This is a genomic window from Agrobacterium sp. 22117 (assembly GCF_052045735.1).
GTDB classification, from domain to species: domain Bacteria; phylum Pseudomonadota; class Alphaproteobacteria; order Rhizobiales; family Rhizobiaceae; genus Agrobacterium; species Agrobacterium cavarae.
On record NZ_JBQEPP010000001.1, the window covers coordinates 170531 to 227033 of the forward strand.

A 56503-nucleotide genomic window follows, 5' to 3' on the forward strand; every position below is an offset into this window, starting at 1 on the left:
CGGCCACTATGTGAAGTCCGATCGTTATGCCGGCGGCATGATCGACCGTTTCGGCGGCCATGTCCATCCGTTGAACTACGTGCTGGGTGAGGCGGCGGCTGTCGAGAAACTGGGGGGTCGAATCTTCGAAAATTCCAGGGTCATCGGCGTTGAGAAGGGAACGAGCCCGACGGTCAGAACCGCGCATGGCAAGGTCACGGCAAAATACGTGCTGGTCTGCGGCAATGCCTATCTTGGCAAGCTCTTGCCGGAAATCGGCGATCGCATGATGCCGGTGTCGAGCCAGGTCATGGCGACCGAACCGCTTGATGCGGGCCTGATCGAAAGCCTGCTTCCGGCGAACTACTGCGTTGAAGATGCCAATTACATTCTCGACTATTATCGACGCACTTCGGACAACCGCCTGCTTTATGGCGGCGGTATCGGTTATGGCGGCAGCGATCCGGCCGATCTGACCAGCGTTATCCGTCCCAACATGCTGAAAACCTTTCCGCAATTGAAGGACGTCAAGATCGACTTTGCCTGGAGCGGCAATTTCGCGCTGACGCTGACGCGCATTCCGCATATGGGGCGGCTGTCGGAGAACATCTATTTCTCCCACGGAGACAGCGGCCATGGTGTCACCACGACGCAATTGCTTGGGCGCATTCTGGCGGAAGTTGTGTCCGGACACGCAGGTCGCTTCGATGTCTGGTCGTCGCTGCCGAACTTCCAGTTTCCTGGCGGCAAGACGTTCCGCGTGCCGCTGACCGTCCTGGGGGCGTGGTGGTACGGCCTGCGCGATAAGCTCGGTCTATAGGGCCTTCAAACCTTTCAGCGCGTTGTCGACGATTTCGTCCGGCGTGGCATCTATGTCGACAGTTACGACGCCTGGCTCGCCGGTCGGCACTTCCAGCGTGTCGAGCTGCGTCTTCAACAGCGACAGCGGCATGAAATGGCCTTTGCGTGCACCCATGCGCTGCGTCAAAAGCTCAACGCTGCCCTCCAGAAAGACAAAGGCTAAAGGTCCGCCACAGGCGGTCCGCAGCCGATCGCGATAGGACTTCTTCAGGGCCGAGCAGGAAATCACAACGCCACCGGCCTCATAGCCCTGGCGAAGCTCCGCACCCACGAGATCGAGCCAGGGCCAGCGATCCTCATCGGTAAGCGGCGTACCAGCGCTCATCTTCTCGACATTGGCCTTGGGGTGCAGCCTGTCGCCTTCCTGAAATGGCATGCCAAGCTTTTCCGCCAGCTCAGCGCCGACCGTGGATTTGCCGCAGCCGCTGACGCCCATCACGATGATTGCCTGTTTCATGCAAAGAACCTTTCATGCCTGCAGCACCGGCCCAGAAATCAGCGTTGATTTTCGGGAAATCACGATGCGTTGCTCTGTCTCGTCGTGGCCTAGCAAGAAGGCGAGGATAAGAAAATGGTTTTTATCAGAGGCGACTTAACAAGCGGCTCGATAAATGCCGGAGCAAACGTCACCATAGATTGTCCCGCAGCCGCCGCGCTCCAACCCGTCCTGTTGGAGGTTGAGATTTTGCTCGCCGGTCAAAACTCGCATGGAGCCTATCAACATGACCGCTCCCCAGTTCATGTAAACTTAGACGGCAGGAGTTTATCAGCTATAGGTTTCTGCACGGGTATTTATATAATTTGGCAGTTGTTTCGGGATTTCTAGGATTGGCCTTGCTGCGTCGCATCAAACCGGGATCTGTTGGACCACATGTGACTGGTAGCCGTAATCGTAATGACAACCAAAGCCTTCGTCAGTTGGGGCACAGACGCAGCTGGTCGATAAGAGAGGATTGAAAATGGCCGAAGATGCTGGCGTGATTGCTGTGGACCATATGGGATTCTCGGTCGCTTCGTTGGAGGAGGCGATCCAGTTTTGGACCGAGGCGATGGGTTTCGAGCTTGCTCGCCGAGGAGAGATGGGTGGGGAGTTCCTACGGGAGGCCACGGGGGTTGACGATCCGCACTGCCGAATGGCGCTGGTGACGGCTCCAAACGGCTACCCTATAGAACTCCTCGAATATTCGACAGGCCGTAAGCTGGGACAGACACCTCGCAGCGCAGGTGCGATCGGCGCCGCGCACATCGCCATCACGGTTGCGGATATCCGCACGGCGATCGCGCGGGTTGAGATGGCGGGGTGGGCAGTGAAGGGTTCGCCGCAGCCGATACCAGGTGGCCCCCGAAGCGGAACAATGGTTGCGTACATCTCCGGTCCGGACGGTATCACCATCGAGCTGATGCAGCCGCCCGTTCAACATTCCCGCGTCGTGTGACGCCCCCTCGCCGGGAAAGCTCCTTTGTTTAGGTTTTCTGTTCCGTTGTTAGCCAACCCCCAACTCTTTGAAGCTATGTATCGTGTTTATCCGAAAATCGAGTTCGATTTTCGGCCCTATGCTGTAAGTCTCTGCACGCCGAGGCACCATGACCAGACAAAGACGCCGTAACATCATCAAGGCAAGGCGCACCGGAATGGGGCTTGCGCTCGTGGCGGCCATCTCCTACGTCGCAGGGATGACGGATGCGATCGGGCTGATGATGTCGGGGGACTTCGTGTCCTTCATGACGGGCAACACCACCCGCGCGGCGATCTCGCTGGAGGCCGGTCAGTACGATCACGCGCTGAAGCTCTTTCTCGCCATCATCACCTTCGTCGCCGGCAACGCCGCGGGCATCATCGTCGCGCACAGTTCGCAACGGCGCATCTTCACCGTGCTGTGCTCGGTCGCCATCCTGCTGGCGCTGGCCGCCCTGATGCAGACATCCGCGCTTCGACCTTTTGACTTTTACCTGATTGTCTTTGCCATGGGCATGATCAATGCGGCGGTCGAGCATATCGAGGGTCTGCCGATCGGGCTGACTTACGTGACAGGGGCTCTCTCGCGCTTTGGTCGCGGCGTTGGCCGCTTCATTTTAGGCGAGCGAAAGGTCGACTGGTCCATCCAGCTTGTTCCATGGATTGGCATGGTGTCGGGTGCAATCTCCGGAGCGATCCTTGCAAGCGTTTTTCCAGGCGGCGCGCTGCTGGTCGTCAGTCTCACGGTGTTTGCGGTGGCACTTGCGAGCATGCTCATGCCGCGCTCGCTCAGAACCCGTTATAACCAGCGCGTTGCAATCAAACGCGCGCCAAAGGGGGCGTGACGTCCTATTTGCGGGAAAGCGTGACGAAGGCCGTGCCGCGCACGCGAACCGTCATTTCGCAAGGCGCGCTGTCGGTACGTTCGCAATAGCGCGGGTGCATTTTCAGCACGAAGACCATGTTGCCGAAGCGCTGGATGAAATCGTAGCCATAGATGGTCGCGGTGGCGATCAGCAGATAGCCGCCCTCTTTCACCTGCACATAGAAATTGTAAGGGCAGCCATCGTCGTTGCAGGTGGTGCTCTTGTGACCGTCGCAGGTCAGTGCCCCACGATTGGTGACCGCATCCATCAGACCGTCATTGTTGATATCGATGCGCGAGATATAGTCCGGTCCGAACTCGGCAACCTTGCACTGCTTCTGGAAAAAAGCCTTCTCATAAACTTCCGGATCGCTCACCAATTCCTGTTGGGCGCGTGCTGGCGTCATCAGGCTCAAAAGCGCCAGAAGGCAGAGCATGGATGAGAAGAGACGTTTCAAGGCAGTGTCCTTCGTGGTCTGATCGCTGCCGTCGGGGGTGTCCATAAGCAAAACGACTTCACCTTTACCGGATTTGCGTTATGGATGACGCAGCATGATGATGGCGAGGTCTATAACCCGCCGCGCTTGCGTCACACTGACCGTCACTGCGAAAATGAGGGGCGCCTCGTCATGTCACTTCTGGCTTTCCTCGATTATGCGGGTGTCGCGGTGTTCGCAGCGACAGGCGCGCTCGCCGCCTCGCGCAAGCAGTTGGATTTCATCGGCTTCATGTTCTTTGCCGCAGTGACCGGTATCGGCGGTGGCACGCTGCGGGATCTGGTGCTTGGTCGTGCGCCCGTCTTCTGGGTGGTCAACCCCACCTATATTCTTGTTTGCGTTGGGGTGGCGGCACTCGTCTATTTTACCGCGCACCTTTTCGAATCCCGCTACCGCCTGTTGATCTGGCTCGATGCTGTCGGCCTGTCCGCCTATTGCGTTATGGGGGCCGCAAAGGGGCTTGCGGCAACGGGTTCGCCCACGGTCGCCATTGTCACCGGAACGATGACCGCCACCTTTGGCGGCGTGCTTCGCGACATTCTGGCCGGCGAACCATCCGTGCTTCTGCGTCCGGAAATCTATATCAGTTGCGCGCTGGCCGGCGCCTGCGTGTTCACCGGCGTGCATTTCCTCGGCGCGCCACTGATCGTCTCGTCGACGGCAGGAGTTCTTACCGCTTTCGGCATTCGCAGCGGCGCACTGATATTCGGCTGGACTTTCCCGCCCTACAGGTCTCGCCCAGGCCGTCCGCCGGAAGATGTGATGTGAAGCCCGAAAACGATAAAGGCACCTTCCGGTGCCTTTTGATCAATCAATGCGGTGTCAGCGCTCTTTGCGCCGCAAACGGATGACGACATCCACATGGGCGATTTCCATGCCCGCCGGCGGTTCGGGAAGATTGCCGATCTGCAGGTTGTTGACTGGAATATCGAGAACCTCGTTCTCACCTTCAACGAAAAAGTGATGGTGATCGGAGACATTGGTGTCGAAATAGGTCTTCGCACCCTCAACGGCCAGCACGCGGATCAGGCCAGCCTCGGTGAATTGGTGGAGAGTATTGTAGACGGTTGCAAGCGAAACGGGCACACCGGCCGTCACCGCCTCGTCATGCAGTTCTTCTACCGTCAGGTGGCGGTCGCCCTTCGCGAACAGAAGATCGCCAAGCGCAATGCGCTGGCGTGTCGGCCGCAGGCCGAAGCGGCGTAGCCGTGTTCCAATGTCCAGGGTGGCGTCAAATGCCATCGGTCAGGGTTCCTAAGAACGGTTATAAAGTGCGTCTTGACGATGCATATATCTTTTAAGGACAAGGCTTTCAATAGTTTCCGGTTGAGACGCCTCGCCTATTGCCGGCGAAAGGGCCGTTTTTGCAATTTTCCTCTGGTTCCGTCCTTACGCTTCCTGTATGCGGGCGCCATATTGAGAACAGGCCTCTGGCAAGTTGGTCTGCTCCAATGTGTATGCGGCCCTTGTGGCGCTTCATTTTGAGCCTAACTTGCTTTACAGAAGTCTATAAACACGATGAGATGGGAAACGGAAGCAATGGCAACGAGGCAATCCAGCTATAATTATGAGGAAATCCTGGCATGTGGCCGCGGCGAACTGTTCGGTCCCGGCAATGCACAGCTTCCTCTGCCTCCAATGCTGATGGTTCATCGTATCACTGAAATTTCCGAGACCGGCGGCGAGTTCGACAAGGGCTTCATCCGAGCCGAATATGACGTGAAGCCGGACGACTGGTATTTCCCCTGCCACTTCCAGGGCAACCCGATCATGCCGGGCTGCCTTGGCCTTGACGGCATGTGGCAGTTGACGGGCTTCTTCCTCGGCTGGCTGGGTGAACCGGGCCGTGGCATGGCGCTTTCCACCGGCGAAGTAAAATTCAAGGGCATGGTTCGTCCTGAAACCAAGCTTTTGCAGTATGGCATCGATTTCAAGCGCGTGATGCGTGGCCGGCTCGTGCTCGGCACCGCCGATGGCTGGCTGAAGGCCGATGGCGAAACCATCTATCAAGCGACGGACCTTCGCGTTGGTCTGTCTAAGGAAAAGACCGCCTGACGTCTTTAAACAAGACGGGCGCCACGCGCGCCATCTGCGGCAAGCTCTAAGAAAAGGTCACCTTCATGAGAAGAGTAGTAGTCACCGGCCTCGGTATCGTTTCATCGATCGGCAGCGACGCGGGCGAAGTCACGGCTTCCTTGAGAGACGCCAAGTCCGGCATTTCGTTCTCGCCAGACTTTGCCGAACACGGCTTCAAATGCCAGGTCTGGGGCAAGCCATCGCTTGATCCGACCGATCTGGTCGACCGTCGCGCCATGCGCTTCCTCTCCCAGGGTGGAGCGTGGAACCATGTGGCGATGAAGCAGGCAATCGCCGATTCCGGCCTGGAAGAGAGCGATATCAGCGGCAATGAGCGCACCGGCATCATCATGGGCTCGGGTGGACCGTCCACCCGCACCATCGTCGAAGCATCCGACATCACGCTGAAGAACAACAGCCCGAAGCGCATCGGCCCGTTTGCCGTGCCGAAGGCCATGTCGTCCACGGCATCGGCGACCCTTGCCACATGGTTCAAGATCCACGGCGTCAACTACTCCATCTCGTCGGCCTGCTCGACGTCTGCGCACTGCATCGGCAATGCGGCTGAAATGATCCAGTGGGGCAAGCAGGATGTGATGTTTGCCGGCGGCCATGAAGATCTTGACTGGTCCATGTCGAACCTTTTCGACGCCATGGGCGCCATGTCCTCGAAGTATAACGACACGCCTTCGGTCGCCTCGCGCGCCTATGACGTCAATCGCGATGGTTTCGTGATTGCCGGTGGCGCAGGCGTTCTGGTTCTGGAAGAGCTGGAACATGCCAAGGCCCGCGGCGCGAAGATCTATGCCGAAATCGTCGGCTATGGCGCGACCTCGGATGGTTACGACATGGTCGCTCCGTCGGGCGAAGGCGCCATCCGCTGCATGCGTCAGGCGCTTGCGACCGTGAAGGGCGATGTCGATTACGTCAACACCCACGGCACCTCCACGCCTGTCGGCGACAGCAAGGAAATCGGCGCGATCCGCGAAGTCTTCGGCGACAAGATCCCGCACATCCAGTCGACCAAGTCGCTGACGGGTCACTCGCTCGGTGCTGCCGGCGTCCAGGAATCGATCTACGGTCTGTTGATGATGCAGGAACGCTTCATCGGCGAGAGCGCCCACATCGAAACGCTCGATCCGGAATTCGACGGCGTTCCGATCGTTCGCAAACGCATCGATGATGCCAAGATCGACACCGTGCTCTCCAACTCATTCGGCTTCGGCGGTACCAACGCCACGCTCGTCTTCCAGCGCTATAACGGATAATTGCCCATGAACGGCATCATGCAGGGTAAACGCGGCCTCATCATGGGCGTCGCCAACAATCACTCGATCGCTTGGGGCATCTCCAAGGCGCTGGCCGCGCAGGGCGCGGAACTGGCTTTTACCTATCAGGGTGAAGCCCTTGGAAGACGCGTCAAGCCGCTCGCGGCTGAAGTCGGCTCCGATTTCATCGTGCCCTGCGATGTCGAAGATATTGCATCCGTCGACGCGCTTTTCGAGACCCTGCGCCAGCGCTGGGGTTCGATCGACTTCGTCGTTCACGCCATCGGCTTTTCCGACAAGAACGAGCTGAAGGGCCTTTATGCCGACACCACGCGCGAAAACTTCAGCCGCACCATGGTCATCTCCTGCTTCTCCTTCACCGAGATTGCCAAGCGGGCTGCAAGCCTGATGACGGACGGCGGCTCGATGCTGACGCTGACCTATAATGGCTCCCAGCGCGTGATCCCGAACTACAATGTCATGGGTGTGGCGAAGGCGGCTCTCGAGGCGTCTGTCCGCTATCTGGCAGCCGACTACGGTCCGAAGGGCATCCGCGTCAACGCCATCTCGGCAGGCCCGGTCCGCACGCTTGCAGGCGCCGGTATTTCGGACGCCCGTGCGATCTTTGCCTGGAACGCGAAGAACGCACCGCTGCGCCGAACGGCCGATATCGACGATATCGGTGGCTCTGCGCTCTATCTTCTGTCGAACCTCTCCCGCGGTGTAACCGGCGAATGCCACTATGTGGATTGCGGCTACAACATCACCTCGGTCCCGACACTGGATGAGCTGCGCAGAGCCGACGCCGATTAAGTCCCTCTGCGTGAGATAGTTACGTTAAAAAAGCCCGGCAGTGTCGGGCTTTTTTGTGCTTGGTTGTGGGGCTGTCGTCTTCCTTCTCACCCGCGCAAAAGCGCGTCTACTGTGCTTCGCATGTCGAAAAACAGGACATGCGGTAAATGCGAGGCTTTCCGAAAAGGAAATATAAAGAAAGCCCTCATAATGATCCTAATGCGAGACCATTCCCGCAAGATCAGTTTCCGCCAGAGATAGAAAAGCCCCATGCGAAGGCCAATGTTTCAGAAAGCATTACCTGGCAAGTTACTCCGCTCGCGCGACGGCTCCGCCGCGATCGAATTCGCCATCCTTGCCATACCCTATTTCATGGTGATCTTCGCAATCCTGGAAACGTTCATCGCGATGACAGGGGAGCAGCTTTTCGTCAACGCCACCGATACCATGGCCCGCAAACTACGCACCGGACAGATCGCCAACACGGTGACAGCGGAAGACTTCCGCAAACAGTTCTGTAGCGAAGTGTCGATCATGGTGACGTGTGATGATAAAGAAAGCAAAGCGACTCCCAAGCTCTACATTGACCTGCGCCAGTTCAATACCTTCGCAGATATCCCCAAAACCCTGCCGTTGATAAAGACCGGCGATTACTACGATCTGAACACCTCGGCCTTCGGCTTTAAACCGGGAGGGCCGGGGTCAATCAATATGCTGCGCGTCTATTATCGGTGGCCGGTAATTGTCGATCTCATTCGTCCCTATCTGACGAAGGTCCGCCCTGCCGATGGTTCGATGCCTTCCCACTTCCTCATCGTTGCGACCGATGCGTATCGCAACGAGAACTACTAGCGAGCGGAAAAAGATGAAGGTCAAATCCACGCCATCGCAGGCAAAGACCGGGGGCATCTTTCTACGCTTTGCCAAACACCGGGAAGGTGCAGGCGCAATCGAGTTTGCCATCATCTTTCCGCTACTGGTGTCGCTCTATCTCACATCGTTCGAACTGACGATGGGCTTCAGCGTCTATAAGCGCGCCACGCGTGCCGCGGGAATGATCTCCGATATCGTCTCCACTCAGACGAAGATCAACAAAGACTATCTTGCGACGATGAAGGATGTCGCCGCGGCGATCTTCGTTCCCTACGGTACCGATGGATTGAAGCTCAGAATTACCGGCATACAGGTCGACGCAAACCAAAAGGCGACAGTGGCGTGGTCATGGGATCAGGCCGGTGGCCGTCCCTATTCGGTCGGTACCCCAGTCGACGTGCCGGCAAACCTGCTCTCCATCAGCAACTTCGTGATCCATTCAGAACTGTCGGTGCCGCACAATCTGCTGATGTTCATGCCGACGCTGGTTTCGGAAAACTCGACCATTACGATTGCCAAGGATTACTACTTCGCCAAGCGCGAGGGCGAACCGATTGTGTGCGGAGACTGCTGAGGCCTGTTGCGCAAAGGCGAACGGACTTGTGAAGAAGAAGGCGCGACGCCGCTTACCATGTGACGCGCAGACATCTCTGGACCAGCTTAAGACACGAAAAAGCTGCGAAACACGGACGTTTCGCAGCTTTTATTTTGGCCACATGACGGGGTCAGGCGGGCATATCGAGCTTGCGGCTGAAGAACAGCGCCACGATGGTGCAGACTGCGCCAGACAGCAGGTAGATACCGACGGCGAAGAGGCCAAACTCCGAAGAGAATCCGAGCGCCACGAGTGGTGCGAAGCCTGCTCCGATCAGCCAGGAGATATCAGAGGTCAAAGATGCGCCGGTGTAGCGATACTCTCGGCTGAAGCGTGACGCCAGCGCGCCACCAGCCTGACCGAAGGACAGGCCAAGCAGCGAGAAGCCGATCAACACGAACAAATAGCGGCCGATATCGCCGGACGCCATCAGGATCGGCGCGATGAAGCTGAAGACACCGATCAAGGATGCGGCGATCACCAGGAGTTTGCGACGTCCGATGCGGTCGGCAAGGGCACCGGACACGACGATCATCCCACCGCCGATAATGGCGCTGATGAACTGAACGAAGAGAAAGTCTGAAAGACGCTGCTGCGTGTGCAGAACAACCCAGCTGATCGGGAAGACGGTGACGAGGTGGAACAGCGCGAAGCTTGCCAGTGGAACGAAGGCACCGGTGATGACGACGCGCGACTGGCTCCGCAGCATCTCGAAGACCGGCTTCGGCTCGAGTTCATGCTGTGCCAGCATCGCCTGGAATTCCGGCGTTACGATCATGCGCAGACGGGCAAAGAGCGCCAGAACGTTCAGCGCCAGAGCCACAAAGAACGGGAAGCGCCAGCCCCAGGCCAGAAACTCCGGGTTCGACAGCTGGGTGACGAAGATGATGAAGAACGCGCTCGCAAGACCAAAGCCCATGGCGGCGCCGATCTGCGGCATCATTGCGTACCAGCCACGCTGCTTTTCAGGCGCGTTCATGGCGAGAAGCGAAACCAGACCATCCCACGCGCCCCCGAGACCCAGACCCTGGCCGATACGGAAGACGGCAAGCAGCACCGGCGCTAGGACGCCGACATCGCTATAGGAAGGCAGGAAGCTGATCGCCATCGTCGACCCACACAGGGTGAAGAGGGCGGCGGTCAACTTGACCGCGCGACCAAACTTGCGGTCGATCTGCAGGAAGATGAGCGAACCGATCGGTCGCGCAATGAAAGCGAGCGAGAATACGGCGAAGGAATAGAGGGTCGCAGTAAGCGGGTCCGCAAACGAAAAGAACACGTAAGGGAACACCAGAACGGACGCGATCGCATAAACAAAAAAGTCGAAAAATTCGGTCATTCTCGCCAGAATGACGGCCATCGTAATGCGGTCGGGATCGACGGCAACGGGAGCCTGGCGTGACGGGGCATCAGAGCCCGGAAAAGTTGAGGCCGTATCGGTATAGCTCATAATAATCCCTCCAGCGTATTGCGAACCATGGCGTAACGCAGGCGGCTCCTCATCCGTTGCGTTACATGCGACGGATTGTCACACACCGCACTGCACCCGTCAAACGGAATTGCCTGAAATTGCTTGCCGATGGGGCTCTGTTTGGAGTAACTGCTGGGTGGAGAACGATTGCTTCGCCCAGCTGTCATTGCTGCGGCGCAAAAGGCCGCTGCACCGCGACAAAATTACACATTTATTAAATGACATTTGGCAACTAATCCCGGTCCATACCGAATAATCGAGTTGAAGAACGTGCGCACGATCAAGAAACTTACCACGGCCCTTGCGGGCCTGTCGTCGTTGCTGCTGCTCAGCGGCTGCAACCTCGTCGTCATGAACCCCTCGGGTGACGTTGCCCGCCAGCAGGCCGATCTGATCATCACCTCGACGGTTCTCATGCTGTTGATCATCGTTCCGGTCCTCGCGCTGACAATCTTCTTCGCCTGGAAGTATCGCGCGGCCGCCAAGGCGACCGATTACGATCCCGAATGGCATCACTCCACCCGTCTGGAAATGGTCATTTGGTCAGCCCCGGTCGCCATCATCCTGATGCTCGGCACCGTCACCTGGATTGCCACCCATCGTCTCGATCCCTATCGCCCGCTCGACCGGATCGACGAAGCGCGCGAAGTGACGCCGGAAACCAAACCATTGACGGTCGAAGTGGTCGCCATGGATTGGAAGTGGCTGTTCTTCTATCCGGAACTCGGCATCGGCAGCGTCAATGAATTTGCCGCTCCTGTCGACGTTCCGATCAACTTCAAGATCACTGGCACGACGGCCATGAACTCCTTCTTCGTGCCAGCCCTTGCCGGTCAGATCTATGCCATGGGTGGCATGCAGACCAAGCTTCACGCCGTCATCAACCGCGAAGGTGTCTATGACGGCTTTTCATCCAACTTCTCTGGCCCCGGCTTCTCCTGGATGCGCTTTAAGTTCCATGGCGTGAGTCAGCAAGGCTTCGACCAGTGGGTCGCCAAGGTGAAGGAAGGCGGCAAGCCGTTCGGTCGCATGGAATACCTGGAACTGGCCAAGCCTAGCGAACGCAATCCGGTGGAATACTTCGCCAATGTCGATCCTCAGCTTTATGACGCCATCCTCAATCGCTGCGTCGAGCCGAACAAGCTCTGCATGCGCGACATGATGCATGTCGACGCCAATGGCGGCGGCGGCAAGGAGGGCATCGATATCGCCAAGGCGCTGAATTCCGTCGTCTGCACGCCGCTCGCACCCTATGGTGTCGCCACCGGCCCGCAGTCCATGCCTGCTGCCATCGAAGGCCAGACCTTCGAGCCTGCCGCTCTGCCGCAGGTCAAGGCGGAAGCTGCGAAGGCGCCCGGCAACGCCGGCTGAAATTGAAACTGATGATCTGCGGCGCGCGTACCCGCGCCGCCCTTAAGACTTGAAGCAAGAGGCTAAAATGGTCGCCGCCACCACCGATCAAACGTCCTTCCTGTTCGGGAAGCTGACGCTGGACTCCATCCCGTACCACGAGCCGATTCTCATCGTCACCTTTATCGGGGTGGCCATCGGGGGCATCGCCGTACTCGGTCTCGTCACCTATTTCCGGCTCTGGGGTTATCTCTGGAAAGAATGGTTTACGTCAATCGACCACAAGAAGATCGGTATCATGTATATCGTTCTGGCACTCGTCATGCTTCTGCGCGGCTTTGCCGACGCCGTCCTGATGCGTACCCAGCAAGCCATCGCCTCTGGCGGTTCGGAAGGCTACCTGCCACCGCATCACTACGACCAGATCTTCACCGCGCACGGCGTCATCATGATCTTCTTCATGGCCATGCCGATGATCACCGGTCTGATGAACTATGTCGTGCCGCTGCAGATCGGCGCACGCGACGTGTCCTTCCCCTTCCTCAACAACTTCTCCTTCTGGATGACGACCGCCGGCGCCGTGATCACCATGATCTCGCTCTTCATCGGCGAATACGCCCAGACTGGCTGGCTGGCCTATCCGCCGCTGTCGGGGATCGAGGGAAGTCCGAATGTGGGTGTCGATTACTACATCTGGGGTCTGCAGGTCGCAGGTGTCGGAACGACCTTGTCGGGTATCAACCTGATCGTCACCATCATCAAGATGCGTGCACCTGGCATGACCATGATGCGCCTGCCGATCTTCGTCTGGACGTCGCTGTGTTCGAACATACTGATCGTCGCATCCTTCCCGATCCTGACTGGCACGCTCGCCCTTCTGACGCTTGACCGCTACCTCGGCATGAACTTCTTCACCAATGACCTTGGTGGCAATCCGATGATGTATGTGAACCTCATCTGGATCTGGGGTCACCCGGAAGTGTACATCCTGGTTCTGCCTGCTTTCGGCATCTTCTCGGAAATCGTTTCGACCTTCTCCCAGAAGCGCCTCTTCGGCTACACCTCGATGGTTTATGCAACGGCCGTCATCACCATCCTGGCCTATGTCGTGTGGCTGCACCACTTCTTCACCATGGGTTCCGGTGCAAGCGTCAACGCCTTCTTCGGCATCACGACGATGATCATCTCGATCCCGACGGGCGCGAAGATCTTTAACTGGCTCTTCACCATGTATAAGGGCCGCATCAAGTTCGATGTCCCGATGCTGTGGGCGATCGGCTTCATGATCACCTTCGTCATCGGCGGCATGACCGGCGTTCTGCTTGCCGTTCCTCCGGCAGACTTCGTGCTGCACAACTCGCTGTTCCTGATCGCTCACTTCCACAACACGATCATCGGCGGCGTGGTCTTCGGCGTTCTGGCCGGTATCGTCTACTGGTTCCCCAAGGCCTTCGGTTTCCGTCTCGATCCGTTCTGGGGCAAGATGTCCTTCTGGTGCTGGTTTGTTGGCTTCTATGTCGCCTTCATGCCGCTCTACGTTCTCGGCCTGATGGGTGTGACGCGTCGTCTCAGCCAGTTCGAGGATACGTCCCTGCAGATCTGGTTCGTGATCGCGGCCATCGGCGCTGCCATCATTGCCGTCGGCATCGCCTCGTTCCTGCTGTCGATCGTCTTCGGCTTCCTGAAGCGCGAGCAACTGCGCGACGTCACCGGCGACCCCTTCGATGGTCGCACTCTGGAGTGGTCCACCTCTTCCCCGCCGCCTGCCTACAACTTCGCCTTCACGCCGGTCGTGCATGATGTCGATGCCTGGGCGGACATGAAGAAGCGTGGCGCCGAGCGTCCCGTGGATGGCTTCATCCCGATCCACATGCCGAAGAACACCGGCACGGGCGTTATCCTCAGCGCCATCAGCGTCGCCCTCGGTTTCGGCCTGGTGTGGCACATCTGGTGGCTTGCGGCAGCAAGCATGCTCGCGATCATCGTGGTCTCGATTGCTCACACCTTCAACTACAATCGCGACTACTACATCCCGGCAAAGGATGTAGCTGAAGTCGAAGCAGCGCGCACCAAGCTGCTGGCAACGCAGGCGTAACTCATGTCTCAAGCACCCGCACAGACCGCCGACAGCGCGGAAAAGCCGGTCTTCTATCTGAAGGAAGACCATCATACGGAAAACGGCACAGCGCTCGGTTTCTGGCTCTATCTGATGAGCGACTGCCTGATCTTCGCAACGCTCTTCGCAACCTACGCCGTGGTCGGCCGCAACTATGCGGCCGGACCGTCGGGCGCGGATCTCTTCGATCTGAAGCTCGTCGCGATCAACACCGGTTTCCTTCTCCTGTCGTCCATCACCTATGGCTTTGCCATGCTGGAGGCACAGAAGAAGAAGGTCAATTCGACCCTGCTCTGGCTCGCTATCACCGGCGTCTTCGGCCTCTGCTTCCTCGGTCTCGAACTCTACGAGTTCCATCACCTCATCGAAGAAGGTGCCGGCCCGCACCGTTCCGCTTTCCTCTCCGCCTTCTTCGCACTCGTCGGTACCCACGGTCTTCACGTCACATTCGGCGTGATCTGGCTCGTGACGCTGATGGTCCAGGTGAAGAAGTTCGGTCTGCACGCCGATAACATGCGCCGTCTGACGTGCCTCTCGATGTTCTGGCACTTCCTCGACGTCATCTGGATCGGCGTCTTTTCCTTCGTCTATCTGGTTGGAGTTCTGTGATGAGTTCGAACACGCATACACACGACCACGCGCATGGCCATGCCCATCATGGGGACGACCATCACCATGAGAGCGGCGAGGATCATGGCTCCTTCAAGAGCTACATGATCGGCTTCATCCTGTCGGTCATCCTCACCGCCATTCCTTTCTGGCTGGTGATGGGCGATGTTCTGGAGAACCGCACGGCCACCGTGATCCTGATCATGGTCTTCGGGGTCATCCAGGTCTTCGTCCATATGATCTACTTCCTGCACATGAACACCAAGTCGCAGGGCGGCTGGACCTTCATGTCGCTGCTCTTCACGCTGGTCGTCGTCATGATCGCGCTCGTCGGTTCGCTCTGGGTCATGTACAACATGAACAAGAACATGATGCCGACCATGACCATGGAGCAGATGAAGAATCTGCCCTGACATACCGGTTCATCGATCAGGTTCGCGCCGAAAGCGGCGCGGACCTTCCCTCCGAGAAGACACATAACCCCATGAATCGGAGAGCGGATTCATGGGGTTATGTGTTTGAGCATGATGCTCTCAAGGAACACCCCAATGCAGACCACCGCCAGAAAAGGCATACGCCCCGCAGCCGTCGTCGTCATCATGATGACCGTCATTCTCACCGGCCTGTTGCTGGCGCTTGGCACATGGCAGGTAAAGCGGCTGTCCTGGAAGCTTGACCTCATTCAGCAGGTCGAGCAGCGGGCTCATGCCGCGCCGGTGGACGCGCCGTCACCTTCGCAATGGGCATCGCTGACCAATCCTGCAGATTACGAGTATCGTCGGGTACGCCTGGCGGGGATCTTCCGTCATCAGGATGAGGTGCAGGTTTATACCGTTTCCGATCTCGGCCCGGGCTACTGGGTGTTGACGCCGCTGCAGCGCGATGATGGCTCGCTGGTGATCGTCAATCGCGGCTTCGTGCCGAGCGACAAGCGCGACCCATCGACGCGTCTGGAAGGCGAGTTGCCGGCCAGAGTGGAAATCGTGGGTCTCATGAGGGCGCCCGAAACCGGCGGTCTCTTCCTGCGCACGAACGATCCGCAGCACAATCGGTGGTACTCCCGCAACATTGCGCAGATTGCTGACGCCAAATCGCTCGGCACCGTGGCGCCCTTTTATGTGGACGCCGACGCGACACCCAATCCAGGCGGCCTGCCAATCGGTGGCAAGACCATGCTTGTCTTTCCGAACAACCATCTCTCCTATGCCATCACCTGGTACGTGTTGGCCGCGATGACGGTCGCCGCCGGCTGGTATGTCACACGCAACCTCAATGCGCCGAAGCGAGACGAGGACGATGAGGCGGGCGGTAAGCCCCAATAAAGCGTTTCACCTTTTGCTCTGCGGTGCTCTATATATCGCCGTTACATAGCGACAATCATGTCGCGTCTTTCATGGTGAAGCATGGCACGCGCATTTCTGCTCGTTCTCGATTCCTTTGGTGTGGGCGGTGCGCCTGATGCCGAACATTACGGAGACCTAGGCTCCAACACGCTCGGCCACATCGCCGAGTTCTGTGCCGCAGGTGCGGCGGACAGAGCAGGCCTGAGATCCGGACCATTGAAACTTCCCAACATGTCGGCGCTTGGCCTTTTGGAGATCGCCACACTCGCCAGCGGAACCCGCCCGGCTGGCATGCCGCCCCCCGAACACATTTTCGGTCTGCATGGCTGCGCCAACGAAGTCTCGAAGGGCAAGGATACGCCGTCCGGTCATTGGGAAATTGCCGGAACGCCGGTGCGCTTCGAGTGGGGTTATTTCCCGACCGAGGGCGATGCCTTCTCGCCTGAGCTTATCGATACGATCTGCGAGAAGGGCAACCTCCCGGGCATCCTTGGAAATTGTCATGCGTCCGGTACGGACATCATCGCCCGTCTTGGCGAAGAGCATATCCGCACGGGCAAGCCGATCTGCTACACGTCGTCGGACTCGGTCTTTCAGATTGCCGCGCACGAAATGCATTTCGGGCTGGAGCGGCTGATTGCGCTGTGCGAGATCGTCCGCAAAATCCTCGATCCGCTGAATATCGGCCGCGTCATCGCACGCCCCTTCATCGGGGAGAGTGCGGCGACATTTGCTCGAACGGGCAATCGGCGCGACTTTTCGGTTTTGCCGCCGGAGCCGACGCTTCTTGACCGCCTTGTCGAGCGGGACCGCAAGGTTCTGGCAATCGGCAAGATCGGCGATATCTATGCGCATCAGGGCGTGTCGCGGGTGATCAAGGCCAATGGTAACGATGCCTTGATGGAGGCGACGCTGGAAGCCATGGATGAGGCCCTGAACGGCGATCTCGTCTTCACCAACTTCGTCGATTTCGACATGAATTACGGCCACCGCCGCGATGTTGCAGGCTATGCCGCAGCGCTGGAGGCGTTCGATCAGCGTCTGCCGGAAATTCACCGCAAGATGCAGCCGGGCGATGTCACAATCCTGACGGCCGATCATGGCTGCGATCCGACCTGGCTCGGGACGGATCACACGCGCGAACGCGTGCCGATCATGGCCTTCGGTCCCGGTTTTCGCGAAAGAAATATTGGTATCCGCTCAAGCTATGCGGATATCGGCGAGAGCATCGCCGCTCACCTCAGCATACCGTCCGGACGGCACGGCAGGAGTTTTATGTGACCCATCAATTATTGAAAGCTGAAATCCATTGCCATCTGGAAGGTGCGGCCCCTCCCGCACTCGTGCTGGAACAGGCGCGCAAATACAATGTCGACACCAGCGCCTTCTTGCGTGACGGCGCCTATGTCTGGAATGATTTTGCCGAGTTCATCCGCTGCTATGACGATGTGGCGCAGGTTTTCAAGACGGAAGAAGATTATGCCGCTCTCGCGGAGGCCTATCTCCTCGAGCTTGCGGGCGAAAACACCATCTACAGCGAGTTGATCATCTCTCCCGATCACGGCGATCGCATCGGCCTTGGTGCGGATGCCTATCTCTCCGGCATCGCCGAAGGCATGCGTCGGGCCAAGGAGAAGACCGGAATAGAGGCGCGTATCATCGTTACCGGTGAGCGTCATTTCGGCCCGGAAAGTGTCATCGCCGCAGCCGAATACGCCGCGCGTGTGCGTCATCCTCTGATCACCGGCTTCAATATGGCGGGTGAGGAACGCATGGGGCGAGTGGCCGATTATGCCCGTGCCTTTGACATCGCCCGAGATGCGGGACTCGGCCTCACCATCCATGCCGGCGAAGTCTGCGGTGCCTTCAGCGTTGCCGACGCACTTGATCTCGTCAAGCCGCAGCGGATCGGCCATGGGGTTCGAGCCATCGAGGATGCGGCAGTCGTCGAGCGTCTGGTGGAACTCGGTACCGTGCTTGAGGTTTGCCCGGGCTCCAACATCGCGCTCAGCGTCTATCCGGATTTTGCAAGCCATCCCTTGAAGCAACTTCGCGACGCTGGCGTTCGCGTCTGCATCAGTTCGGACGATCCACCGTTCTTCGCCACCTCGCTGGCGCAGGAATATGAGATTGCCCGCCACGCTTTCGGCTTTTCGGATGCAGAGATCAATGCATTGACGCGAACGGCGCTCGAGGCTGCCTTCGTCGATGAGGAGACGCGGAGCAGCCTTCTCGCACGCTTCGATGCCTCGACCGGTGCGGCGGCCTGACCAAAGGCTGCCGCCGCGGGAAACCTCTCACTTCCGGTCTTGCGAAATGCCCGCATTTGGTCGAAGAGAACAAAGATAAAAGCAAAAGGAAAGGCCAGTTTCCATGGACGGCGTAACAGTCATCGATCACCCGCTTGTGCAGCACAAGCTCACCTTCATGCGCAAGAAAGAAACCTCCACGGCCGGCTTCAGGCGGCTGCTGCGCGAGATTTCCACACTGCTCTGCTATGAAGTGACGCGCGATCTCGACCTCACGATGGAGACCATCGAGACGCCCATGGAAACGATCGAGGCACCGGTGCTGGAAGGCAAGAAGCTGGTATTCGCCTCGATCCTTCGCGCAGGCAATGGCCTTCTCGAGGGCATGCTGGAGCTCGTTCCTTCAGCGCGTGTCTCGCATATCGGTGTCTACCGCGATCACGATACGCTGGAAGCCGTCGAATATTACTTCAAGGCACCGGAAAGCCTGGATGCGCGCCTCATCATCGTCGTTGATCCCATGCTCGCAACCGGTAACTCCTCGATTGCTGCCGTTGAAAAGCTCAAAGAGCGCGGCGCGAAAAACATGCGCTTCCTCTGCCTGCTCGCAGCACCGGAAGGCATCAAGAACTTCCGCGAAGCCCACCCCGATGTGCCGATCTATACTGCGGCGATCGATCGCAAGCTGAACGAGAAGGGCTATATCGTTCCCGGTCTAGGCGACGCGGGCGACCGCATGTACGGCACGAAGTAAGCAGCGTCACAGCGTAAGGCGTGGCGCGATCTTTCAGGTTCGCTTCCCACGCTTTCGCTGTTTGTTTACCGCATGCCGTCATCGCAAAACCGCTGCCCACTTTTGCGTGGACCAAGCTTGAGTTCAGAAACTGTAAAAGCCCGCCGTCGGAAACGACAGGCGGGCTTTTTCAACGGCGATACTGTGATGATCGGGAGGCGTGCCTCTACCGCGCCAAACGTCCCCGGCTCGGGTCATGCAATGAAACGGCGCGGTCAGGATGTCCTGCCGCGCCATTCTTATCAGGCATTGTTTTCGTTGATCAGTCGCTTCAGAAGCTCGACCTCATGGCCAAGCTTGCTGTCGCCCGAGATCAATTCCTCGATCTTGCGAACCGCATGAAGCACCGTCGTGTGGTCGCGCCCGCCGAAACGGCGACCGATCTCCGGGAAGGAGCGGGGGGTCAGCATCTTGGCGAGATACATCGCCACTTGGCGCGGCTTGACGATGACGCGGGTGCGGCGATTGGAGACCAGCTCCTGGCGCGAGACATTATAGTGGCGGGCAACAATCCGCTGAATATCTTCGATGCGCACGCGCTTGGCTTCACCAGCGCCAACCAGATGGGCGAGCAGCTCGTCCACACGCTCGACCGACAGGTTGGGCTCAAACGAACGGCGGAAGATCAACTGGTTGAAGGCACCTTCCAGTTCACGGCCGCTGGCGGTGACGCTGCGGGCCACGTGGGAGACGATGTCTTCGCCAATGTCGAAGCTTGGATCTTCCTGGCGTGCAGTTGCGATACGCTGCTTCAGCATCTCGTAGCGCATGTCGTAATCGGGACCTTCGATCTCGATCGCCATACCGCCCTGAAGGCGCGAACGAACGCGCGGATCAAGCGACTCCAGCTCCCACGGCGCGCGGTCTGCGGCAACCACGACCTGCTTGGCGCTATCGAGCAGCATGTTCAGCAAATGGCAGAACTCGTGCTGGATCATCTTGCCCTGCAGGAACTGCATGTCGTCAATGATGAGAAGATCGATGTTGCGCAGCGTGTCTTTCAGCGTCAGCGCATCATTGTCGCGAATGGCGGTGGCAAAGCGCCACATGAAGTATTCTGCTGTCAGATAGACGACGCGCGGATTGCGCGGGCTATCGACTGCGGCATTGGCAATCGCCTGGAGAAGATGGGTCTTTCCAAGGCCAACGCCGGCATGAATGAAGAGCGGATTGAAACGTACTGCGCCCGCACCAGCTTCGGCAATCGTCTTAGCGGCAGCAAGCGCAACGCGGTTGGACGATCCTTCCACGAAGGTGTCGAAGGTAAAGCGCGTGTCGAGCGGGGAGCCGAAGAGCGGACCGGAGCCAGAAGAGCGCGGTGCCATGCTGGGTGCAGACGAACCCGGATGGCTTGCAGCGCTGGTTATCTGCGGTGGGATGAAGGGCTTGGCACGCTGGGCGGAAGGCGTGGCATCCTGGACCGGCTGCGTTCTGTCATCGGTCGCAACAGCGCGAGCCGGACGGCTGGCCGAACGCACCAGGATCTCGACCTTCAGGACATTGGCGTCTTCCGCCTGCACCAGAGTGGTTATCAGATCGATATAGCGGTTGTTGATCCAGGACTTCAAAAATGTCGTCGGAACGGTGAAGCGAACAACGCTCTTGGACACCGAGTGCAGCTTCAGCCGCGCGAACCAGCTTGCATAGACTTCAGGACCGACCTGCGCCTTCAGTCGCGCGCTAAAGCGCTCGAACAGCGCATCGTTCTTCATATTCGATATATTCCCCGCCGCATCATTGCAAACTGCATCACAAGCGTTCTGTGCGCGGTCCCCGTTTGCCACCGCACCCATTGCCAAATTCAATTGCATTCCTGCCGCCTTTCAAATTGCCAATCATAGCCTGGCAGAGCGTCAAGCTTCGCCAGAGATACCCCACCTACTGTCCCCGTAAGGATGGCCCCTCTAAAACCATCCTGAAGCGCAAGGCTTCAACCGCGAGCCGGCTATCCCGCTAACCTCTCCATCATGAAGAGGCATGCTACTCTCAATGCATACTCTCACATCACAACTCGGACACCCGTCACCAAGACACACGTCTATCTTTCTACAACCCATGAGGTTGTAGCCAAACACATCCAGTGACTTGAAAAAACGGGTCCGAACAGAACCCGTCCGCAAGGAGCTTACGCCTTCGAACTTTGTTTCGAGATAGCTTGTGGATAGATATCCGCGCCCCTTGTCGAGATGCATTTAGGCAGGATCGCATACGGAGATCAATGGCGTTTTTTCTGTGGCTGAGCCGATCTGCCATTGACTCGCGGAAGGCCTTTTGCATGGCCGGCGGGCTTGTTTGGAGAATCGCTTATGAATCAATGAGATTCATTTTCGAGCTATTTTTGAGGCCGGTTTTGACAGAAAAATAAAAAAATCCTTGACTCAAGATTGTGGCTGCCTTCCGCAGCGGAAAGACGGCGTCCCTTGAGAGACCTTCTGTAAGTTGCTGAAATTAAAGAGCTTTTTGCGTCACGCATTTGAAGCATAAATGTCATGCTCATTGCGAAACCGTTAATAGGTCGTTAGAATCGGAAAAAGCCCGGCCGAAGGGCCAGGCTTTTCAATCACAATATTGTCTTAGCCGGATTAGGCCGAAAGGGCCTTTACGCGCTGCGCCAGACGAGAAACCTTGCGCGATGCAGTGTTGAAATGCATGACGCCCTTCGTAGCGGCGCGCTGGATTTCTGGCTGTGCAGCCTTGAGCGCTTCAGTCGCAACAGCGAGATCGCCAGTTGCCAGGGCCTCTTCGACCTTGCGAATGAAACCGCGGACGCGCGAACGGCGAGCCTTGTTGACTGCGGTACGGCGAGCGATCTTGCGAGTCGCCTTTTTCGCCGAAGTTGTATTGGCCATGTATGCCTCTCTTCGAATTCAAACCAAAATCCGCAACCACAGGATAGGGTCGTTCGAAGACCTCATGTTCCAAAATTGCGGGAGTAACTGGGACAAGCCGGATGACTTTCCCTAACCGTGGGCGGGCATATAACCCTAAAGCCGCTGCCCGTCAACGCGTTTTGCGTAAAAACACCGAGATTCCGACTCCCGGCAGACACCGGCTTGGCGGGTGCCGGCGCCTATTTGTTCTGGAACAGCGGCTTTCTCTTTTCGATGAATGCCTCCATACCTTCTTTCTGATCGTCCGTGGCAAAAAGCGACTGGAACAGGCGCCGCTCGAAGCGCAAACCCTCCGACAGCGAAACCTCGAAGGAGCGGTTGACGCTCTCCTTCGCCATCAGCACGGAGGCGCGAGACAGGGATGCAATCACGCTTGCGGCCTCGACAGCCTCGTCCAGCAGCTTTTCAGGAGTGACAACGCGCGAGACGAGACCGGCGCGCTCGGCTTCCGCGGCATCCATCTTGCGACCTGTCAGAACGAGGTCCATGGCCTTCGCCTTGCCGACCGCGCGGGTCAGCCTTTGCGAACCGCCCATGCCGGGAATGATACCCAGCGTGATTTCCGGCTGGCCGAACTTCGCCGTATCGGAGGCGATGATGAAATCGCACATCATGGCAAGTTCGCATCCTCCGCCGAGCGCGAAGCCAGAGACGGCGGCAATCACCGGCTTGCGGCTCGCCGCCACATCATCCCATCCTCCCAGAAAGTCGCCAAGATAAGCATCGACGAAATTGAGCGTACTCATCTCCTTGATATCGGCACCGGCGGCAAACGCCTTCTCCGATCCGGTAATGACGATGGCGCCAATGGAGTCATCTGATGAGAAGGCCGAGAGAATATGGCGTAGCTCTTTCAGCAGCGTGGAGTTCAGCGCGTTGAGCGCTTTCGGGCGGTTCAGCGTAACGACGCCGACGGCATCGCGCTTCTCGACAATGATCGTCTCGTAATCCATGGCTTTCTTCCTCTCCCTTATTTCTGGCAGGCGGCGCAATAGAATGTGGAGCGTCCGCTCTGCGTAATCCTCTCGACCGTACCCCGGCAATCGGGGAAGCGGCAAGCATGGCCTTCCCGATCATAGACCGAAAAGGAATGTTGGAAATATCCAAGCGAGCCGTCGGTCTGGATATGATCGCGCAGCGACGAGCCACCGGCTGCAATCGCATCGGCGATGACGTCGCGTATGTGCCGCGTCAACTCTTCCAGAGCAGGCTTCGGCTTTCCCTTTTTGGTGACAAGGGTCGATGCCGCGCGAAGCGGGGAGAGGTGGGAGCGCCACAGCGCTTCGCACACATAGATATTGCCAAGCCCCGCAATGAGTTTCTGGTCGAGCAGGGCACCTTTGAGCGGCTGCGTCTTTCCCTCAAACCGGCTGGCAAGGTAGTCGGCGCTCAGAGCATTTCCGGTCGGCTCGGGACCAAGACCGGCGAAGGCCGGATAGAGGTCGATATCGGCACGGCGCACCAGATGCATGAAGCCGAAACGGCGCGGGTCATTATAGATGACGCGTGTCTTGTCCGCGCCGCGCGTCAGATGAAAGATCACATGGTCGTGCTTGCCATCCTTGGAGCGCGGGTGGTGAAACTCGCCGGGCGTCTCACCGGATGTCTCGGCTTCATTCCCGCTTTCGATGCGGAAAGAACCGGACATGCCGAGATGCGAGACGATGGTCAGGCCATTGTCGAGTTCGATCAGCAAATACTTTGCCCGGCGCCCGAGCGACAGGATTTCGCGACCTTCCACGAGTTCGGCAAAGCCTTCCGGAAAGGGAAAACGTAAGTCCGGGCGCGTGAGGAGCAGTCGTTCGATCCGCGCGCCTTCCATAACGGGCGCTAAGCCGCGTCGAACGGTTTCCACTTCAGGCAATTCGGGCATGGCACTCTCTTCACGTCTGTTTATCGCGGCGACCTTGTGGTCTATAGACGGCACACATACATGTCGCGGGCCATATCTATGGTGCAACAGATAGCGTTGCAGAGCCGTTTCCGCTATGTGTTGGTTTAAAGAGTTAGAGTCCTTTGTGCGTCTTAAAGCACGCACGGTACTCTAGTTGTCATTGAGGAATGGAGACTGATCATGACCGAAGCCCGCACGACAGCCGAAGGCGGTATGGAAACCTCCTATGGCTTCCGTCAGGTCAATGAAGGCCAGAAGCAGGGCATGGTCAATGACGTCTTCCATAAGGTTGCCAAGCGCTATGACATCATGAATGACGTGATGTCGGCCGGTCTGCACCGGGTTTGGAAAGACGCCATGGTCGCCTCACTCTCGCCCCGCAAGGACCCATCTTACAAAGTTCTCGATGTGGCGGGCGGTACCGGCGATATTGCCTTCCGCATTGTCGAAGCCTCCAACCGTCTGGCGCATGCCACCGTTCTCGATATCAACGGCTCGATGCTCGGCGTCGGCGAGGAGCGGGCGGCCAAAAAAGGCCTAACAGAAAATCTGACCTTCGTCGAGGCCAATGCCGAAGAACTGCCCTTCGAGGCCAATAGCTTCGATGCCTACACGGTCGCCTTCGGCATCCGCAACGTGCCGCGCATCGATGTGGCGCTGTCGGAAGCCTATCGCGTGCTGAAGCGTGGCGGACGTCTTCTGGTGCTGGAATTTTCCGAAGTGGAAATGCCGCTGCTCGACAAGGTCTATGACGCATGGTCCTTCAACGCCATTCCGCAATTCGGTAAGATGATCACCGGCGACGCCGAGCCCTACCAGTATCTGGTCGAGTCGATCCGTAAATTTCCACGGCAGGATGATTTTGCCGCCATGATCCGGACCGCGGGTTTCTCGCGCGTCAGCTACACCAACTATACCGGCGGAATTGCCGCGCTGCATTCTGGCTGGAAACTCTGATCGATGGCATTTCCAGGACATAGCAGGGCATTCGCATGAGCACGCTTGGCGCATATTTTCGACTCGCCAAGGTTGGCTGGGTTCTCGTCCGCGAGGGTGTGGTCCTGGCGCTGCCCGACGAGGGGCTGCCCGCTTCTGCGAAATTCGTCAAGGGCATGCTGAAGCCGCTGGCGCGCAACAAGGCGTTGAGAAGTGAGCGCAGCGATCGACTCTCGAAGGCGGTCAGCCGTCTTGGCCCGTCCTATGTCAAGATGGGTCAGTTCCTGGCGACCCGGCCAGATGTGGTTGGCGCGGACTTTGCCGAAGATCTGGCCGGTCTGCAGGACCGCATGGATTTCTTTCCCGTTGCTGCCGCCAAGGCCAACATCGAAGGCTCGCTCGGACGTCCGATCTCTGAGCTTTACGTAGAATTCGGCGATCCGATAGCCGCAGCCTCCATCGCGCAGGTGCACCCCGCCGTCATCGACACGCCATCAGGGCGCAAGAAGGTGGCGGTCAAGGTTATTCGCCCCGGTGTGCGCCAGCGATTCCAGGACGATCTGGAAGCCATGTATCTGGTGGCCGATCTGCAACAGCGTTTCGTTCGCTCCGCCCGGCGTCTGCGGCCCGTCGAAGTCACCAAGACGCTGGAGCAGACCACCAAGATCGAGATGGACCTTCGCCTCGAGGCGGCGGCTCTTTCCGAGCTTGCCGAAAACACCAAGAGTGACCCAGGCTTTCGTGTGCCGGAAGTGGACTGGGAACGCACCGGTCGCGACGTCGTCACCATGGAATGGATCGACGGCATCAAGATGTCGGATACGGATGCGCTGAAGGCGGCCGGTCACGACCTCAATGCGCTCGCCGATACGCTGATCCAGTCCTTCCTGCGCCACACGCTGCGCGACGGCTTCTTCCATGCAGACATGCATCCCGGAAACCTTTTCGTTGATCCGACGGGTATCATCGTCGCAGTCGACATGGGAATTGCAGGACGGCTTGGCAAAAAGGAACGTCGCTTCCTGGCGGAAATCCTCTATGGCTTCATCACGCGCGATTATATGCGCGTGGCTGAAGTGCATTTCGAAGCGGGCTACGTACCGGCCCACCATGACATGGCAAGCTTCGCCCAGGCGATCCGCGCCATCGGCGAGCCGATCCATGGCCAACCGGCCGAAACCATTTCCATGGGCAAGCTCCTGACGCTGCTTTTCGAAGTCACCGAACTCTTCGACATGGAAACGCGCCCCGAACTGGTCATGCTGCAAAAGACCATGGTCGTCGTCGAAGGCGTCTCACGTATCCTCAACCCGCGCTTCAATATGTGGAAGGCCGCAGACCCCGTCGTCAGCGGCTGGATCCGCGACAATCTCGGGCCAAAGCGTATCGTCACCGATCTGAAGGACGGCGTGAAGGCAGCGATCAAGCTGGCGGAAGCGGCACCCGAGATCGCGGCCAAAACCGAAAAGCTGCATTCCGAACTGATGTATATGAGCGAAAACGGCCTGCGCTTCGACGAACGCACGGCCGAAGCCATCGGCAGGTCAGAAGCCCGTCACACGCGCTGGGGGCGCCTGGCACTCTGGGTGATTGCGGTGACGCTGATCTATATCGCTTTCAGGATCAGTTGAGGCGGCTAAGAAACACGATGGAAGCATCTCAGCGGCCAATTCTACAGCGCGATCGTTCTCCCAATTGACGATGCATTAAAGTCGTTCGGCGACTGCGGTCCCCCCGGTTGTGTTTAGCGACAGGCGGAGCAGTTTAACTTGAAGCTAGTTCGCCACTCGATCCAATGACTTGAGGATTAGCCAAACTCTCAGGTTGGGGGCGGAGACTTAGGTCCGGGCCTGGTCTTTTCTGGTGTAATCGAACCATAAACAAATTGCTGTGTAATCCGCGATGTGGGCTTCCTGCAGCACCAGTCGAAGACTTGCTGGTTGTGTGAGCCCTGTGACAGCTAGTTCAATGTTTTAGGTGATGAGTTGATCAAACCAGAGAAGCTTTTCGATGCCTACGAGCCGGGCGGTGAGGATATCGCCTTATCTGGTCTTCCGTTCTTCTACGTCTCGGTGTTTGATCATTGGCTAACCGAGGACGAGGCCGAAGTCTGCAGAATATTCACGTATGAACAGGCGAGGGACAATGAGGCTCTGCACATATATGAAGCCGGTGAGCGCAGTTTCCTGAGTTTTTACGAGACGTTAAGAGTGTTGTCTGGAGTTTTGGCAAATCCTGAGCGCGTCAGCGTGCGCAGCGCGGGGGAAGATATGGAGGCAATATTTATCCGTAGCTTAAGAGAGCAAAGTCTGATGGACATCTGTTTTACTGATCTCAATCTCAGAGCCGTTGGGGGATTTGATCGCACTGACTTAATGATTTTCGGCGATACCACTCATGTGGCCAAGGTAGAGGCTTTAGCGCGCGATGCTGGGCTTTAGGTTCTGCGATAACGCAGTCTGCCAAAGGCTCAGGTTGCCCTCCAAGACAGTCCGTTTCGCGTACTTAAAGGCCTCTATGCGCGGGACATTTTGAAAATCGCGGCGCGCGATTCTCTGGCTGGAGCGTGCCGTGTAGCGCTTGTCTCAAGCGAGATCGGCAACCACCGAATCCAGGATCAGCATGCCGGATGGCGTGCAGCGGACGCGCGAATTTCCAAGCCGCTCGATAAAGCCGTGTTCCAGTAAAACCGCCTCGCGATCAGGGTCCAGATCGCGGCCCGAGAACTCGCTCCAGCGGGCGAGATCGACGCCTTCGCGAAGCCGCAGTCCCATCAACAGCAACTCGTCGGCCTGTTCGTCACGCCCCAGCATTTCCTGATCCACCATGCCGTGCCCATCGCGCTCCACGGCTTGCAGCCATGTTTCGGGGTGTCGCTCGGTGGCGGTTGCGAGTTTGGCACCGCCCTTGCTCAGACGTCCATGGGCGCCGGGGCCGATACCGGCATAGTCGCCATAGCGCCAATAGGTGAGGTTGTGGCGGCTTTCAGCACCGGGACGTGCGTGATTGGAAACCTCATAGGCCGGGAGACCATGACGTGCGGTAATCTCCTGCGTCGCCTCGTAGAGCACAGCGGACTGTTCGCCATCCGGAACAATCAGCTTGCCCGCCTTGTGGAGACCGTAGAAGGCCGTGCCTTCCTCGATCGTCAACTGGTAGAGCGACAGGTGATCGACCGCATAGGAGATGGCCTCTACGAGCTCCTTTTCCCATTCCTCAACTGTCTGATTGGGGCGGGCATAGATGAGATCGAAGGACATGCGCGGGAAGATTTCGCGCGCCAGCCGGATAGCCTTCAGCGCATCGGCCACATCATGCAGGCGTCCGAGGAACTTCAGATCCCGGTCATTCAGCGCCTGTACGCCCATGGAGACGCGATTGACGCCGGCGGCCCTGTAGCCACGAAAGCGTTCCGCTTCCACGCTGGAGGGATTGGCCTCCATCGTAATCTCGATGCCGTCCGGCACGCGCCAGAAGCGGGCGATACCATCGAGAATGGCGCCGACCGTCTGCGGGTCCATCAGCGACGGCGTGCCGCCGCCCATGAAAATGCTGGTGACGACCTTGGGGCCGCTCAACTGCCGCATCGTTTCCATTTCGCGCAGGAAGGCGGCAACGAAGCGCTCCTGATCCACCGGCTGGTGGCGGACATGGCTGTTGAAATCGCAATAGGGACACTTGGCCGCGCAAAAGGGCCAGTGAACATAGATGCCAAAGCCGGGTTCACCCGTATCCGGCAGAAGGTCCGCATATCCGGACGGATGTGCGCCGGGCGCAGAAGAAAGGCCGCTCCCGGTCATCGTAATGCTCATGCCTCCAGGCAGGTTTCGACGAAGCTCTTGAAAGCGCGCGCGCGGTGCGACAGCGCCGTCGCATCGCCCTGGCGCCAGCCATGCTTTTCGTCGGAGGTCATTTCCCCAAAGCTGGTTGCGTAGCCTTCCGGCTGGAAGATCGGATCGTAGCCGAAACCGCTCGTGCCGCGTGGCGGCCAGACGATCGTGCCTTCCACTTCACCGCGGAAAAACTCGGTATGGCCGTCCGGCCAGGCCAGGCAAAGAACGCTGACGAAGCGGCCGGTGCGCTGCTCCGGTGTCGTCGCGCCACGATCCTGAAGCGCGTCTTCGACCTTTTGCATCGCCATGGCGAAATCGCGTGTGCCGTTGCCGGTTTCCGCCCAGTCCGCAGTGTAGACGCCAGGCGCGCCGTCCAGCGCGTCGATCACCAGACCCGAATCGTCGGAGAGCGCCGGCATGCCGGATGCCTTGGCCGAAGCGAGCGCCTTGATCGCCGCATTTTCTTCGAAGGTCGTGCCGGTTTCAGCCGGCTCTTCGAAATTCAGCTCGGCGGCCGATTTTGCCGAAAAGCCGAGAGGGCCGATCAGGTCGGCGATTTCGGCGATCTTGCCCTTGTTGTGGCTGGCAACGACGATGGTTCTGGTATCAAGCTTGCGCATGGTCTTGTCCCGTTCAGGCAATTGCCTGCTTCTGCATCTCGACGAGCTCCGCACAACCCGCCTTGGCAAGGCCAAGCAGGGTCAGGAATTCCTCTTCCGAGAATGGCTTGCCCTCGGCGGTGCCCTGAATTTCGACGATGCCGCCAGAGCCGGTGATGACGAAGTTGGCGTCGGTCTCCGCAGAGGAATCTTCAAGGTAATCGAGATCGATCACCGGCTGATTGGCGAAGATGCCGCAGGAAATGGCGGCGATGTGGTCCTTCAGAACCTTTTCGACCTTCAGCATGTTGCGGCTTTCCATCCACTTCAGACAGTCGTGAAGGGCAATCCAGGCACCGGTGATGGAGGCGGTACGCGTACCACCATCGGCCTGGATGACGTCGCAGTCGATGCTGATCTGGCGTTCGCCAAGGGCTTGCAGATCAACGACTGCGCGCAGCGAACGGCCGATCAGGCGCTGGATTTCCTGCGTTCTGCCGCCTTGCTTGCCGGACGATGCTTCGCGCTTCATGCGCTCGTTGGTGGAGCGGGGAAGCATGCCATATTCAGCTGTAACCCAGCCCTTGCCACTGTTGCGCAGCCATGGCGGCGTCTTTTCCTCGAGGCTGGCGGTGACCAGAACATGCGTATCGCCGAACTTGACGAGACAGGAGCCTTCGGCGTGCTTGGAGAAGTTGCGCTCGAAGGATACCTTACGCATCTGGTCGGTTTTTCTGCCTGAGGGCCGCATATCGTTTCTCTCCGTCTCTTAACTTCCCGCCTTCTAAGGTCAGGGCGACGCTTTTGCAAAGGAAAAGCGGACGAGCAGGGCTTAGAGCCGAATTTCCGTTTTCACTTGGAAGACCGAGTGACTATATTCAAGACAGTGAAAAACAGCTTGGGGAAGAACGAGCGGCATGGGCATAACTCCTCCCATCGGCAAAGAGCCAGGTGCGCTTCTGGACGATCGCTCACGCGAAATCTTCAGGCGCATTGTGGAAGGCTATCTGGAAACGGGCGAACCGCTCGGTTCGCGTAGTCTCTCTCGCCTGCTTCCCATGTCGCTGTCGCCAGCGTCTGTGCGTAACGTCATGAGCGATCTGGAGGAGCTCGGTCTTATCTATTCGCCGCATGTCAGTGCCGGACGCCTGCCGACCCAGACCGGGCTTCGCTTCTTCGTCGATGCCTTCATGCAGGTGGGCGAACTGCCTGAGGCCGAGCGCGCCAATATCGACCGGCATATCGGCCCGATCTCCGGGCGCGAACAGTCTCTCGAAGGCCTGCTGTATGAAGCAAGCAGCATGCTCTCCGGCATGTCGCGCGGGGCAGGGCTGGTGCTGACCGCCAAGAACGATGCCGTCCTCAAACATGTGGAGTTCATCCGGCTGGAGCCCACCAAGGCGCTCGCCGTTCTGGTCGGCGACCATAACCAGGTCGAAAACCGCATCATCGAGCTGCCGGCCGGCATTACTTCGTCGCAATTGACCGAGGCCGCCAACTTCATCAACGCGCATCTCGGCGGCCAGACGCTGCCGGAACTGCGAAGCCAGATAGCCCGACAGAAGAACGAGCTGCAAAGCGCGCTGAGCACGCTGGCCCAGGATCTGGTGGAGCGGGGGCTTGCCGTCTGGTCCGGCGACAATGAGGAAGGCAAGCTTGGTCGTCTGATCGTGCGCGGCCGCTCCAATCTTCTCGAAGGTCTGGCCGGAGAAGAGGATATCGACCGGGTTCGTCTTCTCTTCGACGATCTGGAGCGCAAGGAAAACCTGATCGAGATCCTCAATCTGGCAGAGACCGGCTCCGGGGTCAGGATTTTCATCGGCTCGGAAAATAAGTTGTTTTCCCTGTCGGGCTCATCGCTGATCGTTGCACCCTACAAGGACGACGAGAACCGGGTCGTCGGCGCTGTCGGGGTTATCGGCCCGACACGGCTGAACTATTCCCGCATCGTGCCGATGGTGGATTACACCGCCCAGATCATGGCGCGGCTTTCAACCAAGCGACGTTAGAGCGTTTCCATTTGACGTTTCCATCTGAAAAGGAAACGGTCTAACCGCGCAGGTCGCTTGAAAAACCGCTCCTTTTTCCCGTAAGCCTTGATTTTTGCATGGCAAAGCTCGATATCGGGCTCAATCTCATTGCAAGCCACAATACACATGTAATTTGGAGAACGTCATGACTGACACCAACAAGACCGGACCTGACGCAGGCGCTGCCGACGAAGCAGTGGAAGCGACCACGGCGGAGAATGCGGTGCCGGAGCAGGCAGAACCCGATCCGATCGATGTGCTGAAGGCGGAAAACGCCGATCTTCGCGACAAATTCCTGCGTCTGGCCGCTGAGATGGACAATCTTCGCCGTCGTACCGAACGCGAGGTCAAGGATGCAAAGGCCTATTCCGTGGCCGGCTTCGCGCGTGACATGCTGGCCGTCTCCGACAATCTTCGCCGGGCGCTCGACACCATTCCAGAAGAACTGAAGCAAAGTGCCGAAGCCAATATCAAGGGTCTCATCGAAGGCGTCGATATGACGGAACGCTCCATGCTCTCCGCACTTGAGCGTCACGGCGTGAAGAAGATCGATGCCGAGGGTGAGAAGTTCGATCCGAACTTCCACCAGGCCATGTTCGAAATTCCCAACACCACCGTGCCGAACAACACTGTCGTCCAAGTGGTGCAGGCTGGCTTCACCATCGGCGAGCGCGTTCTGCGTCCAGCCATGGTCGGCGTGGCCAAGGGTGGCCCGAAGGTTGAAGCGCCGGCAGGTGCTGAGCCCGGCACAAGCGGTCTCAACGAGAAAGACGCCTGAGCGCCTTCTTCGTCTTCATCTGATCAATAGCAAAAGGCCCGGATATCTGATCGATACCCGGGCCTTTGTTTTACAGCATCGGCCCGAAAATCGGTCTCGATTTTCGGAAAGCACGATGCGTCGATTCAAAATGGTAAAGCGCCGTGCGTCCAATAGGACGCACGGCGCTTTAAACGTCGAGGCTATGTTCGCGTGAACCCAAGCTTGGCGTTCAGGCCGCGTTCACCTGCTCCTGGTTAAGAAAGGTGTAGATCGCCGTATCGGAATCAGTCGCGCGCAATTTCGCCACCAGTTCCGGGTCGCGCAGAACGCGGGCAATCCGCGACAGGGCTTTCAGGTGGTCGGCGCCAGCACCTTCCGGCGCGAGCAGAAGAAACACGAGATCGACCGGCTGGTCGTCGAGTGCTTCGAAGTCGACGGGTGTTTCCAGGCGTGCGAAAACGCCGGTAATGGAGGAGATGCTGCTGAGCTTTCCATGGGGAATGGCAATGCCATGACCGACGCCGGTGGAGCCGAGCCGCTCACGCTGCAAGATGACGTCGAATACGTCCCGCTCGGAAACCCCGGTGATACGGGATGCCTTTGCTGCCAGTTCCTGAAGGAGTTGCTTCTTGGAATTGACCTTTAGCGCGGGAATAATCGCATCTTGGTGCAGCAAATCTGCCAATGCCATTTCTTTTTCCTTCATGCCATCGAGACGAACCGGAAGACGCTTGAGGGCGCCTTCCGGGTCCTTAGACTTCAGCTCTTGATCATCGCCGCGTCGACCCAGCCGATGTTTCCATCGTTGCGACGGTAGACGATGTTGAGTTCTTTCGACGGGCTGCGGAACAGCAGAACTGGCTCATCGGTCATATCGAGAGCCATGACTGCGCTTGCAACCGTCATGGTTTTGATCTGTTTGGAAGTCTCGGCCACGATTGTTGGCGCGAAATCTTCCGCGATTTCCTCATCCTCATCCGGGACTGCATCCATCACCCGGTAGGCGACTTCCTCATCGATCCCCTTGGACGCTGAACCGTTATGGTGATCCTTGAGCCTGCGCTTGTAACGACGCAGGCGCTTTTCAATGCGCTCTGCCGCCGCGTCGAAGCTGGCTTGCGGATCGTTGGCCTGTCCTGCCGCGTGCAGAACGACCCCAGTGTCGAGGTGGATCTTGCAATCCGCAGCAAAAAGCTGGCCGGACTTCGCGACCGTCACCTGGCCGGAATACCCCCCATCGAAGTATTTGGTAACGGCTTGGCTTATATTGTCCTCGATCTTTTGACGGAAAGACTCGCCCACATCCATATGTTTACCAGATACACGCACACTCATGGAATTTTTCCTTTTTCAGTGATTTGCGTATACCAGCTTACGTCAAGCTGAGCGCTCATCCAAGCGTTTCGCGACCTCTTTCGTGCCTTTGCAGACGAATGCCGCTGCCCCTTGAATGCAATTCCCTCTTCAGACCCCCGCCTTGTCTGCGGCGAGCTTCTAGCCTTGTCGGCTAGGCAAGTCAATTGTCAATGTTAAGTGTTTGTAAACTATAATAAAAGGGCTCAAGCCGAGGCCATGCGAGCCATCGCCTTTTTCTCCCGACGGCGCTGCACGGAGGAGGGGATGTTCATCGCTTCACGATATTTTGCGACAGTCCGTCGCGCCAGATCGATACCACTTTTTTTCAGCTGATCGACGATATCGTCATCGGACAGAACCGAGCTGGGCGCTTCCTGCGCGATCATCGTGCGGATGCGATGACGAACCGCTTCTGCCGAGTGATTGTCACCGCCCTCCGACGAGCCGATGGAGACGCTGAAGAAATATTTGAGTTCGAAGACGCCACGTGGCGTCAGCATGTATTTGCGCGATGTGACGCGGCTGACCGTCGATTCATGCATCTTGATGGCATCGGCGACCTGCTTCAGATTGAGGGGGCGCAAGTGATCCACGCCATGCAGCAGAAACGCATCCTGCTGCCGGACGATTTCGCTCGCCACCTTCATGATCGTCCTCGCCCGCTGATCGAGGCTGCGCGTCAGCCAGTTGGCCGTCTGCATGCAGGTGGAGAGGAATTCGCCGTCTTCCCCTGCGCGCGGTTTCACCTTGGACACTTCCGTGAAATAGCTGTGATTGACCAAGACGCGCGGCAGCGTCTCCGGGTTGAGGTCGATCAGCCAGCTTCCATCGGTGGAGGGATGGACGATGATGTCCGGTATGATGGTCTCGCACGAACCCGTCTCGAAGCCAGCACCGGGACGCGGATTAAGACCACGGATCTCGCTCAGCATGTCGAGAAGGTCGTCCTCATCGACGCCGCAAAGCTTTTTCAGCGTGGCAAAATCGCGCTTGGCCAGAAGATCGAGGTTGCCAACGAAAGCATGCATCGCCGGGTCCAGCCGATCTCTCTGTTGCAGCTGGATCGACAGGCATTCGCTGAGTGAGCGAGCGAAGACACCCGGCGGATCGAAGCTCTGCAGGATGCGCAAGATCGCCTCGACGTCCTTTTCCGGCCGTCCCAGCCGCTCTGACACATCGCTGACCGCGTCAGCGGAGATATATCCGGTCTCGTCGAGATGATCGAGCAGAGCGTCGGCTGTCATGCTGTCGGTGAGACCGGTGACCGAGAACGGCACCTGCTGTGCAATGTGGTCGCGCAAGCTCGGCTTGCGCGCAACGAAGTCATCGAGATCGTAGTCGTCGCCAGCCTCGGCGCCGGGCATGGATTTCCATTGGCCGAGAAGCTCCGGCGCGTCGGCCTTGCGTCCGCTCTCATCATCCGGAAACACATTGCTGAAATTGGTGTCCAGCGCCTCGTTGAGAACAGGGGCGTCATCGCCGTACCATTCCGCCGTCTCGCTCGTATGGGACGATTCAATACTCTCTGAGGCTTGCGAACTCGTAGCTTCGTCGCTGCCGAATGTTTCGCCAGGATCGCTATCATTTGCCGCAATTTCAAGCAGAGGGTTCTTTTCGACTTCCTGGGCGATGAAGCTGACCAACTCGATATGCGTCATCTGAAGCAGCTGGATCGACTGCATCAGCTGCGGAGTCATCACAAGTGACTGATTTTGACGCAGCAACAGGCTGGCTGACAAGGCCATGGCGGACACTCGACTCCCAAACACGCCCCTGTTTTGCAGAAAATTTTTGTTGTTCAGCAAAACAAGGAGAACTTGGCCCAAAAATTGCTTTTTATTTGGGTTTGGTCAAGGTCAAGAGTGAGGTGCAGAGCAAGATTCTTTGACGGGAACGCTGTGATATCATCACCTTCCCGTTAAGACTGCCGCGCTTTCAGGCCGGAAAATGCGGCCCTCAGAGGCTGAAGTTGTTTCCGAGATAGAGGCGACGAACATCGGCATTGTTGACGATCTCGTCGGCCCGACCGTGCGTCAGCACTTCGCCCGCGTGAATAATGTAGGCGCGGTCGATGAGACCCAGCGTTTCGCGCACATTATGGTCGGTGATCAAAACGCCGATCCCGCGTGCCGTCAAGTGGCGCACGAGATTCTGAATGTCGCTGACGGAAATCGGATCGACGCCCGCAAAGGGTTCATCGAGCAGCATGAAGGTCGGATCGGTCGCCAGAGCACGGGCGATTTCAAGACGACGGCGTTCGCCACCCGAAAGAGCGACCGCTGGAGACTTGCGCAGCTGCGAGATGTGAAACTCTTCCAGCAACTCGTCGAGCTTTCGGTTTCTCTTCTTCTCGTCCTTCTCATGCACTTCCAGAACAGCGCGAATATTGTCTTCGACCGTCAGGCCGCGAAAGATCGACGCTTCCTGCGGAAGATAGCCGACGCCAAGGCGCGCGCGGCGATACATCGGCATGCCCGTCACGTCATTGCCGTTGATGGCGATCTTGCCATCATCCACGGGAACGAGGCCGGTGATCATGTAGAAGCAAGTGGTCTTGCCCGCACCGTTCGGCCCCAGAAGTCCGACAGCCTCTCCGCGACGCACGACAAGCGACACGCCGTTGACGACGCGACGCGTATTGTAAGTCTTGGTCAGGCCATGGGCTATCAAGGTGCCTTCATAGCGAGATTTATCGCCCGCATTCGCGTCGGCTGGCGACGGACGTGCGGAATCTCTGCCAAGAAGCTTTGAAATCAAGGGCATTTTCACGATGAGCGGCTTACTGCTTTTTCTGCGACTTGGGATCGAGCATGATGCGGACGGGACCGCCGCAGCTCTCAAGCTTGGCTTCACCGGTATTCATCAGCACCGTCAGCTTGCAGCCGGTGAAGACGTTGGTGTCCTGCGACAGGACAACCTGCTTGCCGGAAAGCGTAAAGGTCTGCGAGGCCATGTCGAACTCGCCATGATCGGCCGTCGCCTTCTGCGTACCGGATGTCAGGTAAACGGAATTGTCGACGAAAATCTTGTCGATATCGGCATCACCGCCGGTCACCGATGTCGTTTGCCCGTCGCCCTTGTTCTTGTAGAGAACCGTCATCTTGCCAGCCTGCAGCGTGGTCGTTCCCTGAACAACCTTCACGTTGCCGGTGAAGTAGGCCTTGTGCTCCTGATCGCGCACCTCAAGCTGATCGCTTTCAATTGCAATCGGCTGGTCGCTGGACAGCTTCATGCCGTCCATCTTGCTGGTTGTGTTCTGAGCAAAGGCCGGTGTGGAAAGACATGCCAGAACAATGGCAGCCAAAATTCCGGTGGTTCTCTTGAAGGGGGCGTTGCGGGAAATCTGCATCATCTGTTCGGGCTCTCACTTGCCTGCGTTCTGAATGGTGGATGCAGCAATACGAGCTCGTACCTGCCCCGAAAATACAATCGTTCTGCCATTATCGGCTATGCGTAGGCTTTCCGCAACAATCGAGCCTTCCTTCGTGGTGATGTCGACCGGCTGGTCGCTCTCCATCGTTCCCGCTTTCAGGTCGACATTGGCAGACTGAAATTTGGCTTTTAGGCCATTGCTCAGATTGATGTCAAAGGGCGCCGTCATTTTCAACTTATTTGTCGTGCGGTCGAAGATGCCTTCCTGTGCCACCACCTGTGCCACGATGTCATTCATCGGCACGGCTGCCAGCACTTTCTCAAGCGTCATCAGGTTCGGCGTCGTCACGTCCTGAAGCGCGCGCTCGGCATTCATCGAGTAGTCGAAACCCTTGTTGTTGCGCCCCGCCAGAGCTGGCTTTTCCATGACGATCTTGCCGTCTTCGATCGAGGCGCTTTGCAGCGACACTTCGGCAGGAAGCCATGTGCGGGCAAGCGAAACGCCGATGAAAGCAAGCGAAACGATCGCTGCTGCGATCGGAAGCCCGATCTTCAGCTTTTTTACGCGCGCGGAGTGACGCTTCGCCAGAGCATACGCATCGGGCAGATTGTCAGCCACCGAAAATCCCGGTGCCGGTTGATTAAGTCTTTCGAGCATTCGTCAAATCCGGAGGTCTACAAGTACAGCTTAAAGTCGCACACAGACCTTTACATATTCATCTAACGTGTTTGGCACGATGGCCTTGCGCTGCCAATATGGTTTTTATCAGAAAGAGCGCAAGAGCCGGGTGTTTTTTATAAAAACCGCACATTGCAAGTTCACGCGCTTGCAAGAGGTCGTTACAAGGTTCATATGCCCGAGGCGAAGTTGAAGCTTAACTGCCGTGAAGCGAAGGTGATTTGATGGACCAGATGGCAATCGCAGACCGCAGGCAACTGCGCCGCAAGCTGACATTCTGGCGGGTTGCTGCAGTTCTCTTGCTGATAGCGGCCCTCTTTGTTGTCTATCGCTTCGCTGTCGCGGAGCCTGAATCGAGCGCAAGGCCGCATATCGCCAAGATCGAGATCAGCGGCCTGATCCAGGACGACACCGAACTCCTGGAGCGGCTTCAAAAAATTGCAGACAGCACCAGCGCCAAGGGCCTGATCGTTTCCATCTCTTCGCCCGGTGGCACAACTTACGGCGGCGAGCGCATCTTCAAGGCGATCCGTGCCGTAGCGGACAAGAAGAAGCCGGTCGTGTCTGACGTCCGCACGCTTGCAGCCTCCGCCGGCTATATGATTGCGACCGCCGGCGACACGATCGTTGCGGGCGATACCTCGATCACCGGCTCCATCGGTGTGATCTTCCAGTATCCGCAGGTCGGACCGCTCCTCGACAAGCTCGGCGTGTCGCTGCAGGAAATCAAATCCTCGCCGATGAAGGCGGAGCCGTCGCCTTTCCACGAGCCGCCGGAAGAATCGAAGGTCATGATCCGCAACATGGTCATGGACAGCTACAACTGGTTTGTCGATCTGGTGGCCGACCGGCGCAAGCTGCCGCGTGACGAAGTGTTGAAGCTTGCCGATGGGTCGATCTTCACCGGACGTCAGGCCGTTGCCGTCAAGCTTATCGATACGCTCGGCGGTGAAACCGAGATCAAGTCCTATTTCGAAAGCCGCGGTCTGGACAAGGATTTGCCCATCATCGAATGGACGGCACCATCGAAGCGTTCGCCCTTTTCCATCTTCAGCGTCGCAGGTCTTGCAAAAATGCTGGGCTTGGATGAATTTTTCCCGATTGCAGCGTCACGCCAACTCGGCACCGACAAGTTGTTTCTTGACGGTCTTGTTTCGGTTTGGCAGGTTGATGGCCGATAAAAACCTAATCCTTTCAGGGGGCAACTGTGATTAAGTCTGAACTGGTGCAGATCGTTGCTGCGCGTAACCCGCACCTGTATCACCGCGATGTCGAAAATATCGTCAATGCGGTTCTTGATGAAATCACCGATGCGCTTGCCGCCGGCAATCGTGTCGAACTTCGTGGATTTGGCGCATTCTCGGTAAAGAACCGGCCCTCTCGTTCTGGACGGAACCCGCGCACGGGTGAGTCCGTTTTTGTCGAGGAAAAATGGGTTCCCTTCTTCAAGACCGGCAAGGAGCTTCGCGAAAGGCTCAACCCGGGCATGGGCGACGTCGAAGACGAGGATTGAGCGCAATCAACGCTCGACAATCCTTAAGCCCGGCGTGACGTTCGTCCAGATTGCATGAAGGCCCCCAAAGACGGAGTACCTTGAATGTCGAAGAAGATCGTCAACCTGTTGATCCTGCTGCCACTGGCCATCATTCTGATCATCCTGTGCGTTGCAAACCGTGAGAGTGTGACTCTGGCGCTCAATCCGTTCCAACCTAGTGACAGCGTTCTCTCCTTCACGGCACCCTTCTTCGTTTTCATTTTTCTGTCGGTTCTGTTCGGCATTCTGCTCGGCTCTGCCGCGACCTGGATTTCGCAAGGCAAGCACCGCAAGCGCGCTCGCCTCGAAGCACGAGAAGCCATTCGCTGGCACGATGAGGCCACCAAGGCAGCGGCCAACACGCAAACGGTATCGCCCGCGTCGAGACAGCTTGCAGCAAAATAGGCGGCTGCTCTCGGTTCTTTGATCCGTCGCCATGGCGCATCATTTTGCCACGCCCTTTGATAATCCCCCATTCTAGTGATATGCGCTTTCCAACCGCATCCGGGCCGCCATTCGCCCGGGGATGTAGACTGGAAAGCGCAAGTGGTACGGCCATTCTCCGTGCCTCTCGCGTCGAGACGTGGAAAGACCGTCGTTGAAGAAGAAAGACAACCGCCAGGGCGCTAAACCGCGCGCAGGACAGGACAATCGCTCAGGCAAGCCCGGCAGCAAGCCGCCTCGCCAGAAGGACGCTGCGCGCACACGCGCTCCAGATTACGTTCGCCCCGCTGCCACCGCCCCCAAGGAAAAGGTGCAGGCCTCTGCTCCCGCCGTCGAAGCCGCACCTCCGCGCCCGTTGAAGGAGCGCTCCGGCGCCCTTCCGACCGAGCAGGTGCCGGTCATTCTTGAGTCGCTCGGTGCTGGTGACTTTCACCTGATCGACAGCGGCAATGGCCTGAAGCTCGAGCAATATGGCGAGCACCGCATCGTTCGTCCCGAGGCGCAGGCGCTGTGGCGCCCGAGCCTCGCCGAACGGGTCTGGGACAATGCCGATGCAATTTTTACCGGGGATACGGACGAAGAAGGCAGTGGACGCTGGCGTTTTCCCAAGCAGTCTCTTGGCGAGACATGGCCGCTGTCTCTGCTCGGCGTCAACTTCCTCGGCCGCTTCACCGCATTTCGCCATGTGGGTGTTTTCCCCGAGCAGATCGTTCATTGGGAATGGTTGAAGCAAACCATCGAAAAGGCTGATCGACCGCTTAAAGTGTTGAACCTCTTCGGTTACACCGGTGTCGCGTCGCTCGTGGCGGCGTCCGCGGGAGCGGAAGTCACCCATGTGGACGCCTCGAAAAAGGCGATCGGCTGGGCGCGAGAAAATCAGGCGCTTGCCGGTCTTGAAAATGCGCCGATCCGCTGGATCTGCGAAGACGCCATGAAGTTCATCCTGCGCGAGGAACGCCGGGGCAACAGCTACGACATCATCCTCACCGATCCGCCGAAATTCGGCCGCGGTACCCATGGCGAGGTCTGGGATCTCTACGATCATCTGCCGCTGATGCTGGATGTCTGCCGCGAAATCCTGTCACCAAAGGCGCTCGGATTCGTCCTGACCGCCTATTCCATCCGCGCAAGTTTCTACTCCATGCACGAGTTGATGCGCGAAACCATGCGCGGTGCAGGTGGCGAAGTGACCTCCGGCGAACTCGTCATCCGCGAAGCGGGTCTGGATGGCAAGACGCCGGGCCGCGTGCTTTCAACCTCTCTCTTCAGCCGCTGGGTGCCGAAATGAATGATCGTCATGAAAACGGGCCACGCAGGGTAGGGCAGGTCAAGGAAGTTACCAGCCTCGCCAATCCGATCATCAAGGACATCAAGAACCTCACCCAGAAGAAGGGCCGCGAAGAGAGCGGCACCTTCATGGCGGAGGGGCTGAAGCTCGTCATCGATGCGCTGGAACTCGGCTGGACGATCCGCACACTGGTCTATGCCAAGGCCGCCAAGGGCAAGCCGCTGGTCGAGCAGGCTGCGGTGAAGACGGTGGCGTCCGGCGGTCTCGTGCTGGAAGTCAGCGAGAAGGTGATCTCGTCCATCACCCGCCGCGACAATCCACAGATGGTCGTCGGCATCTTCGATCAGAAATGGAAGCCGCTCAGAGATATCCGGCCTGCTGCGGGTGAGACTTATGTCGCGCTCGACCGGGTACGCGACCCTGGCAATCTCGGCACCATCATCCGCACGGCAGATGCAGCCGGTGCCTCCGGAGTGATTCTCGTCGGCGATTGCACCGATCCTTTCTCGCTCGAAACGGTGCGGGCCACCATGGGCTCGGTATTTGCGATGCCGGTTGCACGCGCATCGGTGGATGAGTTCTTGAGCTGGAGAAAGACTGCCGGTGTGAGCGTCGTCGCAACCCATCTCGCGGGCTCGGTGGATTACCGCACCATCGACTACAAGAAAAAGCCGGTCGTGCTTTTGATGGGCAACGAGCAGTCGGGTCTTCCGCCGCAGCTCGCCTCGCAGGCGGACCAGCTTGCCCGCATCCCGCAACAGGGTCGGGCCGACTCTCTCAATCTGGCGATCGCAAGCGCAGTCATGCTGTTTGAAGCGCGTCGACATCTTCTCGAACTCGCGATGGTAAAGTAATGGCCAAGCCCGCTCTCTTCTCCAGACCCGCTCCCGCCATCGCCCTCATTCTTCTGGCGTTGCTTGCCGATCAGATCATCAAGGTGCTGGTGGAAAAATACCTGCCTCTGCAGGAGATGGTGCCGGTCATTCCGTTCCTGGCGCTTTACCGCACCTACAATCTTGGCGTGGCCTTCTCCATGCTGTCGGGCATGGAGGGCTGGGCCATCGTCACCATGCGGCTTCTCATCGTCGCCTTCGTCATCTGGCTGTGGCGAAAGACGGATGCCGATCGCACCTTTGCCCATCTCGGCTTTGCGCTGATCATCGCCGGTGCTGCGGGAAACATCTTTGACCGGTTTCTGTATGGGCACGTTGTGGACTACATCCTCTTCCACACGGAAACCTGGTCCTTCGCCGTCTTCAACCTGGCCGATTCCTTCATCACCATTGGCGCCGGCTGCGTCATTCTGGATGAGTTGCTGCAGGCCAAGGCGGCACGAAAGAAAACCTGAACGACTGCTACGCAAGGCCGGATCGCGAAATTTAGTTTACGCAACGTCACTTACGCGGCTAACTGTCACTGTTTTGTCGTCAAGAAGTGATTTATGACGCCAAGATCAAACGGTGGCGGGGCGATTCTCCATGGTCTCGGAAGTTCTTGAACGCAGCATTGTTGGCACGGGCTTGGGCGGCGCTGTTTTGCCAGCTGCCGAAAAGCGGGAAGCCGACGTCTTTGGTCGGATCGGCTCCCTCGAAACACGCCTCGCCAGAAATGAGCGCGAAATCGATGCAGCCCAGCAGGTCCGCTTCCGCGTCTTTGTCGAAGAGATGGGTGCGCGGCTTCCGGCAGACGCGATGCGTCGCGGTCGCGACATCGATGCATTCGACGCCGTCTGCGACCATCTCCTGGTTCTCGACAACGCCATAGAAGGCGATCCCGAAGATCAGATCGTCGGCACCTATCGCCTGCTCAGGCAGGAAACGGCGTTGGCGAATAAGGGTTTTTACTCGGCAAGCGAATTCGAAATCGAGAGCCTGATCGCGCGCCATCCGGATAAGCGCTTCATGGAGCTGGGACGCTCCTGCGTGCTGCCGGAGTATCGCACCAAGCGCACCCTCGAACTTCTCTGGCAAGGCAACTGGGCCTACGCCGTCCGTCACCGTATGGATGCGATGATCGGCTGTGCCTCCTTCCCAGGCATTCAGCCGGAAGCTCACGCGCTGGCGCTGTCCTTCCTGCATCACAGCTGCGGCTCCAAGGCTGAATGGCGGACCGAGGCACTGCCGGAACTCTATCGCGAAATGGATATGATGCCGCTTGAAGCGATCAATCCGCGTCGGGCGCTCAACGCTATGCCGCCGCTGATCAAGGGCTATATGCGTCTTGGCGCCATGTTCGGTGCCGGTGCCGTGGTCGACCATGCCTTCAACACCACCGACGTGCTGGTGATCCTGCCGGTCTCATCGATTGCCGGCCGCTACATCAATTACTATGGCGGTGACGCGGAGCGCTTCAACGGCTGATACCGTTCCGGCATCAAGCTTCCTGTGGGTTCGTCGTTCTGCGTGTTGTTCTTGGAGAGCCGCGCCGGTAGTCTCCGGTTTTGTTTTCTCAAAGCCCCAAGCAGATACGATCACGCCATTGACGGACGTTCATTCCACCGCCTCGCTCATTTCCGAAGAGAGCCGCGCATCGGCAACGCCGATGATGGAGCAGTATATCGAGATCAAGGCGAACAATCCCGGTTCGCTGCTTTTCTATCGCATGGGCGATTTCTACGAATTGTTCTTCGACGATGCGGCGGAAGCCTCGCGCGCACTTGGCATCACGCTCACCAAGCGCGGCCAGCATCTGGGTCAGGACATTCCCATGTGTGGCGTTCCGGTCCATGCGGCGGATGACTATCTACAAAAGCTGATCATGCGCGGCTACCGCGTTGCCGTCTGCGAACAGGTGGAAGACCCGGCGGAAGCCAAGAAGCGTGGCTCGAAATCGGTGGTCAAACGTGACGTCGTGCGCCTTGTCACGCCCGGCACGCTGACCGAAGAAAAGCTGCTCTCGCCGACAGAATCCAACTACCTCATGGCGCTTGCGCGCATTCGCGGCAGTTCGGAGGCGCAGTTTGCGCTGGCCTGGATCGATATCTCCACCGGCGTCTTCCGGCTGGCGGAAACGACATTGACGCGGCTGCTGGCCGACATCTGGCGCATCGATCCGCGCGAGTTGATCGTCGCCGACAGCCTGTTTCACGACGAAGAAATGCGGCCAACCTTCGATGTGCTGGGTCGCGTGGCCGTCCCTCAACCTGCCGTCCTGTTTGATAGCGCGACCGCCGAAGGCCGCATCGCGCGCTACTTCAACGTCTCGACGCTGGATGGCTTCGGAGCTTTCTCCCGTGTGGAACTGGCAGCCGCAGCTGCAGCCGTCGCCTATGTCGAGAAGACTCAGATCGCCGAGCGCCCGCCTCTCGGTGCACCCGAACGCGAAAGCTCTGCCTCGACGCTGTTCATCGATCCTGCGACCCGCGCCAATCTGGAATTGACCAAGACGCTTGCCGGAGAACGCGATGGATCGCTCTTGCAGGCGATCAACCGCACCGTGACTGGCGGCGGTGCGCGGCTTTTGGCGGAAAGGCTGATGTCGCCGCTGACCGATCCTGAACGGATCAACGCCCGCCTTGATGCGGTGGCCTATCTGATCGACGATGTGTCCTTGAGCGATGGTCTGCGCGAGGCTCTGAAGCAGGTGGCAGACATGCCGCGCGCGCTGTCGCGCCTGGCGCTCGATCGCGGCGGCCCGCGCGATCTCGGCGCCATTCGCCAGGGACTTTCCGCTGCCGCGATCGTCGGTCATTTGCTTGATCAGGGTCTGTTGCCCGACGAACTGGCGGCAGCGCTCGCTGATCTCAAAGCCTTGCCAGCCTCGCTCGAAGCCATGCTGTCTGAGATGCTGTCGGACGACCTTTCGCTCCTGAAGCGCGATGGCGGCTTTATCCGTGAAGGCTCGAACCCGGAACTCGATGAGGTGCGGGCGCTGCGCGACCAGTCGCGTCGGGTGATTGCCGGCTTGCAATTGCAATATGCGGAAGAGACCGGCATCAAGTCGCTGAAGATCAAGCACAACAATGTGCTCGGCTACTTCATCGAGGTGACGGCTGGCAATGCCGATGTGATGACGGGAAGCGACGAGGCCAAGACGCGCTTCATCCACCGCCAGACAATGGCCGGCGCCATGCGCTTTACCACCACCGAGCTTGCCGATCTGGAAAGCCGCATCGCCAATGCCGCCGCCCAGGCGCTGACCATGGAGTTGCGGGCGTTCGACCGGATGGTGCAGGCGGTCGTCGCCGAGGCTGAAGCCATCAAGGCGGGCTCTCTGGCACTTGCTGCCATCGACGTGGCGACGAGCCTCGCCCATCTGGCATCCGAACAGGCCTACTGCCGGCCGGTGGTCGATGGCTCCATGACCTTTGCAATTCGCGGCGGGCGTCACCCGGTCGTGGAGCAGGCCTTGCGCCGTCAGTCGAGCGGTCCTTTCATCGCCAACAATTGCGATCTTTCGGCGGTGAACGGCAATCGCAACGGCGCGATCTGGATGCTGACCGGCCCGAACATGGGCGGTAAGTCGACCTTCCTGCGCCAGAATGCGTTGATCGCCATCCTCGCCCAGATCGGTTCCTTCGTTCCGGCAGAAGCCGCCCATATTGGCATTGTCGACCGGTTGTTCTCGCGCGTCGGTGCTTCGGACGATCTCGCCCGTGGCCGCTCCACCTTCATGGTCGAAATGGTCGAGACGGCGGCGATCCTCAATCAGGCGACCGAGCGTTCGCTTGTTATTCTCGACGAGATCGGGCGCGGCACGGCGACCTTCGACGGTCTGTCCATCGCCTGGGCGACGGTGGAACACCTACATGAGGTGAACCGCTGCCGCGGTCTTTTCGCCACCCATTTCCATGAGCTGACGGTGCTGTCTGAAAAGCTCGGCCGCCTCTCCAACGTCACCATGAAGGTCAGGGAATGGGAAGGCGACGTGATTTTCCTGCATGAGGTCGGTCCCGGTGCTGCGGATCGTTCCTACGGCATTCAGGTGGCCCGCCTTGCCGGCCTCCCCGCCGCGGTGGTGGAGCGTGCGCGAGAGGTTTTGAACCAGCTGGAAGATGCTGATCGCAAAAACCCGGCGAGCCAGTTGATCGATGATCTGCCGCTGTTTCAGGTCGCGGTCCGGCGCGAAGCGGCAAGCGCCAAGGGCAACTCGAAGGTGGATGAGGCGTTGAAGGTGCTGAACCCTGATGAAATGACGCCGCGCGAGGCACTGGATGCGCTCTATGCGCTCAAGAAACAACTTGGCAACGCTTGATGCGTAGAGTGCCTGTCCATTCGGCCTCAAAATCGCTATAGCGCTGTGCCATCAGCGCAAGACGCATGGAATGGATATCGGCTCAATGGCCTCTAAGGACCTGGATTTCTCCGCGATACTGGATGTCGCAGCACTGAAGCATCAATGCGATCTCGTCTTTCAAGGCGATGGAAAGCGCGTGTCGGATGTGCGCTCCGACCTTTTGCCCATCTTCAAGAAGGCAAGCAGCGACGGACGGCAAATGGCGCGCGATCTTCTCGATTCCGAAGGCGGCGGCATTGACTGCGCAAGGCGTATTTCCTGGCTGCAGGACCGTCTGATCGAGGTGCTCTACGATCTCGCCTGCCAATATGTCTATCCGAAGGATGCGCCAGGCATCGCCATCACCGCTGTCGGCGGCTATGGGCGCGGCACGCTTGCACCCGGATCGGACATCGATCTTCTGTTCCTGCTGCCGCTCAAGAACACGCCGGACATGCACAAGGCGATCGAGTTCATTCTCTACATTCTTTGGGATGTCGGCTTCAAGGTCGGCCACGCCACCCGCACCGTGGATGAGTGCATCAAGCTGTCCAAGGCGGATATGACAATCCGCACCGCCATTCTCGAAATGCGCCCGATCTGTGGGAAGAAGTCGCTCGCCGACGAACTGGAACGTCGCTTCGAAACCGAAGTCGTCACCAATAGCGGCCCGGAATTCATCGCCGCCAAGTTGGCCGAGCGCGATCAGCGCCATCGCAAGGCAGGCGACACCCGCTATCTAGTCGAGCCGAATGTGAAGGAAGGCAAGGGCGGTCTGCGCGATCTCCACACGCTCTTCTGGATCGCCAAATATTATTACCATGTGCGCGACACGGCAGAGCTTGTGAAGCTCGGCGTTCTTTCCAGAAGCGAACTGAAGCTCTTCGAAAAGGCCGATGATTTTCTCTGGGCGGTGCGCTGCCAGATGCACTTCATTACCGGCAAGGCCGAGGAGCGGCTTTCCTTCGATATCCAGCGCGAGATTGCCGCCGCCCTTCACTACCAGCCGCGACCCGGCCTTTCGGCGGTCGAGCGCTTCATGAAGCACTATTTCCTCGTGGCCAAGGATGTGGGCGACCTGACGCGCATTCTCTGCGCCGCTCTTGAGGACCGCCAGGCAAAGGACGTGCCGGGGCTTTCCGGTGTTCTCAGCCGCTTTGCCCATCGGCTTCGCAAGATTCCAGGCTCCAGCGAATTCGTCGAAGACCGGGGTCGTATCGCGCTCGCCAATGCCGATGTCTTCCGCAATGATCCGGTCAGCCTGATCCGGCTTTTCCATGTGGCCGATATCAACAATCTCGAACTGCACCCGGATGCTCTTCGCGTCGTGACCCGCTCGCTCGGTCTCATCAATCATGAGCTTCGCGAGAACGAGGAAGCCAACCGGCTGTTCCTCGCCATCCTGACCTCGAGGCGCGATCCGGCACTCACGCTGCGGCGCATGAACGAGGCCGGTGTTCTCGGCAAATTCATCCCCGAATTCGGCAAGATCGTCGCGATGATGCAGTTCAACATGTATCATCACTACACGGTCGATGAGCACTTGATCCGCTCGGTCGCAATCCTCGCCGAGATCGACAAGGGGCAAGCAGTCGATACCCATCCGCTGGTCAACCAGTTGATGCCGGCCATCGAAGACCGCGACGCTCTCTATGTCGCCGTTCTCCTTCACGACGTGGCAAAGGGCAGGCAGGAGGATCACTCCATTGCCGGTGCACGCGTGGCCCGCAAGCTTTGCCAGCGCTTCCGTCTCTCCACCAAGCAGACCGAGACGGTGATGTGGCTGATCGAGCAGCATCTCCTGATGTCGATGGTGGCGCAGACCCGCGATCTGCATGACCGCAAGACGATCACCGACTTTGCCGACAAGGTTCAGTCGATGGAGCGGCTGAAGATGCTGTTGATCCTCACCGTCTGCGACATCCGCGCCGTTGGCCCGGACGTCTGGAACGGCTGGAAGGGGCAGTTGCTGCGCACGCTCTATTATGAAACCGAGCTTCTTCTCTCCGGCGGCTTTTCGGAAAGCTCGCGCAAGGAGCGCGCCAAGGTCGCCCGTCAGCGCCTTTACGATGCGCTGGATGACTGGGGCCAGAAGGCGCGCCGCAAGTACAGCAAGCTGCATTATGATGCCTATCTTCTGTCGGTCGCTTTGGAAGACCAAGTCCGCCACACCCGCTTTCTGCGTGAGGCGGACAAGCAGGAGAAGGCGCTGGCAACCATGGCCCGCACCCATTCCTTCCACGCCATCACCGAAATCACGGTTCTGGCACCCGACCATCCGCGTCTGCTGTCGATCATCACTGGCGCCTGCTCCGCTGCCGGCGCCAACATCGCCGACGCTCAGATCTTCACAACATCGGACGGCCGCGCCCTCGATACGATCCTGATCAACCGCGAATTCCCGATCGATGAGGATGAGACCCGCCGCGCCACCAATATCGGCAAGCTGATCGAAGAGGTTCTGGCTGGCAAGAAGCGGCTTCCCGAGATCATCGCGACGCGGACCAAGAGCCGCAAAAAGAGCAAGACCTTCAATATCCCGCCGTCGGTGACGATTTCCAACGGGCTTTCCAACAAATTCACCGTCATCGAGGTCGAATGCCTTGACCGTCCCGGCCTTCTGGCGGACATGACAGCGGTGCTGGCCGATCTGTCGCTGGATATCACCTCCGCGCGGATCACCACCTTTGGCGAAAAGGTCATCGATACCTTCTACGTCACCGATCTCTTCGGGCAGAAGGTGATGACGGAAAACCGTCAATCCAACATCGCAATGCGGTTGAAGGCCGTTATGGCGGAGCAGGAAGATGAACTGCGTGATCGTATGCCCTCCGGCATCATCGCGCATCCGGATGTAGCAGCCCTTCCTGCTGCGCGCACCGCAAAGGCTTGAACAAAAAATGAGTTTGATCGGCAAATTCGCCACCGTCGGCGGCGCGACGCTTGGAAGCCGCCTGTTCGGCTTCATCCGTGAAATGCTGATGGCGGCAGCCGTGGGTACCGGACCGGTGGCGGATGCCTTCAACGCGGCCTTCCGCTTTCCCAATACCTTCCGCCGCCTGTTTGCCGAGGGTGCGTTCAACTCCGCCTTCGTGCCGCTTTTCGCCAAGGAAATCGAAGCCAATGGCATGGAGGGCGCGCGCCGCTTCTCCGAGGAGGTTTTCGGCGTCCTCTTCACGGTGCTGATGGCGCTGACGATCGTCATGGAACTGTCCATGCCGTTTCTCGTCAGAACGGTGATTGCACCGGGCTTTGTCGATGACCCGACGAAATTTGAAAACACGGTGCGTCTGGCCACCATCATGTTTCCCTATCTCGCCTGCATGTCGCTGGCGGCGATGATGGGCGGAATGCTGAATTCGCTGCATCGCTATTTCGCTGCGGCCATCGCGCCGGTCTTTCTCAATGTCATCCTCATTGGCGTCTTGGCGCTCGCCTGGTGGAAGCACTACGATCCTCTGCAGGTCGGCTATGCACTCTCCTGGGGTGTGATGGCCGCAGGTTTCGTCCAGCTTGCCATCGTCTGGGTTGCTGTGCGTCATGCCGGTATCAAGATCGGCTTTCGCCGCCCGAAACTGACGGGCAACGTCAAGCGCCTGCTGGTTCTGGCGCTGCCGGCCGCAATCACCGGCGGCATCACCCAGATCAACTTGCTGATCAACACCAATATCGCGTCCGGCGGAGACGGCGTGATCTCCTCGCTCGCCTACGCCGACCGCATCTATCAGTTGCCGCTCGGCGTCGTCGGCATTGCGGTGGCGACGGTTCTTCTGCCGGAACTGGCGCGCGCGCTTCGCGGCGGCCATGCGGTGGAGGCGGCCAATCTGCAGAACCGCTCCGTCGAGTTCGTGCTCTTCCTGACGCTGCCGGCCGCTGCGGCGCTGCTGGTCATGGCGGAGCCGATCGTTCGTTTCCTCTATGAGCGCGGCAACTTCTCGCCGTCTGCCACGGTGACTGTTGCGGAAATCCTCGGCATTTATGGCCTCGGCCTGCCGGCCTTCGTTCTGATCAAGGCCTTCATTCCAGGCTTCTTCGCCCGCGAGGATACCCGCACGCCGATGATCTTTGCGGCGATTTCCGTGGTGGTGAACATCTCGCTCGCGCTCACCCTTTTCCCCTCTTACGGCGGTCCGGGGATTGCAACGGCGGAAATCACCGCCGGTTGGGTAAACGCGGCTTTGCTCTTTGGCATGCTGATGTGGCGCGGGCACTGGAAGCTTGATCTGCCGCTTCTGCTGCGCATCCCGCGGCTGCTGATCGCGGCAGGTCTCATGGCGTTCGCCATTCACTATGCGCTGTTCTATTTTTCCTACGAACTGTCATCGGCCTCAAACCTTGCGGTCCGGGCAGGCACACTGCTTGCGCTGGTCGTCGGCGCCATGGTCATCTATTTCGGCGTTGCCTTCGCCTCCGGTGGGGCAAACCTTGGGATGGTCAAGCGCGGCATGAAGCGCAAGCGCAAGACGGATGTCCAAAGCGAGATCGAGCCATGAGTTCCGGCTTCACCTCCATGCGCCACATCGCGCTCGTCTCTCTGGTGGTGGACGATTACGATCGCGCCAAGGCGTTCTACCGCGACAGCCTTGGCTTCGAATGCCTTTCGGATCAGCCGATGCCGGACGGCAAGCGCTGGCTTGTCGTCAAACCGAAAGGTGAGGGGGCAAGCGGGCTTCTTTTGGCGCAGGCTGATGGAGAAGCGCAGGCCGCCGCGATCGGCAACCAGACCGGCGGTCGGGTTGGTTTCTTCCTGTATACGGATGATTTCGACTCGGATTTTCACCGCATGAAAGCCAACGGGATTCGCTTTCTGGAGGAGCCGCGTCGCGAGGTTTACGGCACGGTTGCCGTTTTCGAAGACCTCTACGGCAACAAATGGGACCTGCTCCAGCCAGCCGCTGAAACCCCTTGATTGCAACGGGTTCCGGGTGCATAAGCGCGGGCCACATCACAGCGCGGGGCAAGGCCCTCCACAAGCCTTTTCGAGGACGATCATGAACGCATTCAAGCCGCTGGTTTTCTCCGGGGTTCAGCCCACCGGCAATCTCCACCTTGGCAACTATCTCGGCGCCATCCGCAAGTTCGTTGCATTGCAGGAAGACAATGACTGCATCTATTGCGTCGTCGACATGCACGCCATCACCGCACAGTTGGTCCATTCGGACCTGAAGGCGCAGACGCGTTCGATTGCTGCCGCCTTCATTGCGTCGGGCATCGATCCGGTGAAGCATATCGTCTTCAACCAGTCGGCCGTGCCGCAGCATGCCGAGCTTGCCTGGGTGTTCAACTGCGTCGCGCGCATCGGTTGGATGGAGCGCATGACCCAGTTCAAGGACAAGTCCGGCAAGAATGCCGAGCAGGTTTCGCTTGGACTGCTGGCCTATCCGAGCCTGATGGCAGCAGACATTCTGGTGTATCGGGCAACCCACGTTCCGGTCGGTGACGACCAGAAGCAGCACCTGGAACTGGCACGCGACATCGCCCAGAAGTTCAACATCGATTTCGGCGATCATATCCGCAAGGCTGGTCTCGGCCTCGATATCACCGTCGGCGACGAACCGGTTCACGCCTATTTCCCGATGGTCGAACCGCTGATCGGTGGTCCGGCGCCGCGTGTCATGTCCTTGAAGGACGGCACCAAGAAGATGTCGAAATCCGATCCTTCGGATCTGTCGCGCATCAACCTGATGGATGATGTCGACGCGATCTCCAAGAAGATCAAGAAAGCCAAGACCGACCCGGACGCGTTGCCGAGCGAAGTCGAAGGCCTGAAGGGTCGCGCCGAGGCGGAAAACCTCGTCGGAATCTATGCAGCCCTCTCCGACAAGACCAAGGCGGATGTGCTTGCCGAATTCGGTGGGCAGCAGTTTTCGGCCTTCAAGCCGGCGCTTGTCGATCTGGCGGTCAACGTGCTTGCACCGATCAACAACGAGATGCGCCGCCTTCTGGATGATGTCAGCCATATCGACGCGATCCTGAAGGATGGCGGCGAGCGCGCTGGTGCCATCGCACAAAAGACGATGGACGAAGTCCGCGACATCATCGGTTTCCTGCGGTGATTTTGTCTGCGCCTCACGCCGTGCTGTGAGAGGCGTTTTTCTGCGTGCGGAGGCGTCGCATCTGCACATTCGCCTTTTAGGAAAATCGATTCCGCTTTCCATTGTGATACGATAAGCTCCGCCCAAACCGGCGGGCGGCGCTTCATGCCACGGCGGAAACAGGGAGTGCTGAATGGTTTCAAAACGGCTGTCGCGCCTGGAAGGGCACCGGCGAAAATTTCTGGTGGTCATCGATGGCACACCGGAATGCGAAAGAGCCGTGCATTATGCCGGCCGCCGCGCCAAGAACTCCAATGGCGCCCTCGTTCTGCTCTTCGTCATCCCCGAGGGGGATTTCCAGCAGTGGCTGGGTGTCGAGCAGATCATGCGGGCCGAAGCCCGCGAAGAGGCTGAAGCCTCGCTGGCGAAGGTCGCACAACGCGTGCGTGAGACCGTCGGCATCGAGCCCGAGGCGGTGATCCGCGAAGGCAATGCCGCCGAGCAGATCCACGGTCTGATCGAAGAAGATCGCGACATCGCCATCCTTGTATTGGCTGCTGGCTCCACCAAGGACGGTCCAGGTCCGCTTGTTTCCTCCATTGCCGGACGCGGCGCTGCCTTCCCCATTCCCGTCACGGTCTTGCCGGATACGCTGACGGACGAGGAAATCGACGCCCTCTGCTGATCGCTATCCATCAAGCGCTTTCGCCACGAAGAATCCTGTTCGGCTTTGGCGAAAACGGGTGTAGAACAGGGCGGAAGATTTCTTGAACGGGATTGTCATGTCAGGGCTTGAAGTCGCTCTTCGTCCGGCATATTTTGGAAGCATTCTAAATTACGGGGCAAGCGTGCCCTGACCGGGGCGCTGCCTCGAAGGAGATCGAAATGTTCATTCAAACGGAATCCACGCCAAACCCGACGACCCTTAAGTTCCTGCCGGGCAGGGTGGTTCTGGAAAGCGGCACGGCGGAATTCTTGAGCGCTCAGCAGGCGCAATCTTCGCCGCTCGCAGCAACGCTGTTTGAAATTCCGGGTGTCACCGGCGTCTATTACGGCTTCGATTTCATCACCGTTACCAAGGACGGCGCCGAATGGCAGCACCTGAAGCCAGCGATCCTCGGTTCCATCATGGAGCACTTCATGTCCGGCCGCCCGCTGATGGGCACGGCGGTCCATGCCGAGATTTCCGACGAGGAAGAAGAGTTCTTCGAAGAGGGTGACGAGACGATCGTTGCGACCATCAAGGAACTTCTCGAAACCCGCGTCCGTCCAGCAGTGGCTCAGGATGGCGGCGACATCACCTTCCGTGGTTTTCGCGATGGCACGGTGTTCCTCAACATGAAGGGCGCATGCTCCGGCTGCCCATCTTCCACGGCAACCCTGAAGCACGGCGTGCAGAACCTGCTCCGTCACTTCGTGCCGGAAGTGCAAGAGGTCGAGGCTGTTTAATAAACGGCTGAGCCAATCGATCGATACTGAGGCGAGGCGCGTGACTGCGCCTCTACTCATAAGCGGCGTTGCCACGAGCCTCGCTCATCTCGCTCATGGCTTGCGCTTTGGACAGGCATAAGGTTCAGCTTTTCAAATGATCATTCTCTCCATCGATACATCCGGCGTGGATTGCTCTGCCTGTGTTTATGACAGTGAAAACGATACTGTTCTCGGCGAAGTGACGGAAAACATCGGCAAGGGCCATGCCGAATTGTTGATGGGCATTATCGATGGTGCGCTTTCCAAGGCTGGTCTGACGCTCAATGCCGTCGAGCGTCTCGCCGTCACGATCGGCCCCGGTTCTTTCACCGGCATTCGCGTGGGTGTGGCCGCCGCACGCGGCTTTGCCCTCTCGCTTGATGTCGAAGCGGTCGGCATTACAACGCTTGAGACGCTTGCCGCTCATCACCAGCGGCAGCAGCCCGGCCAGCCCGTCGCGGTCGGTCTCGATGCCAAGCGTGGCGAATGCTATCTCCAGATTTTCGCAGCCGATGGCGCGCCTCTGACAGAGGCCGCGCTGGTGTCTCTCGATGACGCCAGACAATCGCTTGTCGGCTTTGACGGCGCGATCATAGGCTCCGCCGCGCCGCTCTTTGCTGGTGCGGAGACGGGTTCGGGGCCGGATCATTTTCCGATCGAAACCGTCGCGCGCGTCGCGGCGACGAAACCCGCGCATCAGCCAAAGCCCGCACCGCTTTACCTGCGTGGCCCGGACGCCCGCCCGCAGTCGGGATTTGCGCTGGAGCGCCTGTCGCCCGCCTGAAAGCGCGACGTTTCGCCCGGTCGAAATCGATTCCGATTTGCCGGACAATGCTGTAGCCCTCTTGCATTCAAGGTGGATGATTCCCTGCAATGTTCGACGACTATCTGAGCTGGAAACCCTTTTTCGAAATTGTGCCGATGGCGCATGGTGACTGCGCCGATATCGCCGAGCTTCACACGTCCCGCTTTACTCAGGCGTGGAGTGAGGGCGAGTTTTCGAGCCTTCTGTCACAGAACACTGTCTTTGGCGCCGTCGCGCGTCAAACCAACGCCTTCTTCAGCCAGCCTCTCGGCGGCTTCGTATTATCGCGTGAGGCGGGCGGAGAAGCTGAAATTCTCACCGTTGCCGTCAGCGACAAATTTGCCGGTGCCGGGCTTGGCTGGCGCCTGATGCAGGCTGCCATGCGCGAAGCACTGATGCGCGGTGCCGAAACCATGTTTCTGGAAGTGGACGGTTCCAACGGTTCGGCTGTTCATCTCTACCGCAAGCTCGGCTTCAAGACGGTCGCAGAGCGCAAGGCCTATTACACGGCCAAGGATGGGACGAAATCCACAGCGCTTGTCATGCGCCGCGATCTTCGATAGTTCCGTAACAGTGAGACACTCTGCCACCAATATGGTGGACCAACGCAGAATCTGAAGGCCTGATTATCGTGGTAGACCTTTCGAAAACCCTCGAAGAAATATGTGCGGAGCGCGGCATGCGCATGACCGACCAGCGGCGTGTTATCGCCCGCGTTCTTCAGGAATCGGAAGACCATCCGGACGTGGAGGAGCTTTATCGTCGCTCATCGGCGGTCGATCCAAAGATTTCGATCTCCACCGTCTATCGCACCGTTAAGCTGTTTGAAGACGCGGGCATCATCGAGCGCCATGATTTTCGCGATGGCCGCTCTCGTTATGAGACCGTACCGGAAGAGCACCACGATCATCTCATCGACCTGAAGACTGGTGTCGTCATCGAATTTCGTTCCGCTGAGATCGAAGCGCTGCAGGAAAAGATTGCCCGCGAGCACGGCTTCAGGCTCGTTGATCATCGGCTTGAACTCTACGGCGTTCCGCTGAAACCAGAAGAGCGTTGAGGCAATTTTCCATGGCCACGGAGCAAGTGCGGCGATGACGTGGCTTCGGATCGCCTATGCGGTTTTCATTCTCTCCATCGTGACCCTTATGCTGTTGCCCGTGCAGCTCATCGGCCTCTGGCTCGATTTGCCGATCCGCCGCAGGGTGCCGCGCCTGTGGCACCGGGTGGCCTGTCGATCGATCGGTATCAGGGTTCATGTCCATGGCGGGCTGGAGAACGAACGGCCTCTGCTGCTGATTGCCAATCACGTCTCCTGGAAGGACATATTGGTGCTGGGCAGTGTTGCGGATGTCGCCTTCATCGCCAAGACCGAAGTGCGCGAATGGCCAATCTTCGGCAAGCTGGCGCGTTTGCAGAAAACCGTCTTCGTCACCCGTGAACAGAAACGCACGACAGGCGCGCAGGTCAACGAGATTGCCGATAGGCTGGCAGGCGGCGAGATCATCGTGCTCTTCCCCGAGGGCACGACCTCCGATGGCAATCGGCTTTTACCAATCAAGTCCTCGCTCTTCGGAGCAGCATCAAGTGCCGCCGACCAGGTTCCGAGCCAGCTCGTTCATGTCCAGCCCGTTGCGATCGCCTATACCGGCATTCAGGGCATGGCGATGGGGCGTTACCATAGACCGGTTGCCGCTTGGCCTGGAAGCATCGGCTTGCTGCCGTCATTGGTGGGGCTGGTGAAGGCCGGTGCAATCGAGGTTGACGTCACCTTTGGGGAAGCGATCCCCTTCCGCAAGGGTGATAATCGCAAGGCGCTGAGCATCGAAGCGACCACTGCACTTCGCACCATGTTGAATTTCAGCCTGCGTGGCGGCTGGCGAAAGTCTCGATAGCCTCTATTTCCGCATTTTTCTATTTAACTGGTGGCCGAAAATCATTAGATACGCGCCATGACCCAGGACACGCTTGGCCTCGACGCCACCCAGACCGCTATGGCTCATGGAGCCAACAGCCGCAAGGTCTTCATCAAGACCTACGGCTGTCAGATGAATGTCTACGATTCCTTGCGCATGAGCGATGCTCTGGCAAAGGATGGTTATGTTCAGACGGAGGATATGGGCGAGGCGGATCTCGTTCTGCTCAACACCTGTCACATCCGGGAAAAGGC

At 58.5% G+C, this 56503-nt stretch carries 57 protein-coding genes and 1 pseudogene (2 of these 58 cut by a window edge); 41 read left to right on the plus strand and 17 right to left on the minus strand.

Features of this window, described 5'->3' with window-relative positions:
• Positions 1-799, plus strand: partial view of an NAD(P)/FAD-dependent oxidoreductase gene (locus ACTJKV_RS00815; RefSeq protein WP_440598384.1) — the 3' portion only. The gene continues 503 nt to the left of window position 1, outside the view; 799 of the gene's 1302 nt are visible here — the last part of the coding sequence; its start codon lies beyond the left edge, outside the window; its stop codon occupies positions 797-799.
• Here ACTJKV_RS00815 and ACTJKV_RS00820 read toward each other — a convergent pair.
• The gene (locus ACTJKV_RS00820) at positions 794-1297 is read right to left on the minus strand and encodes a gluconokinase (RefSeq protein ID WP_274101003.1); all 504 of its coding nucleotides are present in this window, start codon (positions 1295-1297) and stop codon (positions 794-796) included. The genes ACTJKV_RS00815 and ACTJKV_RS00820 overlap by 6 nt on opposite strands.
• A gap of 502 nt (positions 1298-1799) precedes the next feature.
• Between ACTJKV_RS00820 and ACTJKV_RS00825 the strand changes: the two genes are divergently transcribed.
• Positions 1800-2276, plus strand: a complete 477-nt coding sequence (locus tag ACTJKV_RS00825; RefSeq protein ID WP_440598385.1) for a VOC family protein — start codon at positions 1800-1802, stop codon at positions 2274-2276.
• Positions 2277-2424: 148 nt separating this feature from the next.
• Positions 2425-3141: a YoaK family protein gene (locus ACTJKV_RS00830; protein ID WP_313591849.1), complete on the plus strand. Its 717-nt coding sequence runs from the start codon at positions 2425-2427 to the stop codon at positions 3139-3141.
• Positions 3142-3145: 4 nt separating this feature from the next.
• Here the strand turns inward: ACTJKV_RS00830 and ACTJKV_RS00835 are convergent, their stop codons facing one another.
• Positions 3146-3598 (minus strand): hypothetical protein, encoded by a 453-nt coding sequence (locus ACTJKV_RS00835; RefSeq protein WP_376784952.1) that lies wholly within the window; start codon positions 3596-3598, stop codon positions 3146-3148.
• A gap of 192 nt (positions 3599-3790) precedes the next feature.
• Between ACTJKV_RS00835 and ACTJKV_RS00840 the strand changes: the two genes are divergently transcribed.
• A complete protein-coding gene (locus ACTJKV_RS00840; protein ID WP_062427313.1) occupies positions 3791-4426 on the plus strand; it encodes a trimeric intracellular cation channel family protein in 636 nt (211 codons plus the stop codon).
• Between the two features lie 54 nt (positions 4427-4480).
• Here the strand turns inward: ACTJKV_RS00840 and irrA are convergent, their stop codons facing one another.
• Positions 4481-4900, minus strand: coding sequence for an iron response transcriptional regulator IrrA (irrA, locus tag ACTJKV_RS00845; protein ID WP_062427148.1), 420 nt, complete (start codon positions 4898-4900; stop codon positions 4481-4483).
• Positions 4901-5197: 297 nt separating this feature from the next.
• Here irrA and fabA point away from each other — a divergent pair, with 297 nt between their 5' ends.
• From fabA to ACTJKV_RS00870, 5 genes are all read left to right on the plus strand, one after another.
• Complete coding sequence (fabA, locus tag ACTJKV_RS00850) at positions 5198-5713, plus strand: 3-hydroxyacyl-[acyl-carrier-protein] dehydratase FabA (protein ID WP_062427147.1); 516 nt, start codon at positions 5198-5200, stop codon at positions 5711-5713.
• Positions 5714-5778: 65 nt separating this feature from the next.
• Positions 5779-7002 carry a beta-ketoacyl-ACP synthase I gene (gene fabB / locus ACTJKV_RS00855; protein WP_062443064.1) on the plus strand — a complete coding sequence of 408 codons (1224 nt, stop codon included), beginning with the start codon at positions 5779-5781 and terminating at the stop codon, positions 7000-7002.
• A gap of 6 nt (positions 7003-7008) precedes the next feature.
• Entirely contained in the window at positions 7009-7815 is an 807-nt protein-coding gene (gene fabI / locus ACTJKV_RS00860) for an enoyl-ACP reductase FabI (protein WP_062427145.1), read from the plus strand.
• Between the two features lie 261 nt (positions 7816-8076).
• On the plus strand, positions 8077-8646 hold the full coding sequence (locus ACTJKV_RS00865; RefSeq protein ID WP_062599181.1) for a TadE/TadG family type IV pilus assembly protein: 570 nt from the start codon (positions 8077-8079) through the stop codon (positions 8644-8646).
• Between the two features lie 13 nt (positions 8647-8659).
• Complete coding sequence (locus ACTJKV_RS00870) at positions 8660-9241, plus strand: TadE/TadG family type IV pilus assembly protein (RefSeq protein ID WP_062443058.1); 582 nt, start codon at positions 8660-8662, stop codon at positions 9239-9241.
• Positions 9242-9392: 151 nt separating this feature from the next.
• Here ACTJKV_RS00870 and ACTJKV_RS00875 read toward each other — a convergent pair whose 3' ends face one another.
• Positions 9393-10712: an MFS transporter gene (locus ACTJKV_RS00875; RefSeq protein ID WP_062599183.1), complete on the minus strand. Its 1320-nt coding sequence runs from the start codon at positions 10710-10712 to the stop codon at positions 9393-9395.
• A gap of 291 nt (positions 10713-11003) precedes the next feature.
• On the opposite strand from ACTJKV_RS00875, the gene cyoA reads away from it, so the two are divergent.
• The 8 genes from cyoA (at position 11004) to upp (ending at position 19154) form a co-directional block, all read left to right on the plus strand.
• Complete coding sequence (cyoA, locus tag ACTJKV_RS00880; RefSeq protein WP_236760277.1) at positions 11004-12104, plus strand: ubiquinol oxidase subunit II; 1101 nt, start codon at positions 11004-11006, stop codon at positions 12102-12104.
• 67 nt (positions 12105-12171) lie between these two features.
• Complete coding sequence (gene cyoB / locus ACTJKV_RS00885) at positions 12172-14178, plus strand: cytochrome o ubiquinol oxidase subunit I (protein ID WP_062599184.1); 2007 nt, start codon at positions 12172-12174, stop codon at positions 14176-14178.
• Between the two features lie 3 nt (positions 14179-14181).
• Positions 14182-14808, plus strand: coding sequence for a cytochrome o ubiquinol oxidase subunit III (gene cyoC, locus ACTJKV_RS00890; RefSeq protein ID WP_062427139.1), 627 nt, complete (start codon positions 14182-14184; stop codon positions 14806-14808).
• Entirely contained in the window at positions 14808-15221 is a 414-nt protein-coding gene (gene cyoD, locus ACTJKV_RS00895; RefSeq protein WP_062427138.1) for a cytochrome o ubiquinol oxidase subunit IV, read from the plus strand. The genes cyoC and cyoD overlap by 1 nt, the downstream gene beginning before the upstream one ends.
• Positions 15222-15356: 135 nt before the next feature.
• Entirely contained in the window at positions 15357-16130 is a 774-nt protein-coding gene (locus tag ACTJKV_RS00900) for an SURF1 family protein (protein ID WP_274101000.1), read from the plus strand.
• Positions 16131-16211: 81 nt separating this feature from the next.
• Positions 16212-17432 carry a phosphopentomutase gene (locus tag ACTJKV_RS00905; protein WP_274100999.1) on the plus strand — a complete coding sequence of 407 codons (1221 nt, stop codon included), beginning with the start codon at positions 16212-16214 and terminating at the stop codon, positions 17430-17432.
• Positions 17429-18421: an adenosine deaminase gene (locus ACTJKV_RS00910; protein WP_274100998.1), complete on the plus strand. Its 993-nt coding sequence runs from the start codon at positions 17429-17431 to the stop codon at positions 18419-18421. The genes ACTJKV_RS00905 and ACTJKV_RS00910 overlap by 4 nt, the downstream gene beginning before the upstream one ends.
• A gap of 103 nt (positions 18422-18524) precedes the next feature.
• A complete protein-coding gene (upp, locus tag ACTJKV_RS00915; protein ID WP_062427135.1) occupies positions 18525-19154 on the plus strand; it encodes a uracil phosphoribosyltransferase in 630 nt (209 codons plus the stop codon).
• Positions 19155-19435: 281 nt separating this feature from the next.
• Here upp and dnaA read toward each other — a convergent pair whose 3' ends face one another.
• From dnaA to mutM, 4 genes are all read right to left on the minus strand, one after another.
• Positions 19436-21004: a chromosomal replication initiator protein DnaA gene (gene dnaA, locus ACTJKV_RS00920; protein ID WP_111850106.1), complete on the minus strand. Its 1569-nt coding sequence runs from the start codon at positions 21002-21004 to the stop codon at positions 19436-19438.
• 771 nt (positions 21005-21775) lie between these two features.
• Positions 21776-22042, minus strand: a complete 267-nt coding sequence (gene rpsT / locus ACTJKV_RS00925; protein WP_062427133.1) for a 30S ribosomal protein S20 — start codon at positions 22040-22042, stop codon at positions 21776-21778.
• Positions 22043-22263: 221 nt separating this feature from the next.
• Positions 22264-23037: an enoyl-CoA hydratase gene (locus tag ACTJKV_RS00930; RefSeq protein WP_274100996.1), complete on the minus strand. Its 774-nt coding sequence runs from the start codon at positions 23035-23037 to the stop codon at positions 22264-22266.
• A 17-nt stretch (positions 23038-23054) separates the two neighbouring features.
• Complete coding sequence (mutM, locus tag ACTJKV_RS00935; protein ID WP_274100995.1) at positions 23055-23957, minus strand: bifunctional DNA-formamidopyrimidine glycosylase/DNA-(apurinic or apyrimidinic site) lyase; 903 nt, start codon at positions 23955-23957, stop codon at positions 23055-23057.
• A gap of 201 nt (positions 23958-24158) precedes the next feature.
• On the opposite strand from mutM, the gene ubiE reads away from it, so the two are divergent.
• From ubiE to ACTJKV_RS00950, 3 genes are all read left to right on the plus strand, one after another.
• Positions 24159-24935 (plus strand): bifunctional demethylmenaquinone methyltransferase/2-methoxy-6-polyprenyl-1,4-benzoquinol methylase UbiE, encoded by a 777-nt coding sequence (ubiE, locus tag ACTJKV_RS00940; RefSeq protein ID WP_062427130.1) that lies wholly within the window; start codon positions 24159-24161, stop codon positions 24933-24935.
• A gap of 35 nt (positions 24936-24970) precedes the next feature.
• Entirely contained in the window at positions 24971-26545 is a 1575-nt protein-coding gene (gene ubiB / locus ACTJKV_RS00945; RefSeq protein ID WP_274100994.1) for a 2-polyprenylphenol 6-hydroxylase, read from the plus strand.
• Between the two features lie 354 nt (positions 26546-26899).
• The gene (locus ACTJKV_RS00950; protein WP_274100993.1) at positions 26900-27355 is read left to right on the plus strand and encodes a hypothetical protein; all 456 of its coding nucleotides are present in this window, start codon (positions 26900-26902) and stop codon (positions 27353-27355) included.
• Positions 27356-27499: 144 nt separating this feature from the next.
• Here ACTJKV_RS00950 and hemW read toward each other — a convergent pair whose 3' ends face one another.
• From hemW to rph, 3 genes are read right to left on the minus strand one after another with little or no spacing between them, the layout of a single operon-like run.
• Positions 27500-28714, minus strand: coding sequence for a radical SAM family heme chaperone HemW (gene hemW / locus ACTJKV_RS00955; RefSeq protein WP_113260125.1), 1215 nt, complete (start codon positions 28712-28714; stop codon positions 27500-27502).
• Between the two features lie 8 nt (positions 28715-28722).
• Positions 28723-29367 carry an RdgB/HAM1 family non-canonical purine NTP pyrophosphatase gene (gene rdgB, locus ACTJKV_RS00960; RefSeq protein ID WP_144621802.1) on the minus strand — a complete coding sequence of 215 codons (645 nt, stop codon included), beginning with the start codon at positions 29365-29367 and terminating at the stop codon, positions 28723-28725.
• A 13-nt stretch (positions 29368-29380) separates the two neighbouring features.
• Positions 29381-30097, minus strand: coding sequence for a ribonuclease PH (rph, locus tag ACTJKV_RS00965; RefSeq protein ID WP_062427127.1), 717 nt, complete (start codon positions 30095-30097; stop codon positions 29381-29383).
• Positions 30098-30263: 166 nt separating this feature from the next.
• Here rph and hrcA point away from each other — a divergent pair, with 166 nt between their 5' ends.
• Entirely contained in the window at positions 30264-31355 is a 1092-nt protein-coding gene (gene hrcA / locus ACTJKV_RS00970; RefSeq protein WP_062443036.1) for a heat-inducible transcriptional repressor HrcA, read from the plus strand.
• A gap of 166 nt (positions 31356-31521) precedes the next feature.
• On the plus strand, positions 31522-32154 hold the full coding sequence (gene grpE, locus ACTJKV_RS00975; RefSeq protein ID WP_062599194.1) for a nucleotide exchange factor GrpE: 633 nt from the start codon (positions 31522-31524) through the stop codon (positions 32152-32154).
• Between the two features lie 211 nt (positions 32155-32365).
• On the opposite strand, the gene ptsN is transcribed toward grpE, so the two are convergent.
• From ptsN to lptC, 6 genes are all read right to left on the minus strand, one after another.
• Positions 32366-32827: a PTS IIA-like nitrogen regulatory protein PtsN gene (gene ptsN, locus ACTJKV_RS00980; RefSeq protein ID WP_062427309.1), complete on the minus strand. Its 462-nt coding sequence runs from the start codon at positions 32825-32827 to the stop codon at positions 32366-32368.
• Between the two features lie 68 nt (positions 32828-32895).
• The gene (hpf, locus tag ACTJKV_RS00985; RefSeq protein WP_062427124.1) at positions 32896-33471 is read right to left on the minus strand and encodes a ribosome hibernation-promoting factor, HPF/YfiA family; all 576 of its coding nucleotides are present in this window, start codon (positions 33469-33471) and stop codon (positions 32896-32898) included.
• A gap of 224 nt (positions 33472-33695) precedes the next feature.
• A complete protein-coding gene (rpoN, locus tag ACTJKV_RS00990) occupies positions 33696-35237 on the minus strand; it encodes an RNA polymerase factor sigma-54 (RefSeq protein WP_062427123.1) in 1542 nt (513 codons plus the stop codon).
• A gap of 211 nt (positions 35238-35448) precedes the next feature.
• Positions 35449-36255 carry an LPS export ABC transporter ATP-binding protein gene (gene lptB / locus ACTJKV_RS00995; protein ID WP_062427122.1) on the minus strand — a complete coding sequence of 269 codons (807 nt, stop codon included), beginning with the start codon at positions 36253-36255 and terminating at the stop codon, positions 35449-35451.
• Positions 36256-36271: 16 nt separating this feature from the next.
• The gene (locus ACTJKV_RS01000) at positions 36272-36844 is read right to left on the minus strand and encodes an LptA/OstA family protein (protein WP_062427121.1); all 573 of its coding nucleotides are present in this window, start codon (positions 36842-36844) and stop codon (positions 36272-36274) included.
• 12 nt (positions 36845-36856) lie between these two features.
• Positions 36857-37522 (minus strand): LPS export ABC transporter periplasmic protein LptC, encoded by a 666-nt coding sequence (lptC, locus tag ACTJKV_RS01005; RefSeq protein ID WP_062599197.1) that lies wholly within the window; start codon positions 37520-37522, stop codon positions 36857-36859.
• A gap of 245 nt (positions 37523-37767) precedes the next feature.
• On the opposite strand from lptC, the gene sppA reads away from it, so the two are divergent.
• The 19 genes and pseudogenes from sppA to miaB all read left to right on the plus strand — a co-directional run.
• Entirely contained in the window at positions 37768-38724 is a 957-nt protein-coding gene (gene sppA, locus ACTJKV_RS01010; protein WP_062427119.1) for a signal peptide peptidase SppA, read from the plus strand.
• A 26-nt stretch (positions 38725-38750) separates the two neighbouring features.
• Positions 38751-39056 (plus strand): integration host factor subunit beta, encoded by a 306-nt coding sequence (locus tag ACTJKV_RS01015; RefSeq protein WP_062427118.1) that lies wholly within the window; start codon positions 38751-38753, stop codon positions 39054-39056.
• 84 nt (positions 39057-39140) lie between these two features.
• The gene (locus ACTJKV_RS01020; protein ID WP_062427117.1) at positions 39141-39482 is read left to right on the plus strand and encodes a LapA family protein; all 342 of its coding nucleotides are present in this window, start codon (positions 39141-39143) and stop codon (positions 39480-39482) included.
• 193 nt (positions 39483-39675) lie between these two features.
• Positions 39676-40809, plus strand: coding sequence for a class I SAM-dependent rRNA methyltransferase (locus ACTJKV_RS01025; protein ID WP_112520008.1), 1134 nt, complete (start codon positions 39676-39678; stop codon positions 40807-40809).
• Positions 40806-41663 carry a TrmH family RNA methyltransferase gene (locus ACTJKV_RS01030; protein ID WP_440598386.1) on the plus strand — a complete coding sequence of 286 codons (858 nt, stop codon included), beginning with the start codon at positions 40806-40808 and terminating at the stop codon, positions 41661-41663. Before ACTJKV_RS01025 ends, ACTJKV_RS01030 begins: the two co-directional genes overlap by 4 nt.
• Positions 41663-42157 (plus strand): signal peptidase II, encoded by a 495-nt coding sequence (gene lspA / locus ACTJKV_RS01035; RefSeq protein WP_062427114.1) that lies wholly within the window; start codon positions 41663-41665, stop codon positions 42155-42157. Before ACTJKV_RS01030 ends, lspA begins: the two co-directional genes overlap by 1 nt.
• 214 nt (positions 42158-42371) lie before the next feature.
• Positions 42372-43169: pseudogene (locus ACTJKV_RS01040) on the plus strand (GNAT family N-acetyltransferase); the annotation flags it as partial.
• A 181-nt stretch (positions 43170-43350) separates the two neighbouring features.
• Positions 43351-46002 carry a DNA mismatch repair protein MutS gene (gene mutS, locus ACTJKV_RS01045; RefSeq protein ID WP_440598478.1) on the plus strand — a complete coding sequence of 884 codons (2652 nt, stop codon included), beginning with the start codon at positions 43351-43353 and terminating at the stop codon, positions 46000-46002.
• 85 nt (positions 46003-46087) lie between these two features.
• Positions 46088-48916, plus strand: a complete 2829-nt coding sequence (locus ACTJKV_RS01050; RefSeq protein WP_062444101.1) for a [protein-PII] uridylyltransferase — start codon at positions 46088-46090, stop codon at positions 48914-48916.
• A gap of 7 nt (positions 48917-48923) precedes the next feature.
• A complete protein-coding gene (murJ, locus tag ACTJKV_RS01055) occupies positions 48924-50516 on the plus strand; it encodes a murein biosynthesis integral membrane protein MurJ (RefSeq protein ID WP_313591832.1) in 1593 nt (530 codons plus the stop codon).
• Positions 50513-50932 (plus strand): VOC family protein, encoded by a 420-nt coding sequence (locus tag ACTJKV_RS01060; protein WP_313591831.1) that lies wholly within the window; start codon positions 50513-50515, stop codon positions 50930-50932. Before murJ ends, ACTJKV_RS01060 begins: the two co-directional genes overlap by 4 nt.
• An 82-nt stretch (positions 50933-51014) precedes the next feature.
• Positions 51015-52079: a tryptophan--tRNA ligase gene (trpS, locus tag ACTJKV_RS01065; RefSeq protein WP_062427111.1), complete on the plus strand. Its 1065-nt coding sequence runs from the start codon at positions 51015-51017 to the stop codon at positions 52077-52079.
• A 172-nt stretch (positions 52080-52251) separates the two neighbouring features.
• The gene (locus tag ACTJKV_RS01070) at positions 52252-52743 is read left to right on the plus strand and encodes a universal stress protein (protein WP_062427110.1); all 492 of its coding nucleotides are present in this window, start codon (positions 52252-52254) and stop codon (positions 52741-52743) included.
• A 200-nt stretch (positions 52744-52943) separates the two neighbouring features.
• Entirely contained in the window at positions 52944-53507 is a 564-nt protein-coding gene (locus ACTJKV_RS01075) for a NifU family protein (protein WP_440598387.1), read from the plus strand.
• 136 nt (positions 53508-53643) lie between these two features.
• On the plus strand, positions 53644-54312 hold the full coding sequence (gene tsaB / locus ACTJKV_RS01080) for a tRNA (adenosine(37)-N6)-threonylcarbamoyltransferase complex dimerization subunit type 1 TsaB (RefSeq protein ID WP_440598388.1): 669 nt from the start codon (positions 53644-53646) through the stop codon (positions 54310-54312).
• 89 nt (positions 54313-54401) lie between these two features.
• The gene (locus tag ACTJKV_RS01085; protein ID WP_440598389.1) at positions 54402-54896 is read left to right on the plus strand and encodes a GNAT family N-acetyltransferase; all 495 of its coding nucleotides are present in this window, start codon (positions 54402-54404) and stop codon (positions 54894-54896) included.
• Positions 54897-54964: 68 nt separating this feature from the next.
• Entirely contained in the window at positions 54965-55393 is a 429-nt protein-coding gene (locus ACTJKV_RS01090) for a Fur family transcriptional regulator (protein ID WP_062443002.1), read from the plus strand.
• A 34-nt stretch (positions 55394-55427) separates the two neighbouring features.
• Complete coding sequence (locus ACTJKV_RS01095; protein WP_440598390.1) at positions 55428-56228, plus strand: lysophospholipid acyltransferase family protein; 801 nt, start codon at positions 55428-55430, stop codon at positions 56226-56228.
• A 57-nt stretch (positions 56229-56285) separates the two neighbouring features.
• Positions 56286-56503, plus strand: partial view of a tRNA (N6-isopentenyl adenosine(37)-C2)-methylthiotransferase MiaB gene (miaB, locus tag ACTJKV_RS01100; RefSeq protein ID WP_440598391.1) — the 5' end (the start) only. It continues 1180 nt past the right edge of the window; only the first 218 of its 1398 coding nucleotides appear in the window; it begins with the start codon at positions 56286-56288; its stop codon lies off the right edge, out of view.

Excerpts from the sequence above, each read along its gene's own strand:
- ACTJKV_RS00820 (WP_274101003.1), bottom strand. The coding sequence starts at position 1,297 with ATGAAACAGGCAATCATCGTGATGGGCGTCAGCGGCTGCGGCAAATCC.
- ACTJKV_RS00825 (WP_440598385.1), top strand. The coding sequence starts at position 1,800 with ATGGCCGAAGATGCTGGCGTGATTGCTGTGGACCATATGGGATTCTCG.
- ACTJKV_RS00830 (WP_313591849.1), top strand. The coding sequence starts at position 2,425 with ATGACCAGACAAAGACGCCGTAACATCATCAAGGCAAGGCGCACCGGA.
- ACTJKV_RS00835 (WP_376784952.1), bottom strand. The coding sequence starts at position 3,598 with ATGCTCTGCCTTCTGGCGCTTTTGAGCCTGATGACGCCAGCACGCGCC.
- ACTJKV_RS00840 (WP_062427313.1), top strand. The coding sequence starts at position 3,791 with ATGTCACTTCTGGCTTTCCTCGATTATGCGGGTGTCGCGGTGTTCGCA.
- irrA (WP_062427148.1), bottom strand. The coding sequence starts at position 4,900 with ATGGCATTTGACGCCACCCTGGACATTGGAACACGGCTACGCCGCTTC.
- fabA (WP_062427147.1), top strand. The coding sequence starts at position 5,198 with ATGGCAACGAGGCAATCCAGCTATAATTATGAGGAAATCCTGGCATGT.
- fabB (WP_062443064.1), top strand. The coding sequence starts at position 5,779 with ATGAGAAGAGTAGTAGTCACCGGCCTCGGTATCGTTTCATCGATCGGC.
- fabI (WP_062427145.1), top strand. The coding sequence starts at position 7,009 with ATGAACGGCATCATGCAGGGTAAACGCGGCCTCATCATGGGCGTCGCC.
- ACTJKV_RS00865 (WP_062599181.1), top strand. The coding sequence starts at position 8,077 with ATGTTTCAGAAAGCATTACCTGGCAAGTTACTCCGCTCGCGCGACGGC.
- ACTJKV_RS00870 (WP_062443058.1), top strand. The coding sequence starts at position 8,660 with ATGAAGGTCAAATCCACGCCATCGCAGGCAAAGACCGGGGGCATCTTT.
- ACTJKV_RS00875 (WP_062599183.1), bottom strand. The coding sequence starts at position 10,712 with ATGAGCTATACCGATACGGCCTCAACTTTTCCGGGCTCTGATGCCCCG.
- cyoB (WP_062599184.1), top strand. The coding sequence starts at position 12,172 with ATGGTCGCCGCCACCACCGATCAAACGTCCTTCCTGTTCGGGAAGCTG.
- cyoC (WP_062427139.1), top strand. The coding sequence starts at position 14,182 with ATGTCTCAAGCACCCGCACAGACCGCCGACAGCGCGGAAAAGCCGGTC.
- cyoD (WP_062427138.1), top strand. The coding sequence starts at position 14,808 with ATGAGTTCGAACACGCATACACACGACCACGCGCATGGCCATGCCCAT.
- ACTJKV_RS00900 (WP_274101000.1), top strand. The coding sequence starts at position 15,357 with ATGCAGACCACCGCCAGAAAAGGCATACGCCCCGCAGCCGTCGTCGTC.
- ACTJKV_RS00905 (WP_274100999.1), top strand. The coding sequence starts at position 16,212 with ATGGCACGCGCATTTCTGCTCGTTCTCGATTCCTTTGGTGTGGGCGGT.
- upp (WP_062427135.1), top strand. The coding sequence starts at position 18,525 with ATGGACGGCGTAACAGTCATCGATCACCCGCTTGTGCAGCACAAGCTC.
- dnaA (WP_111850106.1), bottom strand. The coding sequence starts at position 21,004 with ATGCAATTGAATTTGGCAATGGGTGCGGTGGCAAACGGGGACCGCGCA.
- rpsT (WP_062427133.1), bottom strand. The coding sequence starts at position 22,042 with ATGGCCAATACAACTTCGGCGAAAAAGGCGACTCGCAAGATCGCTCGC.
- ACTJKV_RS00930 (WP_274100996.1), bottom strand. The coding sequence starts at position 23,037 with ATGGATTACGAGACGATCATTGTCGAGAAGCGCGATGCCGTCGGCGTC.
- mutM (WP_274100995.1), bottom strand. The coding sequence starts at position 23,957 with ATGCCCGAATTGCCTGAAGTGGAAACCGTTCGACGCGGCTTAGCGCCC.
- ubiE (WP_062427130.1), top strand. The coding sequence starts at position 24,159 with ATGACCGAAGCCCGCACGACAGCCGAAGGCGGTATGGAAACCTCCTAT.
- ubiB (WP_274100994.1), top strand. The coding sequence starts at position 24,971 with ATGAGCACGCTTGGCGCATATTTTCGACTCGCCAAGGTTGGCTGGGTT.
- hemW (WP_113260125.1), bottom strand. The coding sequence starts at position 28,714 with ATGACCGGGAGCGGCCTTTCTTCTGCGCCCGGCGCACATCCGTCCGGA.
- rdgB (WP_144621802.1), bottom strand. The coding sequence starts at position 29,367 with ATGCGCAAGCTTGATACCAGAACCATCGTCGTTGCCAGCCACAACAAG.
- rph (WP_062427127.1), bottom strand. The coding sequence starts at position 30,097 with ATGCGGCCCTCAGGCAGAAAAACCGACCAGATGCGTAAGGTATCCTTC.
- hrcA (WP_062443036.1), top strand. The coding sequence starts at position 30,264 with ATGGGCATAACTCCTCCCATCGGCAAAGAGCCAGGTGCGCTTCTGGAC.
- grpE (WP_062599194.1), top strand. The coding sequence starts at position 31,522 with ATGACTGACACCAACAAGACCGGACCTGACGCAGGCGCTGCCGACGAA.
- ptsN (WP_062427309.1), bottom strand. The coding sequence starts at position 32,827 with ATGGCATTGGCAGATTTGCTGCACCAAGATGCGATTATTCCCGCGCTA.
- hpf (WP_062427124.1), bottom strand. The coding sequence starts at position 33,471 with ATGAGTGTGCGTGTATCTGGTAAACATATGGATGTGGGCGAGTCTTTC.
- rpoN (WP_062427123.1), bottom strand. The coding sequence starts at position 35,237 with ATGGCCTTGTCAGCCAGCCTGTTGCTGCGTCAAAATCAGTCACTTGTG.
- lptB (WP_062427122.1), bottom strand. The coding sequence starts at position 36,255 with ATGCCCTTGATTTCAAAGCTTCTTGGCAGAGATTCCGCACGTCCGTCG.
- ACTJKV_RS01000 (WP_062427121.1), bottom strand. The coding sequence starts at position 36,844 with ATGATGCAGATTTCCCGCAACGCCCCCTTCAAGAGAACCACCGGAATT.
- lptC (WP_062599197.1), bottom strand. The coding sequence starts at position 37,522 with ATGCTCGAAAGACTTAATCAACCGGCACCGGGATTTTCGGTGGCTGAC.
- sppA (WP_062427119.1), top strand. The coding sequence starts at position 37,768 with ATGGACCAGATGGCAATCGCAGACCGCAGGCAACTGCGCCGCAAGCTG.
- ACTJKV_RS01020 (WP_062427117.1), top strand. The coding sequence starts at position 39,141 with ATGTCGAAGAAGATCGTCAACCTGTTGATCCTGCTGCCACTGGCCATC.
- ACTJKV_RS01030 (WP_440598386.1), top strand. The coding sequence starts at position 40,806 with ATGAATGATCGTCATGAAAACGGGCCACGCAGGGTAGGGCAGGTCAAG.
- lspA (WP_062427114.1), top strand. The coding sequence starts at position 41,663 with ATGGCCAAGCCCGCTCTCTTCTCCAGACCCGCTCCCGCCATCGCCCTC.
- mutS (WP_440598478.1), top strand. The coding sequence starts at position 43,351 with ATGATGGAGCAGTATATCGAGATCAAGGCGAACAATCCCGGTTCGCTG.
- ACTJKV_RS01050 (WP_062444101.1), top strand. The coding sequence starts at position 46,088 with ATGGCCTCTAAGGACCTGGATTTCTCCGCGATACTGGATGTCGCAGCA.
- murJ (WP_313591832.1), top strand. The coding sequence starts at position 48,924 with ATGAGTTTGATCGGCAAATTCGCCACCGTCGGCGGCGCGACGCTTGGA.
- ACTJKV_RS01060 (WP_313591831.1), top strand. The coding sequence starts at position 50,513 with ATGAGTTCCGGCTTCACCTCCATGCGCCACATCGCGCTCGTCTCTCTG.
- trpS (WP_062427111.1), top strand. The coding sequence starts at position 51,015 with ATGAACGCATTCAAGCCGCTGGTTTTCTCCGGGGTTCAGCCCACCGGC.
- ACTJKV_RS01070 (WP_062427110.1), top strand. The coding sequence starts at position 52,252 with ATGGTTTCAAAACGGCTGTCGCGCCTGGAAGGGCACCGGCGAAAATTT.
- ACTJKV_RS01075 (WP_440598387.1), top strand. The coding sequence starts at position 52,944 with ATGTTCATTCAAACGGAATCCACGCCAAACCCGACGACCCTTAAGTTC.
- tsaB (WP_440598388.1), top strand. The coding sequence starts at position 53,644 with ATGATCATTCTCTCCATCGATACATCCGGCGTGGATTGCTCTGCCTGT.
- ACTJKV_RS01085 (WP_440598389.1), top strand. The coding sequence starts at position 54,402 with ATGTTCGACGACTATCTGAGCTGGAAACCCTTTTTCGAAATTGTGCCG.
- ACTJKV_RS01095 (WP_440598390.1), top strand. The coding sequence starts at position 55,428 with ATGACGTGGCTTCGGATCGCCTATGCGGTTTTCATTCTCTCCATCGTG.